Consider the following 52,099-nt stretch of genomic DNA (forward strand, 5'->3'; position numbering starts at 1 on the left):
CGACAAACGACTCGCCCAAGGCAAAAGCAAACGCGACATCATCCGCTGCCTCAAACGAGCCGTCGCCCGCGAAATGTTCCAGCTACTCACACAAAAAATCGGAAGTTGACACTCATAGGAGCATCACGGGTAGCGCAGCTACCTCAACTACCGCGCTTGATCCACTCCTCGAGGTGCGGTGATTCGTCGCCGATGCTGGTGCCGTCACCGTGGCCGGTGTTCACCTTCGTCTCGGCCGGCAGAGCGAACAACCGGTCCCGGATCGAGCCGATGATCGTCGGGAAGTCCGAATACGACCGACCGGTCGCGCCAGGGCCACCGGAGAACAACGTGTCCCCGGAGAACAACTGCCCCGCCTCGGGCAGATACAGGCACGTCGACCCGGGCGAGTGACCCGGCGTGTGCAACGCGACGATGTCGGTCCCCGCCACCGAGATACGCTGCTCGTCCTCGAGCGTCCCGTGACCGACGCCGGGGTGGGTCTGTTCCCACAGCACGTCGTCGGCCGGATTCAGAAGAATCGGCGCGTCGAGCGCGCGGGACAACTCCGGCGCGACGGTGACATGGTCGTTGTGGCCGTGGGTGCAGACGATCGCCTTCACCGTCCTGCCCCCGACGGCGTCGATGATGGGCCGCGCATCGTGCGCGGCGTCGACGATCACGACCTCGTTGTCGTCGCCGATCAACCAGATGTTGTTGTCGACATCCCACTCACCGCCGTCGAGCGCGAACGTCCCGGACGTGACGACCCTGTCGATACGCAGGCTCATAGTTCGACCACCGATCGCAGTACCTCGCCCTTGTGCATCTTCTCGAACGCGGCCTCGATGTCCTCGATCCCGATTCGCTCGGTCACGAACTTCTCGAGCGGCAACCGTCCCTGCTCGTACAGATCGACCAGCAGCGGGAAGTCCCGCTCGGGCAGGCAATCTCCGTACCACGACGACTTGAGCGACCCACCGCGGGAGAAGAAATCGATCAACGGCATCTCGAGCGTCATCTCCGGCGTCGGCACACCCACCAACACCACGGTGCCCGCGAGATCGCGGCCGTAGAACGCCTGCCGCCACGTCTCGGGACGACCGACCGCATCGATGACGACGTCGGCACCGAAACCACCGGTCAACTCCTGGATGGCCTCGACCGCATCGACCGTCGACGCGTCGACGGTGTGCGTCGCCCCCAGGTCCTTTGCCCACTCGAGCTTGCCCGGATCCCGGTCGACGGCGATGATCGTCGTCGCACCCGCCAGACGCGCACCCGCGATCGCGGCATCGCCGACGCCACCACACCCGATCACCGCGACCGAGTCACCGCGCGAGATGTTGCCGGTGTTCATCGCCGCACCCAACCCGGCCATCACACCGCAGCCGAGCAACCCGACGACTGCAGGATCGGAGTCCGGGTTCACCTTGGTGCACTGGCCCTCGTGGACGAGTGTCTTGTCCGCGAACGCGCCGATACCCAACGCGGGCGATAGTTCGGTGCCGTCTTCGAGGGTCATCTTCTTCGACGCGTTGTGGGTGTCGAAGCAGTACCAGGGCTTGCCCTTCTTGCAGGCCCGGCACTCACCACACACCGCACGCCAGTTCAGGACGACGAAGTCGCCGACCTCGACATGGGTGACCGCGTCGCCGACGGTTTCGACGATCCCGGCTGCCTCGTGCCCGAGCAGGAACGGGAACTCGTCGTTGATGCCACCCTCGCGGTAATGCAGATCGGTATGACACACCCCGCACGCGGAAATCTTCACGACCACGTCGTTCGGACCCGGATCAGGAATCACGATCGTCTCGAGAGACACCGCCTCACCCTTCGCCTTCGCGACGACGGCACGCACCTGCTGTGGCATTGCAACCTCCACTTTCGACTGGATTTGTCTTGACATCAGCCTTCCACAACCCATGCACGTGTAGCGACATACGCACCTCGTGCGGCCCGAGCTGTTCACGAGTTCGTGATCCGGGTGGCACATGGACTTTGCGTCCGAGGAGTACCTATGAGCCATGTCTGCTGCGATGGAATACGACCTCGTCGTGATCGGATCTGGACCCGGCGGCCAGAAGGCGGCAATTGCGGCCGCCAAGCTGGGCAAACGCGTCGCGATCGTCGAAAAGGGCAAGATGCTCGGCGGAGTGTGCGTGAACACGGGAACCATCCCGTCGAAGACGCTGCGCGAGGCCGTGCTGTACCTGACCGGCATGAATCAGCGAGAGCTGTACGGCGCCAGCTACCGCGTCAAAGCCAACATCACCCCCGCCGACCTGCTCGCGCGGACGACGCACGTCATCGGCAAGGAGATCGAGGTCGTCCGATCGCAACTGTTGCGCAATCGGATCGAACTCATCACCGGGACAGGCGCATTTCTCGACCCGCGCACGGTCGTCGTCGACGATCCTCAGCGCGGAGAGCGCATCACGGTGACGGCCAAGAACGTCGTCATCGCGACGGGCACGTCGCCTGCCCGTCCCGCCGACGTCGAGTTCGACGACTACCGGGTTCTCGATTCCGACGGCATCCTGAATCTCGAATTCATCCCGGCATCGATGGTCGTCGTGGGCGCAGGCGTCATCGGCATCGAATACGCGTCGATGTTCGCGGCACTCGGAACCAAGGTGACCGTCGTCGAGAAGCGCGACACGATGCTCGACTTCTGCGACCGCGAGATCGTCGAGTCGCTGCAATTCCATCTGCGCGACCTCGCAGTGACCTTCCGGTTCGGCGAAGCGGTGACCGCCGTCGACGTCGGCCCGTCGGGCACCGTCACGACGCTCGCGAGCGGGAAGCGAATCCCCGCCGAGGCGGTGATGTACTCCGCCGGACGGCAGGGCATGACCCGATCGCTCGATCTCGAGAAGGCGGGACCGGAAGCGGATGCCCGCGGGCGCATCTTCGTCGACGAGAACTTCCAGACGAAGGTCGACCACATCTACGCCGTCGGCGACGTCATCGGCTTCCCCGCGCTCGCGGCGACGTCGATGGATCAGGGCAGGCTCGCCGCGTACCACGCGTTCGGCGAGTCGAGTCAGGGCTTGATGGATCTGCAACCCATCGGCATCTACTCCATTCCGGAGGTGTCGTACGTGGGCGCAACCGAGGTCGAGCTCACCAGGAACTCGGTCCCGTACGAAGTCGGCGTCTCCCGCTATCGCGAGCTCGCCCGCGGCCAGATCGCAGGCGACTCGTACGGGATGCTGAAACTTCTGGTCTCCACCGAGGACAGAACTCTGCTCGGCGTTCACATCTTCGGCTCCGGCGCCACGGATCTGATTCACATCGGCCAAGCCGTCATGGGTTGCGGCGGCACGGTCGACTATCTCGTCGACGCGGTGTTCAACTACCCCACCCTGTCCGAGGCGTACAATGTCGCCGCACTCGACGTCACCAACAAGATCCGTGCGCTGCAGAATTTCGCGGGCCGCGCGTCTCGTCAGGAATGACGCGCGCGGGAATGAACACGGCGACTGCCGCGTTCCTTTCGTACGAATCGAGTCGTGACTACGGGTGCGTTAGGTAGTAGCACTCGTGGGTATTCTGTCGCGAAGTCGGTTTCGCCTTCCGGTGCCGCACCAGCGCCGTCGGCGAGTCTACGAAAGGGGTCCGTGGTGGACGAGAAGTCGAGTATGTACGAACTGGAGTTTCCCGCTCCGCAGACCTCGTCGGGCGACGGCGTCGGCCCCGTTCTCGTTCACGGCCTCGAAGGATTCTCCGACGCGGGCCACGCCGTCCGTCTCGCGACGCAGCACCTGCGCGACACGTTGGAGACGGAGTTGGTGGCGTCGTTCGACGTCGACGAACTGATCGATTACCGCTCGCGGCGTCCGACCATGACGTTCAAGGCCGACCACTTCTCGGATTACGATGCGCCGGAGCTGAATCTGTACGCCGTCAAGGACAACGCCGGGGTGCCGTTCCTTCTGCTGTCGGGTCTGGAGCCGGACCTGCGCTGGGAGAAGTTCACGACGGCGGTGCGCCTTCTGGCGGAGCAGCTGGGCGTTCGCCGCACGATCGGACTCGGGTCGATTCCCATGGCCATCCCGCACACGCGTCCGCTCGGCGTGACGGCGCACTCGTCGGACAAGTCGATGGTGCCGTCGGATCAGAGTTGGTCGGGTGAACTGCAGGTGCCGGGCAGCGTCTCCTCGTTGCTCGAATTCCGGCTCGCGCAGCACGGACACGACTCGATGGGCTTCTCGGTGCACGTGCCGCACTACCTGGCCCAGACCGACTACCCGGCCGCTGCCGAGACACTGCTCGAGAACGTGAGCGAAGCCGGTGACCTGGATCTGCCGCTGGCGGCACTGGGACAGGCCGCAGCGCGCGTACGCGAGCAGGTCGACGAGCACATCACGGGCAACGAAGAAGTTCAGTCGGTCGTCCACGCGCTGGAACGCCAGTACGACACCTACGTCGCCGCGCAGGAGCAGCAGTCGACACTTCTGGCCGGTGACGAGCCGTTGCCGAGTGGGGACGAGCTCGGAGCGGAGTTCGAACGCTTCCTCGCCGAGCAAAGCGGATTCGACTCGGATACCGAGGACACCGATCGCGAGAACTGAACCGACGACCGAACGTGCGTCCGTGTGACTGCTCACACGGACGCACGTATCTTTGTGTGACCGGGAATATGCCGACGACGCGCGAAACATATCTGTAACTACGAATACGCTCTCTTCTCTCGCCGATCGCACGTACTCGTGCGAGAGTCATAGATGTAATTCGAGTCGGAACCGGCGCGACCCAGCCCGTCACGCACCGCGGTCCGGCGCCGAGATACGTGCAAGGACTACAAGAGGCAGCATGAGCACCCTACGCACGCGGAAGCTTCGGCCGGTTCCCGACGCCGAGCCACGCTTGATGTACCGAACCATCCACGGGTACCGCCGCGCCTTTCGTATGGCCGGAGACGGACCTGTCCTGTTGCTCATCCACGGCATCGGCGACAACTCCGAGACGTGGAACGACATCGTCCCGCATCTCGCTCAGAACTACACCGTGATTGCGCCGGATTTGCTGGGTCACGGCAAGTCCGACAAGCCTCGCGCCGACTACTCCGTCGCGGCGTACGCGAACGGGATGCGTGACCTGCTGTCGGTGCTGGGCATAGATCGGGTCACCGTGGTCGGCCACTCCCTCGGCGGCGGCGTCGCAATGCAGTTCGCCTACCAGTTTCCGCACATGGTCGACAGGCTCGTCCTCGTGTCGGCCGGCGGCGTCACCCGAGACGTACACCCGATTCTGCGTCTGGCGTCCATCCCACTCGCCAGCGACGTCGTCAAGGTTCTTCGCGTTCCCGGGGCCATGACGATGATGAAGCTGGCGGGCGACCTCGTCGGAAAGCTGAACCGTTCCCCGTTCCGACCGGGCGCGATGCTGCACGACACTCCCGATCTGGTGCGTGTCCTCAGCGGACTCCCCGATCCGACCGCGCACGAGGCGTACCTGCGCACGCTGCGCGCCGTGGTCGACTGGCGCGGCCAGGTCGTCACGATGCTCGACCGCTGTTACCTGACCGAGAACCTCCCCGTACTGCTCGTCTGGGGTGGCAGCGATTCGGTGATTCCGGTGAGCCATGCGCATCTCGCCCATTCTGCAATGCCCGGCTCCGTCCTCGAGGTCTTCCGTGGATCGGGTCATTTCCCGTTCCGGGACGATCCCATCCGCTTCCTGCAGGTCCTCGAGACGTTCCTGGCGTCCACTCCCCCCTTGGACTTCGACGAGGCACGGTGGCGCAACCTGTTGCTGAACGGCATCGGTGAGGACACGATCACCGGTAGCGCGAGCACGCGCCTCGCCGTACTCGGCGCGATGGGGTCGGACGAGCGCAGCGCGACGTGACAAGGGGCGATGGCGCCTCCCACGCACTCGACCCATAACCTGTAGACGTGCTTCTCACCGATCTCGTCCCCGATCCCACGACCGACGAAGCACAGGACCCGGACACACTGTTCGACGTCTTCACGTCGTGGACCGTCGACCGAGGCCTGACGCTGTATCCCGCGCAGGAAGAGGCGCTCATCGAGCTGGTGTCGGGCTCGAACGTCATCCTCGCGACGCCGACCGGTTCCGGGAAGTCGATGGTGGCCGTCGGTGCGCATTTCGCGGCGATGGCGTCGGGCATTCGGAGCTTCTACACCGCGCCGATCAAGGCACTCGTCAGCGAGAAGTTCTTCGCGCTGTGCGAGATCTTCGGCGCCCAGAACGTCGGAATGATGACGGGCGACGCGTCGGTCAATGCGGGAGCGCCCATCATCTGCGCCACCGCGGAGATCGTCGCGAACCTGGCGTTGCGTCAGGGCGCGAACTCGGACATCGGTCAGGTGATCATGGACGAGTTCCACTACTACTCCGAGCCCGATCGCGGCTGGGCGTGGCAGGTGCCGCTGATCGAACTCCCGAACGCGCAGTTCCTGCTCATGTCCGCCACGCTCGGTGACGTCTCGTTCTTCCGCGACGACCTGACCAGGCGCACCGGCCGCGCGACGACGGTGGTGTCCGGCTCGGAACGCCCTGTCCCGCTGATGTTCTCGTACGTGACGACGCCGATTGGCGAAACCATCGAAGAACTCGTCGACACTCATCTCGCGCCGGTGTACGTCGTGCACTTCACGCAGGCCGCTGCCCTCGAACGTGCGCAGGCTCTGACGAGCGTCAACGTCGCGTCGAAAGAGGAGAAGCAACAGATCGCCGACGCGATCGGCCAGTTCCGCTTCACGACGGGCTTCGGAAAGACGTTGTCTCGCTTGGTCCGTCACGGCATCGGCGTCCATCACGCGGGCATGCTGCCGAAATATCGACGCCTCGTCGAGAAGCTCGCGCAGGACGGCCTGCTCAAGGTCATCTGCGGCACGGACACTCTCGGCGTGGGAATCAACGTGCCCATCCGAACGGTGCTGTTCACCGGACTGACCAAGTACGACGGCGTCCGCACCCGGCAGCTACGTGCGAGGGAATTCCACCAGATCGCAGGCCGGGCCGGACGAGCCGGATACGACACGTTGGGAACCGTCGTCGTCGAGGCTCCCGAGCACGACATCGAGAACGCGCGACTGATCGCCAAGGCCGGTGACGACCCGAAGAAACTCAAGCGCGTCCAACGCAAGAAAGCGCCGGACGGATTCGTCTCGTGGGGCGAGCCGACGTTCGACCGGATCGTCGCCGCCAGCCCCGAGCCGCTGCAGTCGCGGTTCGCCGTCAGCAACTCGATGTTGCTCAATGTCATTGCGCGACCCGGCAATTGCTTCGACGCGATGCGCCACCTGCTCGAGGACAATCACGAGAGCCGACCTGCGCAGCGTAGGCACATCCTTCGGGCGATCACGTTGTATCGAGGACTCGTGGCCGCGGGGATCGTGGAGCAACTCGACGAGACGGACGCCGATGGCAGGCATGCTCGGTTGACGGTCGATCTGCAGCCGGACTTCGCCCTGAACCAGCCACTGTCCCCGTTCGCACTGGCAACCTTCGAACTGCTCGACGCCGAATCGCCGACGCATGCCCTCGACGTCGTCTCGGTCATCGAAGCGACGCTCGACGATCCCCGCCAGATCCTGATGGCGCAGCAGCACGCGGCCCGAGGTGAAGCCGTCGCACAGATGAAGGCCGACGGTATCGAGTACGACGAGCGCATGGAGTTGCTGGAAGAGGTCACGTGGCCGAAACCCCTTGCCGAGCTTCTCGTTCCGGCGTTCGAGATCTATCGCGGTGGCCACCCGTGGGTGAGCGAGTTCGCGCTGTCGCCGAAGACCGTCGTTCGCGACATGATCGAACGAACGATGACGTTCGCCGAGTTGATCAGCCACTACGGACTGACTCGTTCCGAGGGCCTCGTGCTGCGGTATCTCGCCGACGCGTATCGCGCATTGCGCCAGACGGTACCTCCCGAGGCCAGGACCGAGGAAGTGCAGGACATCACCGAATGGCTCGGAGAGCTTGTGCGTCAAGTCGATTCGAGCCTGCTGGACGAGTGGGAGAACCTCACCGATCCGGGTGAGGAGCCGGAGGCGAAACCCGAAGCCTACGGCGGGGATTCGCCGAGGCCGATCTCGGCCAACCCGCGCGCGTTCCGTGTCATGGTCCGCAACGCGATGTTCAAGCGCGTCGAGCTCGCCGCCGCAGGTCGGTGGGCGGCGCTCGACGAGCTCGACGACGGGCCGGACTGGGAGGCCGAGCTCGCGCCGTTCTTCGACGAGTACGGCGAGCTGGGCACCGGTCCGTCGGCGCGCGGCCCCGCTCTGTTCGATCTCACCGTCGGGCCGAACCGCACGACGGTTCGGCAGATTCTGGAAGATCCCGAAGGCGATCAGGGCTGGTCGTTGAATGCCGTGGTCGACGTCGACGAATCGAACGCATCAGGCGAGATCGTGTTCGACGAGGTGACGATCACCGCGGGCTGACATTCAGGCGTGCAGACCGGCGCCGATGGACGAGATCGATGCCGCGATGGCACCGTACTCTTCGGCGCGTGCACTCGAGGCGCGGTAGACGAGCCCCATCGTGCGCCCGGGCTTCGGATCGGCGAACTCGGCGACGCCCAGATTTCCCTTGGCCGTCTCGACCGCGACAGCCGACCGGGGCACGAGCGTCACGCCGAGCCCGCCCGCGACGCACTGCACGACCGTCGCCAGTGACGTCGCGCGTGTGTCGCCGGCCGCGGGAACGGCGTCGACGGAACGACACAGATCGAGCGTCTGGTCGCGCAGGCAATGCCCTTCGTCCAACAGCAGTATCGGCTGATCGACGAGAGCCGACAACGTCAGATCCGTACGACCGTCGAGAGGATGCCCCGAGGGCACGATCAGCACGAAATCCTCGCTGTACAAGGGCAGATCGACGACTCCGGACTCCTCGGTCGGCAAGGCGAGAACGGCGGCCTCTATCGCGCCCGAACGCAACGACGCGAGGAGGCGCTCGGTCCGATCCTCGACGATGAACGGCTCCAGCGCCGGATACTCACGGCGCAGCGCCGGCAGCAGCGCGGGCAGGACGTACGGCGCAACCGTCGGAATGAGACCCAGTCGAAGCGGTCCGGACAGCCCACCGCCCAATCCCGACGCCGCCACCGTGAACCCGTCGGCGGCCTCGAGCGTGGCCCGCGCGCGGTCGAGCAATTGGCTTCCGGCCGTCGTCATGAGGACTTTGCGTGTGCTGCGTTCCACGAGTTGCACCCCGAGGCCCTGTTCCAACGACGCGAGCGCCTGCGACAGCGTCGGCTGGCTGACCTTCAGTCGTGCCGCGGCCGTTCCGAAGTGCCGGTGCTCGGCCACGGCGACGAACGCACGCAGTTGCGACAGCGTGGGTTGGAAACTTTGATCAGCCATGCCTATCAGTTTAGCGAGGGCTATCGCCTGCGCCTTTGGTAGATTCCCCGACATGAGTATCGACGTGGCAGTCGTTCGCGTGTTCACCGACGACGCAGGCCGGTACGGCAATCCGCTCGGAATCGTCCGCAGCCACGCCGTGCCGCCCGCCGAGCGTCAGTCGCTGGCCACCGAACTCGGCTTCAGCGAGACGATCTTCGTCGACCACGACGGCGGGTCGACGGCATCCGCCGCCATCTTCACTCCCGCCGTCGAACTCCCGTTCGCGGGGCACCCGACCGTCGGCCTGTCGTGGTGGCTCGGCGCGCAGGGGCACCCGATCGACACCCTCGTCGTCCCTGCCGGAGAGCTGCAGGTGACCTACGGTGACGGCACGACGGCGGTGCGGGCACGAGCCGACTGGGCTCCGGAGTTCACGATGCATCCGTTGACGACCGTCGACGAGGTCGAGTCGGTCGACCCGTCGACCTTCACCGAAGGGCACCACTACGTGTGGGCATGGATGGACGCCGAACACGAGGCGATACGTTCGCGAATGTTCGCGCCCGAGATGGGGATTGCCGAGGACGAAGCGACCGGCGCGGCAGCAGTTCGCATCACCGCCTCGCTGGGACTGGGGATCCGCATTCACCAAGGCCGCGGATCGAGGCTGCTGACGACCTGTCTGGACGACGGCTGGATCGAGCTGGGCGGCCGGACCGTCGCGGACTCGTCGATCACCGTGCGGTAGGAGATTCTTCGTGCGGCACGTCGACAGCGATCTCGTCACCCAGCGTGACGCCGTCGGCCAGCGGTAACCGATCGCCGCTCCAGAATTTGCCCGGGTCGAACCAGTTCGCCTTCTTGTGCCCGGCGAGCAGGCCCATCGACTCGTACGTCGTCGCAACCACTTCCGCGCAGTAGGCCGTCTCGATCGCGGCCGAGGGCTCCTGCCGCCGAATCAACGTGGGGACGCGTCCTTTGAACCAGCGCCCCGCCAACTTCGCCGTCGTCGGAAACGCGGTGCCGTCCATGCGAGCGATGGTCCGCATCAACGCATCTTCCTGCTCTCGTGTCACGGCCGTCCCCAATTGCCGCAGCCAGCACCGCTGTTCGTATTTCAGCGTCCACTGAAGCACGGCAGCGCGAAGATCGTGCAGTTGCACACCGCGCTGGAAATTGCCGGTCCACATGTCCTGCAACGACTTTCCCAGCTCCGCATGCCACATCAGCGGAGGCAGATCGTCCACGACGACGGCCATCCCCACATGGTTGACGGGACTGTTCGTCAGAGTTTGAATCGCCCTGTCGGCCGCCGAACGGCCACGGAAGATCCAGATGTCACCGGTCCTGGTCGCGTCCACCGCTGTATCCAGATCGATTCGCGACGCATTCATACGGTCGAGCTTAACCAGTACGGTAAAGCCATGAAGCTGTGGAAGATCCTGGGCCTCGCGGGCGTCGCGGGCGTCGCCGCCACCGGGGCTCTCGTCGTGCGATCGGAACGTGCGCGGCGCGCCTACGCCCCCGACGAGGTTCGGCAGGAGTTGCACAAGCGGTTCGCGGAGGCATCGGCCGCAACGCCCGACGCCCCCGCTTCCCCGACGGGGTTGCACCGCTTGCGCTCTCGGTTCAGCCGAGCGCGCTGAGAATTCGTCCCGCGAGTTCCTCGACTTCGGCGTCGGTCATCACGGACGACGGCGAGATCTGCATCGCACCCTGGCCTGCGGCACGCCCGGACACGCCGTGCTCGCGCAGCGTCCCGACGAACGGCAGTGCCTCGGCCGGATCGGCGAGTTGCACCGCGGCGACGGCACCGAGGCCACTGCGCACCTCTTGGACGCGCGGATGGTCGGCGAGCGGCGCGAGATGAGTGTGGAGCGACGTCTCGAGACGCGCCGACTCCTGCAGCAGGTTCTCGCGTTCCATGATGTCGAGCGTCGCCATCGCGGCGGCCGCAGCGCCCGCATGGCCGCCGTACGTGTAGCCGTGGCGCCACCAGACCCCACCGGAGAAGAACGGTTCGGCGATGTGCGGCGCGACGAACACCGCACCCATCGGCACGTAGCCCGACGTCAGGCCCTTGGCCGTCGTCATCAGGTCCGGCTGCAGATCGAAGCGCGTCGACGCGAACCACGACCCGCCGATGCGACCGAATCCCGTCACCACCTCGTCGGCGACGAACAGAACGTCGTGGTCGCGGCAGATCTGACGCACTTCCTGCAGATATCCCTGCGGGGGCAGATAGACGCCACCCGCGCCGATGATCGGCTCGCAGAAGAACGCGGCGATCTGGTCCGCGCCTACTTCCTCGATCAGCGCGAGCAAGGCCTTCGCATCGTCCCAGGCCACCGTCCGTGCGTCGGGCATCAGTTCACCGTAGTTCTCACGGTTGACCGGAATGCCCGCCAAGGCGGTGCCGGCGACGTGCATGCCGTGATACGCCTTCTGACGGCCGACGATGAGCTTCTTCCCGGGCTTTCCCGTCTCGTGCCAGTACCTCCGGGCGAGCTTCGCTGCGGTGTCGATCGAATCGGAACCGCCGGAGGTGAAGAACACCTTGCTGCCCGCGACCGGCGCGATCTCGCCGAGTCGTTCCGCCAATGCGAGTGTCGTCTCGGGGACGAAGTCGCCGAAGTTCGAGTAATGCGCCAGCGACCCGAGCTGGGCTGCGACGGCGTCGGCGATCTCACGACGCCCGTGCCCGACGTTCGTGAACCACAGGCCGGCGGTGGCATCGAGGTACTTGTTGCCCTCACGATCCCAGATGTAGGCACCCTCGCCGCGCGATACGACGAACGGCCCCTTGGAGGTGACTGCGCCCATGTCGGCGAAGCCGTGCCACAGCGCGGAATGGGTGGATTCGTAGGTCGGCTCGGCCGGAGTAGACATGCCCGAGAGCTTAGTCGGACCCCGTTCGTCGAGTATGAGCCGTCTCTCCACTCGGCACCGAGTCGTTCCGCGGCGTTCACCACACGAGGGGAAGTCGGTTCGACCGATTATCCTGAAGGCAGCATGTCTACTGAAACCGTCTCGCACCGTCGTCGCACCCTCACCGCTCGTCTCGAGGGTGTCACGCTGCGCGACGAACATCGCCTCCGTCGTCGGCTCGACCGGGCACGCACCGACGACGCACTGAACGCGATCGAGAGCGACGTCGCGCGCGCCGAGCTCGTGGTGGCGAACCGTCGCACGGCAGTTCCCGTCGTCGAATATCCCGAATCTCTTCCGGTCAGCCAACGCAAGGACGACATCGCGGCTGCGATCGAGCAGCATCAGGTGGTCGTCGTCGCGGGTGAGACCGGATCGGGCAAGACGACGCAGATTCCGAAGATCTGCCTCGAACTCGGCCGCGGTGTTCGAGGGTCCATCGGCCACACCCAGCCGAGGCGTCTCGCGGCCCGCACTGTCGCCGAACGCATCGCCGAGGAAGTGGGCCAGGACATCGGCGAAACTGTCGGCTACAAGGTGCGTTTCACCGACCAGTCCTCGGATTCGACGCTCGTCAAACTGATGACCGACGGCATTCTGCTCGCCGAGATCCAGCGCGACCGGCTGCTGCGACAGTACGACACGCTCATCATCGACGAAGCCCACGAACGCAGCCTGAACATCGACTTCATTCTCGGGTACCTCGCTCAGCTCCTCCCCCGCCGCCCCGATCTCAAGGTGATCATCACGTCGGCGACGATCGACCCCGAACGTTTCGCACAGCACTTCGCTCGTGACGGAGTTCCGGCCCCGATCATCGAGGTCTCCGGTCGAACGTTCCCGGTCGAGATGCGTTATCGCCCTTTGTCGGTCGACGTCGGCGACACGACGATCGATCTCGATCCCGTCGACGCGACGTGCGACGCCGTCGACGAGCTGCTCGGCGAGGGCGACGGCGACATCCTGGTGTTCCTGTCCGGCGAACGCGAGATTCGAGACACCGCGGATGCACTGCGGGACCGGAAACTACGCAACACCGAGATCGTTCCGTTGTATGCGCGCCTGTCCGCGGCCGAGCAGCACCGGGTGTTCACGCCGCACACGGGACGGCGAGTCGTGTTGTCCACCAACGTCGCCGAGACGTCACTGACCGTGCCCGGCATTCGCTACGTCGTGGATCCGGGCACCGCTCGCATCTCGCGGTACTCGATACGCACCAAGGTGCAGCGCCTTCCGATCGAGAAGATCTCCCAGGCGTCCGCACGGCAGCGCGCAGGCCGTTGCGGTCGCGTGGCGGACGGCATCTGCATTCGGCTGTACTCCGAGGAAGACTTCGAGGCCAGGCCCCACTTCACCGAGCCGGAGATCCTGCGTACCAACCTCGCGTCGGTGATTCTGCAGATGACGTCCCTCGGCCTCGGAAAGATAGACCAGTTCCCGTTCGTCGAGCCGCCGGACCCGCGGAGCATTCGCGACGGCGTCGGACTTCTCGAAGAGCTGGGAGCGCTCACGGCCGGGAAGAGCGGCGAACCGGAGCTCACCCCGATCGGACGTGAACTCGCGCAACTCCCCGTCGATCCGCGAATGGCGCGGATGCTCGTCGAAGCCAATGCCACAGGCGCGCTCGCGGACGCGCTGGTCGTCGTCTCCGCGCTGTCGATCCAGGACGTCCGAGAGCGGCCGGCCGAGCATCAACAGGCTGCCGACGAGAAGCATGCACGGTTCGCGGTCGAGAACTCCGACTTCCTCGCCTACATCGAGTTGTGGAAGTACCTGCGCGAACAACGAAACGAATTGTCGTCGAACCAGTTTCGACGCATGTGTCGTAACGAGTTCCTGCACTACCTGCGCATTCGGGAATGGCAAGACCTGCACGGTCAGCTACGTCAGATCACGCGCGGACTCGGCTGGACCGTCCCCGAGAACGAAAGCACTCCGGTGGCACTGCACCAAGCGTTGCTGTCCGGTCTGCTGTCGCATATCGGACTACGCGAGGGCGAGAAGCGTGAGTTTCTCGGCGCCCGCGGTACCCACTTCGCGATCTTCCCCGGATCGGGGTTGTTCAAGAAACCGCCGCGTTGGGTGATGGCAGCCGAATTGGTCGAGACGGGGCGATTGTGGGGCCGGATGGCCGCCCGCATCGAACCCGAATGGGCCGAACGCCTCGCCCCGCATCTGGTGAAGCGGACGTACTCCGAACCGCATTGGTCCATCAAACGACAGACCGCGATGGCCTACGAGCGTGTCACGCTGTACGGCATCCCGCTCGTGACGGGACGTCCGGTGAACTATCACCGCATCGACCCGGAGATCTCGCGCGAACTGTTCATCAGACATGCTCTCGTACAGGGTGAGTGGAAGACACAGCATCCGTTCTTCCACAAGAACCGCACGCTGCTCGAGGACGTCGGAGAACTCGAGAACCGAGCTCGACGGCGTGACATCGTCGTCGACGACGACGCACTGTTCGACTTCTACGACGCCCGAGTCGGAAAAGAGGCGGTGTCGGCACGCCACTTCGACACGTGGTGGAAAAAGGCGCGCAAGGCCGCTCCGGAACTTCTGGACTTCACCGCTGCCACTGTCGTCAACCCCGACGCGGCCTCGGTCCTCGGTGGGGACTACCCGGATGCGTGGCGACAGGGCGAAATTCAATTCCCACTCACGTACCAGTTCGAACCGGGATCGGAGGCGGACGGCGTCACCGCCCGCATTCCGATCGCGCTCCTCGCGCAGGTGCAGCCCGTGGGCTTCGACTGGCTGGTCCCCGGTATGCGCGCCGAGTTGGTGGCGACACTCATCAAGCTTCTTCCGAAGGCACTGCGTCGCAACGTCGTTCCGGCACCGGATTTCGCCGCTGCGGCATTGAGGTCGATGAAGCCCAGGTCGGAGCCCGTCGTCACGGCCCTCGCGAGGGAGCTTTCCCGCCTCGGCGCGTGCCGCATCGACCCGACGGACTTCGACGTGGCGTCGTTGCCGCCGCATCTGCACATGACCTTCGTCGCGGTCGACGGGAGCGGCACCGTTCTCGGCTCCGACAAGGACCTGGTTCGGCTGCGAAAGACGTTGTCGCCGCGCGTCGATCGCGAGGTCGCAAGTGCCGTCGGACAGGCCGAACGCGCACCGACACTGGCCTGGACGTCGTCCTCGCTCGGCACGTTGGAGGACACCGTCACCCGGTCCGTCGGCGGGCAGACCGTCACGGGCTACCCCGCGCTCGTTCCCGAGAACGGTGGTGTGGCCGTGCGTGTGTTGAGCACACCCGCTCAGCAGCGCGCGTCGATGCGGGACGGAACACGCGCCCTCCTGCTCGAGTCCGCGCCCCGGGGCACCAAAGCGTTGCTCGCGGGCATTCCGACGAAGGAACGTCTCGCGCTCGGACAGAACCCGTACGGCAGCGTCGAGGCACTGCTCGAGGACTGCCGCCGAACCGCCGTCGACGAAGCGATGATGGCGCACGGCGGTCCGGTGCGCAGCCCCGAGAAGTTCGCCGCACTGTCGAAGGCGGTCAACGCAGACACCGCAGCCCGCACGTCCCGGATCGTCGCGCTCGTGCGGCCGATTCTGACTGCCGCGATGGAACTTCGATCGATCCTGGACACGAAGAAGGGCGATGCCGCCGACGACGTCCGTGAGCAACTCGACGGTCTGGTGTTCGACGGCTTCGTCTTCGAGTTCGGGTCCGCTCGTCTCGCGGACATTCCTCGCTACCTGCAGGGCGCAACCGCTCGCCTGAAGTCGTTGCCGAGCAGCGCGTCTCGTGACGATGCGGGCATGGATGTGCTGGATCGCGTCTACGACGCGTACGACCGCCTGCTGAAGTCGCTACCCGAGGCACGACAGAGGAGTTCGGCCGTCCAGGACGTGTTCTGGTCTATCGAGGAACTTCGCATCGGCCTGTTCGCGCAGGGGATTCGAACTGCCTATCCGGTGTCCGAGAAACGAATCATGAAGGCGATGGACGCAGTCAGTCGCTGACGCCGGCCTCGCGATGCGCGCGCAATTCGAGGATCTCCTTCTCGAAATCCTCGGCCGAGCTGAAGGATCGGTACACGGACGCGAAGCGCAAGTAGGCTACTTCGTCGAGATCGCGGAGTGGGCCGAGAATGGCCAATCCGACCTCGTGGCTGGGAATTTCGGCGGATCCGGACGCACGAACCGCGTCCTCCACCTGCTGAGCCAGGAGGTTCAACGCGTCGTTGTCGACATCCCGGCCCTGGCACGCGCGCCGCACACCTTTGACGACCTTCTCGCGGCTGAACGGCTCGGTGACGCCGCTGCGCTTCACGACCGCGAGGACCGCTGTTTCGACGGTGGTGAACCGACGACCGCATTCCGGGCACGACCGACGCCGACGAATCGCCTGGCCTTCGTCCGCCTCGCGGGAATCCACCACGCGCGAATCAGGGTGCCTGCAGAACGGGCAATGCATGTCGGAGCCTCCGTCGTAGCCGATGCACTCCCCGCCATCACCGGTCGAACGCGGAGGACCCGTGAAACACCTAGGACGCACGGGAGGTGCAGGCTCCGAGAATACTCGGAGCGCTACGTGCTGAACTCGATCACCCGTCTGGGACGGAAAGCCGACCACCGGCGACATGACGAGATCATTCTCCCGTGGCCGACGGTACGACGTGCTCCACCGATTGACTGGGCGGCTGCGACGCCGGTTCGAGCTGCCCCGCGCGGAGGTTGGCGAGCCCGACCAGCGCGAGGATCACCACTGCGGTACCCACGACGCCTGCCACGGTGGCCTGCCACGAGATCGACTGATCGGAACGGCGTTCTTCGACGCACGAGTCCGCGTACGCACCCATCGACGACGGCTGATGTGCCGACGGGGCCGAGTGCACGTAGCGACGTCGCGCGGGCGTTGCGCGTCGACGGGAGGGACGCGCGACCGGGCGGACCACCCGAGGGTCTGAAACCGTGATGCTCATCGAGATCTCCACTGCTGTCGACGATGATCGAACACTTGCCTTCGTTCCATTCGATCAGGCGTTCGATGAACGCTTGTTCGAAGTTCTATCACGCGGGTCCGACAAAGTCAGTAGAAAATGCGACACGGATCGAACAGATGTTTGATCGAACAGCGTCGACGGGCTAGATTCGTGTCAGAAACCACACGTCACACCGGCACCACTCGAAATGGCGTCACAGAACCACAGGCGACAGCCACACCAGCATCGGCAACGCACGCCGAGACGGCAGGAGGATGCACGTATGAAGGACGAGACCTCGTCAGGGTCTACACCGGCACCGAAGTCCGCCGGATCCAGGTCTGCCGGCAAGAGTTCGGCGGGCAAGCCTGCCGCCGTGCCGACGGCGAAGGCCTTCGAAGGAGAAGGCACCGACATCAACGCGGGGCTCACGGAGCGTCAGCGCAAGGTACTCGAGGTCATTCGCGCATCGGTCACCGAGCGCGGGTACCCGCCGAGCATCCGTGAGATCGGTGACGCGGTCGGTCTGACGTCGACGTCGTCGGTCGCCCATCAGCTGCGGACGCTCGAACGCAAGGGATTCCTGCGCCGTGACGCGAACCGTCCCCGTGCGGTGGATGTTCGCGGACTCGACGAGGTGCAGGCCGATCACGCAGCCGCCGTCGCCGACGGTTCGGCTGCCGCCGAGGATCAGCTGCCGACACCCACGTTCGTGCCCGTCCTCGGACGTATCGCCGCCGGTGGCCCGATTCTCGCCGAGGAAGCCGTCGAGGACGTCTTTCCGCTGCCCCGCGAACTCGTCGGCCAGGGGTCGTTGTTCCTTCTCAAGGTCGTCGGCGAGTCGATGATCGACGCCGCGATCTGCGACGGCGACTGGGTGGTCGTACGGCAGCAGAGCGTGGCCGACAACGGCGACATCGTCGCGGCGATGATCGACGGCGAGGCCACCGTGAAGACGTTCAAGCGGTCGAAGGGCGATATCTGGCTCATGCCGCACAACCCATTGTTCGAACCCATTCCGGGCAACGACGCCGCAATCCTGGGCAAGGTCGTCACCGTGATGCGCAAGCTCTGATTCCACGAACGACGAAGCCCGCGTCCACCGAGGTCGTACTCGGTGAGCGCGGGCTTCGTGCTGTCGTCCGGGCCGCATCCCGGCCGGAGCGAATGTGGCCTTCCGGTCACTCGGAGTGACCGAATGTCACCCTCGGCCGGGAAAGAGAAAGGACGGGAAGGCGGAACTACAGGTCCAGCCCGCGCCCGATGATCTCCTTCATGATCTCGGTGGTGCCGCCGTAGATCGTCTGGACGCGTGAGTCCATGTACGCCTTGGCGATCGGGTATTCCTTCATGTAGCCGTAGCCGCCGTGCAGCTGCAGGCACCGATCGATCAGCTTGACCTGGTTCTCGGTCGTCCACCACTTGGCCATCGCAGCTTCCTGCACCGTCAGCGTTCCGGCGTTGAGCAGTTCGATGAACTTGTCGACCATGATGCGGGTCGCCGTGGTCTCGGTGGCCAGTTCGGCCAGTACGAAGCGGGTGTTCTGGAACTTGCCGATCGACTTGCCGAACGCCTTGCGGTCGCGGCAGTACTGAATTGTCATGTCGAGCGCGGACTCCATGGCGGCGGCAGCGACGACGGCGATGGACAGTCGCTCCTGCGGGAGGTTCTGCATGAGGTAGATGAAGCCCATGCCTTCTTCGCCGAGCAGGTTCGCAGCAGGCACTCGAACGTCGGTGAAGCTGAGTTCGGCGGTGTCCTGCGCCTTCATGCCGATCTTGTCGAGATTGCGGCCGCGTTCGAAGCCGGGCATGTCCCGTTCGACGACGAGCAGGCTGAAGCCCTGCGCGCCCTTGTCCGGATCGGTGCACGCGACGACGATGACGATGTCGGCGTTGATTCCGTTGGTGATGAACGTCTTCGACCCGTTCAGCACCCACTCGTCACCGTCACGAACGGCTTTGGTCTTGATGCCCTGCAGGTCGCTGCCGGTGCCGGGCTCGGTCATCGCGATCGCGGAAATCAGTTCGCCCGAACAGAATCCGGGCAGCCACCGCTTCTTTTGCTCCTCGTTGGTGAGCTTGATCAGGTACGGCGCGACGACGTCGTTGTGCAGTGTGAAGCCGATGCCGCTGTAGCCACCCCTGGTCGTCTCCTCGGTGACGATGGAGTTGTACCGGAAGTCCTCGACTCCCCCGCCGCCGTACTCCTCGGGCACGGCCATACCGAGAAAGCCTTGCTTTCCGGCTTCGACCCACACGTCACGGTCGACGATGTTCTGCTCTTCCCACGTCGCGTGATTCGGAGCGACGTGTTGTTCGAGGAACTTGCGGTACGACTCGCGGAAGAGATCGTGCTCCGGATCGAACAGGGTGCGTTCCACTTCATCACTCCTCATCGGTACTGCCGGACGGCATGGAACCTCGCCGCCGACGGTTGGCGTAGTTCGAACACTACGACCGAACCGAGTTCGCAGTCGATGACCGTTTCGTGCGTCATCGGTGACCGAACGCGCGGTACGTCAGTTCTGTCGCGCCCGAGCCAGGCTGCGCACGATCGGATAGCCGACGAGGATGCCCACCGAGCCCCATGCAATGCCGCCGAGTTCGACCGAGCCGACCGTCAGCGTCAGGTCCCCGATGCCTGCGACGAGCGCCGCGGCCACGACCATCAGGTTGACCGGGTCGGTGAAGTCGACCTTGTTGTCGAACCAGATGCGTACACCGAGGAGACCGATCAGGCCGTACAGCACGAGCGTCGCACCGCCGATGACCCCGGAAGGAACGGTGAAGACGAGAGCCCCGAACTTCGGCGAGAACGCGAGAATCACGGCGGTCGCGGCGGCGACCCAGTACGCGGCCGTCGAGTAGACACGGGTGGCGGCCATGACGCCGATGTTCTCCGCGTACGTCGTCGTCCCCGACCCACCTGCCGCGCCGGCCAGGGTGGTGGCCAGGCCGTCGGCGATCAACGCGTCACCGGCCAGGTCGTCGAGCGACTTCCCCGTCATGGCCGACACGGCCTTGACGTGTCCGACGTTCTCCGCGATCAACACGATCACGACCGGCAGGGCGATGAGTACGACGGACAGCTCGAACGTCGGCCCGCGGAACTCGGGCACGCCGATCCAGGCCGCGTCGCGCATCGCGTCGAGCCTGGTCTGGTCGATCTCGCCGAGAACGGCCGCGAAGACCCATCCGATCACGACGCCGACCAGAATGCCGAGCCGACCGAGAAGTCCTGGACCGACGACGGTGACGAGCAGAATCGCGATCAACGTCACCGCCGCGACGAGCGGCTGCGCCTCGAACGACGACGTCGCGGCCGGAGCCAGGTTGAGCCCGATCAAGACGACGACGGCTCCGGTGACGACCGGCGGCATGACGGCTTCGATCACCCGTCCGCCCGCGAACCTGACGACGAAACCGATTGCGGCCAGGACGATTCCGACGGACATGACGGCGCCGAGTTGCGCTGCCGGCCCGTCTGCCTGCGCAGCACTGAGCGGGGCGATGAACGCGAACGACGATCCGAGGTAGCTCGGAATGCGTCCGCGTGTGATCACCAGGAAGAGCGCGGTGCCGATTCCGGAGAAGAGCAAGGTGGTGGTCACCGGGAATCCGGTGACCGTCGGAACCAACAGCGTCGCACCGAACATGGCGATGACGTGCTGCATTCCGATACCGATCGTGCGCGGCCACGACAGACGTTCGTCCGGGGCCACCACCGCGCCTGCAGCGACAGTCTTTCCGTTGCCGTGCAGGGTCCATCCGAAGTTTCGACTCACAAGGACTGAATCCTAGAGGGCATTCAGTTCAGGATTGCAGCAACCGCCGCGCGTGCGGCGGAAGCGCTGTCCGCGCGCAGAGCGGCGTCGGCTGCTTCGACGCACTTGTCGAACGTGACGGTCGACAGCTTCGCTCCGACGTGGGCGACGGCGGCCGACGCAGCCGACAGCGACGTGATGCCCAGACCCACGAGCACACACGCGAGCAACGGATCGGCCGCTGCCTCGCCGCACACACCGACCGGCTTGCCTGCGGCGGCACCTGCCTTGGCGGTGTGCGAGACGAGCGCGAGCACGGCAGGCTGCCACGGATCGGTCAGCGCGGCCAGTTCAGAGGACATCCGGTCGGCTGCCATCGTGTACTGGGCGAGGTCGTTCGTGCCGATCGACAGGAAGTCGACGTGCTCGAGAATGTGCTCGGCCAGCAGGGCCGCGGCGGGGACCTCGATCATCACCCCGGGTTTCAGCCCGCGCTCACGCACGTCGGCTGCGAACGCAGCGGCCTCGGCGGCGGTCGCGATCATCGGGGCCATGACCCACGGGTTCGAGCCGGTCGCCTTCGCTGCGGCGGCGATGCCGTCGAGCTGGCGATACAGGATGCCACGATCCTGTTCCGCGATGCGGATTCCACGAACACCGAGGGCAGGGTTGGCCTCGTCGGCGTGATTGGCGAAGCGCAGCGGCTTGTCCGAGCCTGCATCGAGTGTGCGGACAACGACCTTGTGTCCGGCGAACGCATCCAGCACCTCCCCGTAGATCGCGGCTTGCTCGTCGACTGTCGGCTCGGCGTCGCGGTCCAAGAAGCACAACTCCGTCCGAAACAGTCCGACGCCGTCCGCCGCGGAACTGCGGGCTGCGCGCGCGCCAGCGCCGTCCTGGACGTTCGCGAGGATGTCGACGGTGTGACCGTCCGCCGTGGCGCCCGGACCGCTCCAGCCCGACACACGGGCGAGTTCGGCTTTCGCGTCGGCGACGAGCCTCGCCGCGTCGTCCGCGTTCGGGTCGAGCACCACGTCGCCCGTCGTGCCGTCGACCATGGCCGTCGTGCCCGCGGGCACGTCGTCGAGACCGGCAACGGCGACGATGCAGGGGATGCCCAGCTGACGCGCGATGATCGCGGTGTGACTGGTGGGCCCGCCGAGCGACGTCGCCAAGCCGACGACGAGGGTGGCGTCGAGACCTGCGGTGTCGGCCGGCGCCAGGTCGTCGGCGAAGAGGATCGACGGCTCGGTCGGCACCGGCACGCCGGGCTCGTCGACTCCGAGAATTTCGGCGACGACCCGGTCGCGGATGTCCCGAAGGTCGGTGACGCGCTCGGCCATCAGTCCGCCGAGCTTTTCGAACATCGTCGCGATCTGTTGCGTTGCTGCTTCCGTCGCTGCCGTCGCGCGGGTGCCCTTGGAGATCAGCTTCTCGGCGGCACCGAGCCATCCGCGATCCTGGGCCATCGCGGCGTTCGCCGACAGGACTTCCGACGCGGCCCCGGTCGCGAGTTCCGCTCGTCCCCGCAGCCGGGCGGCCACGGTCGCGGCGGCCGTGCGGAAGCGTTCGAGCTCTTCGCCGCGCGCCGCGTCGTCGACGACGGTCGTGTCGGTCGGAACTTCCGGGCGACGGCCGGGTCGGATGACCGGGCCGAATCCCACACCGGGAACGACAGGAGTCCCCCGCAACACCGTGTCCTGCGCATCGGATCGCAGCGATCCCGTCATGTGTCCTCCTTCGTCGTTCGGTGTGTTCGACCCGTCACCCGCCGTTGTCTGTGATCGAGATTACTCGTTGGCCTTGACATGTCAACAGATACGGGCGTAAAACAACATAAACCAACAGTAATCAGGAAGGAGTCGGGGGTGTACGCAGAAGAACGACAGCAATCCATCGCGGAACTGATCAGCACCCGCGGCCGCGTCTCCGTCGCCGACCTGTCCGTTGCCTACGGCGTCACCACCGAAACGGTGCGACGCGATCTCGCAGTGCTCGACCGCCTCGGCGTCGTGCGTCGAGTACACGGTGGAGCGGTGCCCGCATCGGCGCTGACGGCCACCGAGCCCGGTGTCGGAGAGCGCGAGTACACGCGCGCGGAGCAGAAGGACGCGATCGCGTCCGCAGCGCTCGACTACCTTCCTCCCGCGGGCGGCAGCGCCGTCTTCGACGCCGGAACCACCACCGGGCGACTGGCCTCCCTGCTGACCGGCGACCGCGACCTGACTCTCGTCACCAATTCGGTACCGATCGCCGCGAGGGTTGCGCCGCTCACCGGCGTGAACCTGCGGATGCTCGGCGGCCGCGTGCGCGGTACGACGCAGGCCGCCGTCGGACCCGAGGCCATGCAGGCGCTCGAATGGCTGCGCGTCGACGTCGCGTTCATCGGCACCAACGCCCTCAGTATCGGCCACGGGCTGTCCACACCGGACAGCGACGAAGCCGCCGTGAAACGAGCGATGGTCAATTGCGCCAATCATGTTGTCGTTCTTGCGGATTCGACGAAGATCGGCCGCGAACACCTCGTGAGCTTCGCCAGACTGGACCACATCGACGTCGTCGTCACCGACGGCGACATCGAGGACACGGATCGTAAGAGTTTGACCGACAACGGAATCGAGGTCGTGACCGCATGATCGTCACACTGACAGCGAACCCGAGTATCGACAGAACCGTCGTACTCGATTCGGAACTGGTTCGCGGCGGAGTGCATCGAGCACGCACCACCGTCAACGACCCCGGTGGCAAAGGCGTCAACGTCGCGCGAGTGCTGACGGGCGCGGGCGTCCAGTCCATGGCCGTCCTGCCTGCGGCAAACGGCGATCCGCTGTTGGAAGCACTGAGCACCAAGGGCGTTCGCTTCTGGAGCGTGCCGACCGACGGCCTCGCACGCACCAACATCACCGTCAGCGAGCCCGGTGGCACGACGACCAAGATCAACGAACCCGGCGCCGTGCTCACCGCGGCAACGCGTGACGCGCTGTTCGAGACCGTCGTCGATCTCGGCCGCGACGCTGCGTGGGTTGCATTGTCGGGATCGCTGCCGCCCGGAATCGCACCCGGTTGGTACGCGGAACTCGTTCGCGCACTGCGCGAGACGCCGTGCAGGGTCGCCGTCGACACCTCGGACGAGCCATTGCTGTCGCTCGCCGAATCGTTCCCCGAATCCGCTCCCGACCTGATCAAGCCGAACTCCGAGGAACTCGCCCAGCTGACCGGCGTCGACGGCGACGCGCTCGAGCAGGCGGCGTCAGCCGGCGACCCGACCGCAGCGGTCGAAGCCAGCCGCATTCTGCTCGGTCGCGGCGTCGGCAGCGTTCTCGCCACTCTCGGCAGCGCCGGGGCCGTCCTCGTCACCGCCGAGGGTGCCTGGTTCGCCAGCCCGCCACGGATCGATGCCATCAGCACGGTCGGCGCGGGCGACTCCTCTCTTGCCGGCTACATCCTGGCCGACATCGAACACTGTTCGCCGGCCGATCGTCTCCGTCGCGCAGTCGCTTTCGGAACTGCAGCCACCGCCCTACCGGGTACGACGCTGCCGACGCCGAATCAAGCACGGCCCGACGCCGTCACCGTGCATGCTCTCGATTCACCTCCCGCCAGCTCGTCCTCTACCCCTTCCAGTTCGTCGACACTCTCCTAGGAGCCGTCATGTCCACACCAACCCACGATCCCGCGATCATCGCGGAGGAGCTCATCCTCCTCGATGCGGACCTCGGCGAGTCCAAAGATGCTGTCATCGAACGACTGTCCGAGACTCTTGCCGCCGCAGGCCGCGCGACCGACGCCGCGCCGCTGCGTGACGCCGCCCTCGCCCGCGAGGCTCAGTCCGCGACCGGTCTGCCCGGTGGGATCGCGATCCCGCACTGCCGCGCCGACGCCGTCACCTCGGCTTCGCTCGGTTTCGCTCGACTGAACCCGAAGGTCGACTTCGGAGCACCGGACGGCCCTGCCGATCTCGTGTTCCTGATCGCAGCTCCGACCGGAGCCGGATCGGCGCACATGAAGCTGCTGTCGAGCCTCGCGCGTGCTCTCGTCAAGCCGGAGTTCGTCGCGTCGCTGCGCAACGCCGCCACCGCGGCCGACGTGGTCGCGCTGGTCGACGGCGTCATCAACCCGGCACCGAAGGCTGCACCCGCCGCGGCACCTGCCGCCGCTCCCGCAGCTGCGCCTGCCACTGCGGAACCCGCTGCCGACGCACCCGCCGACGCGCCGAAGCACATCGTCGCGGTCACGGCATGCCCGACCGGTATCGCGCACACCTACATGGCCGCCGACTCACTCGTTGCAGCCGGTGAGCGAGCAGGTGTCAAGGTGCACGTCGAGACCCAGGGATCGAGCGGAAGCACTCCCCTCGACCCGTCGGTCATCGCGAGCGCAGAAGCCGTCATCTTCGCCACCGACGTCGGTGTCAAGGGCAAGGAACGCTTCGCGGGCAAGCCCGTCGTGTCGTCCGGCGTCAAGCGCGCCATCAACGAGCCCGACGTCATGGTCACCGAGGCACTGCGTGCGTCGTACGACCCCAACGCAGCTCGCGTATCCGGGACCGCAGCATCCTCGAGCGGAAGCAGCGCGGCCGCAGGTGAACTCGGCTGGGGCACGCGAATTCGGCAGATCCTGCTGACGGGCGTCAGCTACATGATCCCGTTCGTCGCGGCAGGCGGTCTGCTCATCGCGCTCGGCTTCCTGCTCGGCGGATACGAGATCTCCGGCGTCGCCGAGGACATCGTCGTCAACAACTCCATCACGTCTCTTCCCGACGGCGGACTGACCGCCTACCTCGGAGCCGTGTTGTTCCAGATCGGGGCGCTGTCGTTCAGCTTCCTCGTGCCCGCCCTGGCCGGCTACATCTCGTACGCCATCGCCGACAGACCGGGTCTCGCACCAGGATTCACGGCCGGTGCCGTTGCGGTGCTCGTCGGAGCAGGCTTCATCGGCGGTCTCGTCGGTGGTCTGATCGCAGGCTTCGTCGCACTGTGGATCAGCAAGTGGCGCATTCCGGCCGTGCTGCGTGGCCTCATGCCCGTCGTCATCATTCCGTTGTTCGCGACGCTGATCGTCGGCGGAATCATGTTCCTCGTGCTCGGCAAGCCGCTCGCCGCGATCACCAGCGGACTCACCAACTGGCTCAACGGCCTCAGCGGCAGCTCGGTGGTCATCCTCGGCGTCATTCTCGGCCTGATGATGTGCTTCGACCTCGGTGGCCCGGTCAACAAGGCCGCGTACGCATTCGCCACCGCGGGCCTGTCGGTGACCGACACCGCATCGCTGCGCATCATGGCTGCTGTCATGGCTGCCGGTATGGTTCCGCCGCTCGCGATGGCACTCGCGTCGGCCATTCGTCCGAGGCTGTTCACCGAAGCCGAGCGCGAGAACGGTAAGGCGGCATGGTTCCTCGGCGCGGCGTTCATCTCCGAAGGCGCCATCCCGTTCGCCGCAGCCGACCCGCTGCGCGTCATCCCGTCGATGATGGCGGGCGGTGCTGTCACCGGTGCCCTCATCATGGCAACCGACGTCACGCTCAGTGCCCCGCACGGTGGCATCTTCGTCTTCTTCGCCATCGGCAAGATCGTCTGGTTCCTCATCGCTCTCGCGGCCGGAACCGTCGTGTCGGCTCTGCTCGTCGTGTTTGCCAAGCAGTTCGTCAAGGGTAAGAACGCTCCGACCGAAGAAGCGCTCGACCCCGACGTCGTCGCCGCCTGATCCCCACCCACTTCTCTAACCCTGCAGGAGAATCACATGCCCAGCACCACAGTCACCGTCGGATCGTCCATCGGTCTGCACGCTCGTCCCGCAGCGTTGATCGCCGAGGCAGTCGCCGAAGCCGGCGTCGACGTCACCCTCGCGGTGGCGGACCAGGAGCCGGTCGACGCCGGATCCGCTCTGATGATCATGACCCTCGGCGCCACCAAGGGCACCGAGGTGACCGTCGAGAGCGACGACCAGGCGACGCTCGACAAGATCGTGGCTCTCGTCGAGTCCGACCTCGACGCCTGATTCCTGCTAGCTACGTGTTCGGGTCCGCCCGAACGCGTAGGCAGTCGACGCGAGAGCGAGAACACCGGCGGCGGCAAGCGCACCGAACGACCATCGGCCACCCGATGACGTGTCGGTCGCTGCCGTCGCCGGTGGCGGTTCCACCAACGATGTCGCGTCACGCAGCATCTGGATCGGAGGCACAGGACCACCCGCAGCCTCCGACGCCACGAGCAGAGTGCCGTCGGTGTCGAAAGCGACTGCCTCGCCCTGAGGCTCCGACGGCAGCGCGACGACGACCGGGTCTCCGGTCAGCGCACCCGCGACGTCACCTTCGGTCACCGGAAACAGGTAGACGTCGGTGTAGGTGCGCACGGCCGCGACGGCACCGTCCCGACTGACCGCACCACCCGTCGCGAGAATCGATCCGGTGATGAACGGCGGGCCCCCGGGCGTGTCGGTCCGCTGGAATGCGCGCTCCCCCACCCTCTTCAGTGGAGTGGGACCGGGCGACGCCAGTTGCTCGACGGTCTCGTCGCCGGCCGGGACGTAGATTCCGCTGACGCCCGATACTTCCTTCGTGACGATCACCGGACGTCCGCCGGGTTCGATCAGGAGGGTTTCGGCGTCGTGCGGGCCGTCCGGAAAGGTCAGCCGGTGCAGCTCACCCTCACCGGTCGACGGATCCATGCTCGTGAGTGCGACGGTGTCGCGGCTACGCAGGTTGTCGCCGGTATCGGACAGCCACAGTCGGCCGTCGTGCGAGCCGAGATCCTCGACGTCGTACGGATCGACCGGCACGTCGAGCCACCGCGTCACAGCGCACGAGCTGTCGAGGACCGCGAGCCGGTGATCGGTTCCACTGTCCCCGATCGCGTACAGCTCACCCTCGATGGCCGTGAGCCCCGACAACTCGTCCAGCCCCGGATCGGTGGGTGTGCACAGGGTCTCGAACTGTTCCTGTCGAACGTCGGGCTCTGCGTCGGCGGTAGCCGGGACGAGCATCAGCGCACCTACGAGACCGGTGACGGCAACACCCCTCATGTGAAGGTCAGGCGGTGACGGCGTCGTAGGCGAAGTCCGACAACACCGACGCGAGAGCGTGGGGAACTCGCGCAGCGACGTGCGTGCCCCCCGCCTCGTGCGTCGACTCGCTGATGCGTCCCTCGGAGTGGATACGAGCGACGAGATCGCCACGCGTGTACGGGATCAACACGTCGACCTCGGCTTCGGGCCAGGCAAGGATCTCGCCGAGATGGTCGCGCAATTCGGCGACGCCCTCTCCCGTGCGCGCCGAGACGAACCGTGCCCCGGGAAGCAGTCCACGCAGCTGCGTCAGCTGGACGGGATCGGCGGCGTCGATCTTGTTGACGACGATCAACTCGGGTGGCATCGGGGCGTCGTGCTCCTTGACGACGTCCATGATGACCTCGCGCACGGCCTTGATCTGATCGGTCGGCAGCGGATCCGACCCGTCGACGACGTGCAGCAGCAGGTCTGCGTCGGTCACCTCTTCCAGCGTCGAACGAAATGCTTCGACGAGCTGGGTCGGCAGGTGCCGCACGAATCCGACGGTGTCGGTGAGCACGATCGCGCGACCGTCGTCGAGCGTCGACTTCCGCGACGTCGGATCCAGCGTCGCGAAGAGAGCGTTCTGCACGAGCACACCGGAACCGGTGAGCTTGTTGAGCAGACTCGACTTGCCGGCGTTGGTGTATCCGACGATCGCGATGTTGGGCGTCGTGCTTCCCACCCGGCGTTCACGCTTGGTGTCACGGGCCTGCTTCATGCCCTTGATCTCGCGTCGCAGCTTGGCCATACGTTCGCGAATACGACGACGATCGGTCTCGATCTTGGTCTCACCGGGACCACGCAGACCCACACCGCCGTTGCTGCCGGCACGACCACCGGCCTGCCGGGACATCGATTCACCCCAACCGCGCAGTCGCGGAAGCATGTACTCCATCTGCGCGAACGCGACCTGAGCCTTGCCCTCGCGCGACGTCGCGTGCTGGGCGAAGATGTCGAGGATCAACGCCGTACGGTCGATAACCTTGACCTTGACGACCTTCTCCAGCGCATTGAGCTGTGCGGGAGTCAGTTCACCGTCGCAGATGACGGTGTCGGCGCCGGTGGACAGGACGACGTCGCGTAGCTCGTGTGCCTTACCCGAACCGATGTAGGTGGCGGGGTCGGGCTTGTCGCGACGCTGCATCAATGCGTCGAGCACCTCGGAGCCGGCGGTCTCGGCGAGCGCAGCCAGCTCGGCCATGCTGTTCTCGGCCTGCGCGGCCGTGCCGCTGGTCCAGACACCGACGAGCACGACGCGTTCGAGGCGTAGCTGTCGGTATTCGACCTCGGTGACGTCGGCGAGCTCGGTGGACAGGCCTGCGACGCGTCGGAGCGCCGTGCGCTCTTCGAGCTGCATGTCACCGGACGAGGGAGCGTCCTCGTCGAGCGGAAGTGGGGATCGGGCGATGCGCCTCGACCACGCTTCCGATTCCTGCGGCGTCCAGCGCTCGGCGGAATCGGTGTCGGCCTCCGGGCCCACGTGGTTTTCAGGGTGATGTGTCTCAGTCATGTACTGTCCATCATCCACGAAATCAGCAGCGCATGCACGTGAGTTTCAGCCGAGCTCCTGCCACCACGTGTCGTCGACGGTGCCTTCGGCGAGCAGAACCGACGGTCCGCGCAGCACCGAGCCGGAGTCGTCGATCGTCACGGTGACCTCGCCACCGGGAACGCCGACGACGACGGAACCCGAATCGAGGCCTTCGTAGGACAGTGCCGCTGCCGCCGCCGCGACCGTCCCCGTGCCGCACGAGCGGGTCTCCCCGACGCCACGCTCGAACACACGCATGTCGACCCGGCCGAACTGCAGACGCGTCACGATCTCGACGTTCGCGCCGTTACGGAAGAAGTCCGCGTCCAGATCGGGAGGAGTCGACAGATCCAGCTCTCGCAGCGACACGACGTCGGCGGACGCGTCGACGCAAGCCAGATGCGGGTTGCCGACATCGATGCCGATGCCGTCGAACGTCCGGCCACCCAGTGTGGTGCTGCTGGCCCCCAGTAGCTGCACGTCGCCCATCTCGACCGACACGTCTGCGTTCGTCTCGTCGAACTTGTGCACGGTGACCGGTCGCGCTCCTGCCCGCGACCCCACGACGAACCGGTCGCCGTCCACGAGGCCGTGTGCACGCACGTAATGCGCGAAAACCCGGACACCGTTACCGCACATCTCAGCGATGGTGCCGTCACCGTTGCGGTAGTCCATGAACCAGTCGTCCGCGCCGACGCCGACCGGCAGCCGGTCGAGGACGCCTGCGTCGCGCAGCGCGCCTGCTCGAGCGACACGCAACACACCGTCGGCGCCGATCCCGCGACGTCGATCGCACAGCGCGGCGACACGGGTGCGCAGCAATTCGATCTTCACGTCGGGATCGAACAGCACGACGAAGTCGTTCTGCGTTCCGTGGCCCTTGGCAAAATGCATGGTCGAAATCCTACCGCTGGGCGCCACGCCCGGAGACGGCTGCAAGTGCTGTCTCGGACAACCGGGCGTCCGCGCCGTCGAGCCACTGCACCCTGGGGTCACGCCGAAACCACGACCGCTGCCGACGAACGTAACGACGCGTGCCGATGAACGTGCGCTCCCGCGCGTAATCCAGGTCGGTGTCGCCGGCGAGGTAGTCCAGCACCTGGGCGTATCCGATGGCCCTCGACGCGGTGACGCCGTCACGCAGCCCCTGATCGACCAGCGCGGCGACTTCGTCGACGAGGCCCGACTCGAACATCAGATCCGTTCGTCGGGCGATCCGCTCGTCGAGTTCGCCGGTGTCGCGATCCACTCCCAGGATGCGCGTGCCCCACCGCGGCGTCCCGATCGTAGGCGCCGACGCCGCGAACGGCAGCCCGGTGATCTCGACGACCTCCAGTGCGCGCACCATGCGACGGCCGTCGGTCGGGAGGATGGACGCCGCCGCCTCCGGATCGGCCGCGGTCAGCGCGCGATGCACCGCCTCGGTCCCACCGTCGGCCAGTACCTGCTCCCAGCGTGCCCTCACCTCGGGATCGGTTGCAGGGAACGCCCACTCGTCGAGCAGCGACTGGACGTACATCATCGATCCGCCGACGATGATCGGCACCTTGCCGCGAGCCGCGATCTCCTCGACGTCCCGGACGGCCGACGCCTGGTACTTGGCCACCGTTGCAATCTCGGTGACGTCGAGTACGTCCAGCTGGTGATGCGGAATCCCCCGCCGCTCGTGCACGGGCAGCTTGGCGGTGCCGATGTCCATCCCGCGGTAGAGCTGCATCGCGTCGATGTTGACGATCTCGCCGTCCAGGGTCTCGGCGAGGTCGAGCCCCAGGTCCGACTTCCCGGTCGCGGTCGGTCCGACGACCGCGATCGGAGTGCGCGAACTCATGCCGACGGCTCCCAGAATCCGGCGAAGTAGCCGACACCGAACGGCGCTCCCCTGTGCAACGGAATCGAATTCACGACGTCGTCGCCGACGACGGCTGCCGACACCTGCCACGCTGCGGCACCGGACGCGCCGAGCTCTCGGCACAGATCACGGTCGATCCCGGCGAGGAACGAGACGTCGGCGCGTTCGAGTGCGTCGTCGAGCCCGGACTGGAACGCGGCCGCGCGATCGTCGAACGACCCGGGCGCCTTCGGTGTCAGCGTCGTGCAACCGTCCGCGACGACGAGCACACCCCAGTCCTCGTCGTCGGCGTCCATGCGCTGCCGAAGTTCGTGGCCCAGGCGGCGGCAGGTCGACGCATCCGTGTCGGCGGCGACGATGCGCGCTTCGACGACGGCGCCCGGAACGGCATGGCCGCGCAGCCACCCGGCGATCAACGCCGCCAGCGGCATCCGGTCGTCCGTCTGCGCCGCGTCGGTGGACAGGCCGACCTCGACGTCGACCCCGTATCCGCGGAACGAGCCACGCGCGACGGGCGGCACGGTCGCAGGCTCGTCGGCCACACCGAGCGCAATCCACCGAGTGGCGACGCGGCCGAGTCGGGTCGCGGCATCCAATGCCGCGCGACGTACTGCGTCCGTCTCGGAGGCTCCACCGCCGGTCAACTCCGGAACCAACAGGGGCGGGGACGGCACCAGGGCCACTGCGCGGAACACGACGACCACGCTAGTCGGTGGACGCGAATGCGCCGACACGGATGCCGCCGTTGGCGTACGACATCGTCTGTTGCTCTCCGACCTGTTTCAATGGTCGGAACCGGCGACACCGAGTTCAATGGTGTTCATCGGTGACCACAGCGCGATAGAGGCAGCCGTGACGCGCGGCAGAGACGAGGAACAATGACCGACCCCAGTGGCACGACCAGCAGCGGCTCTTCCGAATCTGCAGGTCCGAAGCCCGGAAGCCCCAAGCCCGGCGGTCCGAAGCCGGGCGCTCCGAAGCCTGGCGGCGTATCGCAGAAGGCAGCAAAGCCGTCGACTCCGGGGGTGGCCAAACCTCATCCTGTCTCGTCGCACGTCGCGTCCGTGACGCCCACCGTCGCGCCTCCGAGCGATCCGAGCAAGTTCGGCCGCGTCGACGACGACGGCACCGCCTGGGTGACGACACCCGACGGCGAACGTCGGATCGGATCGTGGCAGGCCGGTGACGCCGCCGAAGGTCTCGCGCATTTCGGCCGTCGCTACGACGACATGTCCACCGAGGTCGCGCTGCTCGAAGCTCGGCTGACGGCCGGCTCAGGTGACGCGAAGAAGACGAAGGCGGCCGCGCAAGCGCTGCTCGAGTCCATTCCGACCGCGGCGATCATCGGCGACATCGACGCGCTGACCCGTCGGCTCGAGGTCGTCGTCGAGCATTCGGAGGCCGCGGCAGCCGTGGCGAAGCACGAGAAGGAACTCGAGCGCGCGGCGCACACCTCGCGCAAGGAGGAACTCGCGGCCGAGGCCGAACAGATCGGTAGCGAGTCCACGCAGTGGAAGCACGCCGGCGATCGGCTCCGCGAGATCCTCGACGAGTGGAAGACCATCCGCGGCGTCGACCGCAAGGTGGACGACGCGCTCTGGAAGCGCTACTCGAAGGCGCGCGAGAACTTCAACCGTCGTCGAGGAGCACACTTCGCCGACCTCGACCGCGAGCGCGGGGCCGCCAAGGCACGCAAGGAAGAGCTGGTCGAACAGGCGCGTGCGCTGTCGTCGTCGACCGATTGGGGTCCGACCGCCGGGGCGTTCCGCGACCTGCTCGTCGAATGGAAGGCAGCCGGACGAGCGCCACGCGACGCCGACGACGCACTGTGGAAGAACTTCAAGGCCGCGCAGGACGTGTTCTTCGCGGCGCGGAACGCAGCAGCCTCCGAGCGTGACGCCGAGTTCGAGGCCAACGCCGCCGCGAAGGAAGAACTGCTGAGCCATTACACCCACATCGATCCGGCCAAGGATCTCGAAGCCGCCCGTGCGTCGCTGCGGGATCTCCAGGAGAAGTGGGACGAGATCGGCAAGGTTCCCCGCGATCGCATGCACGACCTGGAGGGCAAGCTACGCGCCATCGAGAAGACGGTCCGCGACGCCGCGGACGACCAGTGGCGACGGACCGACCCGGAGGCATTGGCTCGCGCGGCGCAGTTCCGTGAGCGCGTCGCGCAGTTCGAGGAGCAGGCTGCGAAGGCTCAGGCCGCGGGCAAGGACAAGGACGCGAAGAAGGCTCTCGAGCAGGCTCAGCAGTGGCGTGAATGGGCCGACGCCGCCGAGGGCGCCGTCGGCGAGCGGTAGACGATCAGCGCTTGCGGTCGGTCGGCCGTCCCAGGACGGGTCCGGCCCACTGCGAGTTCTGCTCGGCCTCGGTGGCAGCACGCCGACGGCGTTCCTGCGCCTCGAGCTGTGCGGTGGTCTTGTTCCATACGGCCTTGAGCCAGTGGAACGTCAGCAGCAGCACGGCGATCCACGCGACGATCAGGCCGATACCCGGGCCGCCCCCGGACGCGTCGGACGGCAACGTCTGACGCGACCAGATCGACAGCATCCCGAAGACGCATGCGACGGCGGATCCGCACAGCGCCGCCCAGGCCAACGCCCAGATTCGCGTCACCAACGCCAGCACCGAGAACACGATGCCGAAGACGAGCACGAACCATTCGAAGATGCGCGACGGCAGTGCGATGGACTCGCCCAGGGCGGACGAGTTGCCGGACAGCACGTCGAAGCCCGTCGCGCCGCCTGCGTGCGGCAACGCGAGCGTGCCGAGCAGAACGAGCACGAGGACGGCGACGACCACCGCTCGCACTCCCGGATCGATCTCGGAGTCGATGCGACGCTCGGCGGTGTCGTAGTCGGGCTTCTGGCCGTCGGGTGTCGTGTTGTCGGGTGTCCTGCGATCGGAACTCATGCGCTGCATCCTGTCTGCACGGGCATCGGAGCCGGGGCGCCGACGGACGGCAGCCCCAGACCTACGCCGATGGGGGCTGTCTTGGGTAGTTCTCCGCGCTCGTAGGCGTCGCCGGCCCTGGTGCGCCGATGCGTCGCAACTCCGGAATCGGCGATCAGGTGGTACGGGGCGGCGGCGGTGACCGTCGTCGTCACGACGTCGCCGGGACGAATCTGCTCGCCGCGGTGATTCTCGGTACCGAAGTGGACGAGCCTGCCGTCGCGGGCACGGCCGCTCATCCGGTGCGTCGCCGCGTTCTTGCGGCCTTCGTTCGAGGCAACGAGCAGTTCGACCTCGGTGCCGACCAGTTCGCGGTTCGCCTCGAGCACGATCTCCTCCTGCAGCGCGATCAGCCGGTTGTACCGCTCCTGCACGACTTCCTTCGGCACCTGGTCGTCCATGTCGGCGGCCGGCGTTCCCGGACGCTTGGAGTACTGGAAGGTGTAGGCGTTCGAGAAGCGTGCGCGACGCATCACCTCGAGCGTCTGCTCGAAATCCTCTTCGGTCTCTCCGGGGAATCCGACGATGATGTCGGTGGTGATCGCAGCATTCGGCATCGCGGCGCGAACCTTGTCGATGATGCCGAGGAACTTCGTCTGCCGATACGAACGTCGCATCGCCTTCAAGATGCGGTCCGAACCGGACTGCAGCGGCATATGCAACGTCGGGCAGATGTTGGGTGTCGTCGCCATCGCCTCGATGACGTCGTCGGTGAATTCGGCCGGATGCGGCGAGGTGAAGCGGACGCGTTCGAGTCCGTCGATGTGTCCGCACGCCTTCAGCAACGACGCGAATGCACCTCGGTCACGAGGCAACTCGGGGTCGGCGAACGATGCGCCGTACGCGTTCACGTTCTGACCGAGCAGCGTCACTTCGAGCACACCCTGGTCGACGAGCGCCTGCACTTCCGCGAGGATGTCCCCCGGGCGACGGTCGATCTCCTTGCCGCGCAACGCCGGGACGATGCAGAACGTGCACGTGTTGTTGCAGCCGACCGAGATCGACACCCAGCCGGCGTACGGCGACTCACGCTTGGCGGGCAGCGTCGACGGGAACGCATCGAGAGATTCGAGGATCTCGACCTGCGCCTCGTCGTTGTGCCGCGCGCGTTCGAGCAGAACCGGCAACGAGCCGATGTTGTGGGTACCGAAGACGACGTCCACCCACGGCGCCTTGGTGACGACGGTGTCGCGGTCCTTCTGCGCGAGGCATCCGCCGACCGCGATCTGCATGCCCGGGTTCCGACGCTTGGCCGGACGCAACATGCCGAGATTTCCGTACAGCTTGTTGTCGGCGTTCTCACGCACCGCACACGTGTTGAAGACCACCAGATCCGCGTCGACGCCTTCGGCTGCGGGTACGTACCCCGCGTCCTCGAGCAGGCCCGCCAGACGCTCCGAATCGTGCACGTTCATCTGGCACCCGTGGGTCCGAACTTCGTAGCTCCGCGCGGTGTCGTCGGTGCCGAGGGGGGTATCCAGGTGACTCGTTTCCACCCCTCCAGGGTACGGCCCGGCAGGTCGTGCCGACGCCGGGGACCGACGCGCCTCGAGGACCGGTACCGACCGACAGTAAAGTTTCCATTACATAATCCCCATTGTCGGGTGAAAAGCGCTGCCGACAACCAAACTACGAATAGGGTTCTGCCGTATGACGCACGCTACCGACGCGCCGGCCTCCGGCGCTCTTGCCAAGCGACCCCCGATGATCTCCCTGAAGTCGGTTGACAAGCACTTCGGCGATCTGCACGTCCTCAAGAACATCGATCTGGACGTACCGACCGGTCAGGTCGTGATCGTGCTCGGACCGTCCGGTTCGGGTAAGTCGACCTTGTGCCGCACCATCAACCGGCTCGAGCCCATCGATTCCGGCACGATCGAGGTCGACGGTTCCGTCCTCCCCGCCGAAGGCAAGGCGCTCGCCGCGTTGCGTGCGGACGTCGGCATGGTGTTCCAATCGTTCAACCTGTTCGCGCACAAGACGATTCTCGAAAACGTCATGCTGGCCCCGCTCAAGGTGCGCAAGCTGAAGAAGGACGAGACACGCGAGAACGCGCTGAAGCTCCTCGAACGCGTCGGCATCGCCAACCAGGCCGACAAGTACCCCGCACAGCTGTCCGGTGGACAGCAGCAGCGCGTCGCCATCGCACGGTCCCTCGCCATGAACCCGAAGGTCATGCTGTTCGACGAGCCGACGTCCGCACTCGACCCCGAAATGGTCAACGAAGTGCTCGACGTCATGACCTCGCTCGCGAAGGAAGGCATGACGATGCTCGTCGTCACCCACGAGATGGGCTTCGCGCGCAAGGCGGGCGACCGCGTCATCTTCATGGCCGACGGCGCCGTCGTCGAGGACACCGACCCGGAGACGTTCTTCACGTCGCCGAAATCGGACCGCGCCAAGGACTTCCTGGGCAAGATCCTCGGACACTGAGCGTGTTCGAGCTCGTCGGATCATCCACCGTCACAGCATCACTCGCAGGACCAACCATGGAGGAACACCAGTGAGAATCAACCGCACGCTTCGCTTCGCTGCCGGGATCGCAGCACTCGCCGTCGTCGCTACCGCCTGCGGCGGCGGCGAAGAGGCGCGCAGCGTCTCGTCGAGCGCAGAGAGCGGCAACTTGATCGTCGGCATCAAGTACGATCAGCCCGGCCTCGGCCTCCGCAACCCCGACGGCACCTTCAGCGGCTTCGACGTCGAGGTCGCCAAGTACGTCGCCGGACAGCTCGGCGTGTCCGAGGAGAACATCGAATTCAAGGAAGCTCCGTCCGCACAGCGCGAGACCTTGATCCAGAACGGCGAGGTCGACTACGTCGTCGCGACCTACTCGATCACCGACGCCCGCAAGGAGAAGGTCGGCTTCGCCGGACCGTATTTCGTTGCCGGACAGTCGCTCCTGGTCTCCGAGAGCAACACCGACATCACGGGCCCCGACTCGCTCAACGGCGGCAAGAAGCTGTGCTCGGTCACCGGTTCCACCCCGGCACAGAACGTGAAGGACAAGTACGCCCAGGACGTCCAGCTCCAGGAGTACGACACCTACTCCGCATGCGTCGAGGCCCTGCGTAACGGCGCCGTCGACGCCGTCACCACCGACGACATCATTCTCGCCGGCTACGCGGCGCAGTACCCCGGTGAGCTGAAGGTCGTCGGAGAGCCGTTCACCACCGAGAACTACGGCATCGGCCTCGCGAAGGACGACACCGAGGGACGCAACCAGATCAACGACGCCATCGAGGAGATGGTCACGAGCGGCGCATGGGCGACCGCGTTCGAGGAGACCGTCGGTGCATCCGGGTACGAGCTGCCCGCCGAGCCGACCGTCGACCGTTACTGACGCTCTGCGCCTCGCCCTGGTGCGCACCGAATGTCGGCGCACCGGGGCGAGGCGGTCCATTCGAGCCGATAGGACATCCCCACATTGAACCTTCTGAGCAAGTACGGCGATCAACTCGTCGACGCGTTCATCATGACCATCAAGTTGACGGTTCTGTCCGCGATCGGCGCCCTGATCATCGGTACCATCATCGCGGCGATGCGCGTGTCACCGATTCCGATCGCGCGCGCCATCGCCACCGGATACGTCACGATCTTCCGTAACACTCCCCTGACGCTGATCATCCTGTTCACGTCGTTCGGCCTGTACCAGACGATGGGTGTCGCATTGGCGCCTCAGGATTCTCCGACGTTCTTGGTGGACAACAACTTCCGGCTCGCGATCCTCGGACTGAGTGTCTACACGGCGTCGTTCGTCGCCGAGTCTCTGAGGTCCGGCATCAACACCGTTCCGGTCGGTCAAGCCGAAGCGGGCCGTTCGCTCGGTATGACGTTCACCCAGAACATCACGATCGTCGTTCTCCCACAGGCGTTTCGAGCCGTGATCGGGCCGCTCGGCAGCGTCCTGATCGCACTGACCAAGAACACGACCATCGCGTCCGTGATCGGCGTCGCGGAAGCCTCGCTGCTCATGAAGACGATGATCGAGAACGAGGCCGCGATCTTCGTCGTCGGTGGCATCTTCGCACTCGGCTTCGTCATCCTGACGCTTCCGACCGGGCTTCTGTTCGGCTACCTCAGCAAGCGATTGGCGGTGAAATGATGAGTGACGCCGTAGCCGTTCTCTACGACGTTCCAGGACCCAAAGCGCGAATGCGCTATCGCATCCTGTCCGGCGTCGTGCTGGTGGTGTCCCTCGGTATCGCCTACCTGATCTACCGCGCGCTCGACGCCAAAGGCCAGTTGACGTCGGACAAGTGGGATCCGTTCCTCGAATCGACGACCTGGACCACCTACCTCTTGCCGGGTCTCCAGGGCACCTTGGTCGCCGCCGCACTGTCGATCGTCTTCGCGCTGATCCTCGGTGCAGTCCTCGGCATCGGCCGACTGTCCGATCATCGGTCGGTCCGCGTCGTCAGCGGCGTGATCGTCGAATTGTTCCGAGCAGTGCCGGTTCTGATCCTGATGATCTTCCTCTACGCGGTGTACGCGGAATACGAGGTCTTCAAGGTCAAGTACCTGGCTCTCGCCGCGGTGGTCACCGGCCTGACGCTGTACAACGGTTCGGTCATCGCGGAAATCGTTCGCGCGGGCGTCAATTCGCTGCCGAAGGGCCAGACCGAAGCCGCCTCGGCGCTCGGTATGCGCAAGGGCCAGGTCATGAGAATCGTCCTGCTGCCGCAGGCGATCACGGCGATGCTGCCTGCCATCATCTCGCAGATGGTCGTCGCTTTGAAGGACTCCGCGCTCGGCTACCTCATCGGTTACGTCGAAGTGGTCCGCGCCGGTCAGCAGGTCGGTGCGTTCTACGGCAACTACCTGCCGGCTCTGATCATCGTCGCGATCATCATGATCATCGTGAACTCGCTGCTGACGAAGCTCGCGACCGTCGTCGAACGACGGATGCGGCAGAAGAAGCGCAGGACCGGCGGCGGCGGTGTGGTGGCAGCCGCGGACTTCGGTGGCGGCCCGGCCGGAGCAGCCTGATCTCCACAGGATCCTGATCTACGAGGCGCCCACATACGAGGCGAGGCCCGCAACACGGATCGATCGTGTTGCGGGCCTCGCGTTTTCGACGGTAGTTACGGGTGGACGATCACCCGAGGTGTTCACCGTCGAAGTCTTCGGTGTCGGCACCGAGCGCATCGAGTTCGGACTTGACGATTCCGAACGCCATGCCCTGCGAATAGCCTCGGCGCGCAAGCATTCCGACGAGCCTGCGGACAATCTTGTCTCGTTCTGCACGCGCATCGGGGTCATTCGGACTCGGCAGCCGAAGTGTTCGACACTTCTTGCGGACCAGTTCCGTTGCGCGTGCGCGTTCGTCGTCGCTGTCGATCTGATCCAGCGCGTTCTGCGCGTGCGCACCCGTGACACCCTTGTTGCGGAGTTCCAGGCCGATCGCACGCTTGCCCTTGCCGGAGTACGTGTGCCGCGAGTGGACCCACTGCTCCGCGAACGCGGCGTCGTCGACGAGCTTGGCCGCTTCGAGACGAGCAAGAACGGCACTGGACACCTCCGCAGAGAAGCCCTTCTTCGCCAAACTCGTCTCGAGCTCGTGACGACTCCGAGCACGGTCGGTCAGCAACCGAAGGCAGACGTCCTTCGCCTGCGCTTCGGTTCCACCACCCTCCACTGCCGGCATCGGAGCGTCAGAAGTCGACCGGAGCAGCCGCGTCGTCGGTGGCCGTGACGTCGGCACCGATCTGAAGCTTCTCCATGATCTTCTTCTCGATCTCGTCGCGAACGTCCGGGTTCTCGAGCAGGAACTTACGGGCGTTCTCCTTGCCCTGGCCGAGCTGGTCACCGTCGTAGGTGAACCACGAGCCCGACTTGCGGATGAACCCGTGCTCGACGCCCATGTCGATCAACGAGCCCTCACGGCTGATGCCCTTGCCGTACAGGATGTCGAACTCGGCCTGCTTGAACGGCGGCGCGACCTTGTTCTTGACGATCTTCACGCGCGTACGGTTACCGACTGCCTCGGTACCGTCCTTGAGGGTCTCGATACGACGAACGTCGAGGCGGACGGACGAGTAGAACTTGAGCGCCTTACCACCGGTGGTGGTCTCCGGCGATCCGAACATGACACCGATCTTCTCGCGCAGCTGGTTGATGAAGATCGCCGTGGTGCCCGAGTTGCTCAGAGCACCGGTCATCTTGCGCAGCGCCTGGCTCATCAGTCGAGCCTGCAGACCGACGTGGCTGTCACCCATCTCGCCCTCGATCTCGGCGCGCGGCACGAGCGCTGCCACCGAGTCGATGACCAGGATGTCGAGTGCGCCGGAGCGAATCAGCATGTCCGCGATCTCGAGCGCTTGCTCACCGGTGTCCGGCTGAGAGACCAGAAGCGCATCGGTGTCGACGCCTAGCTTCTTGGCGTAGTCGGGATCGAGTGCGTGTTCCGCGTCGATGAACGCGGCGATTCCGCCGTTGCGCTGCGCATTCGCCACAGCGTGCAGCGCAACCGTGGTCTTACCGGAGGATTCCGGACCGTAGACCTCGATGACGCGGCCCCGCGGCAGACCGCCGATGCCGAGCGCGACGTCCAGAGCAATCGAGCCGGTGGGAATGACAGCGATCGGCTGACGAACCTCGTCACCGAGGCGCATCACCGATCCCTTGCCGAAGTTCTTGTCGATCTGCGCAAGGGCGAGATCGAGCGCTTTGTCGCGATCGTAAGCAGGCATCGTGATCTCCTCGTATATGGTCTCGTTCAGCTTCGCGTCGAACGTGTTGCCGGTAACGGTAGAGCTAGGCACCGACAGAAAACGTCTCGAACCGCTGCGCACCGAATGACACCAGCATAGGCGAACACGTGTTCGATAGTTCGATTCGGGCTATCGACACGCCGACGGAACTTTCACCAGCGATCGCGCGGCACGTCGAATTCGCTGCACAGGGCACGCCACACGTCGCGTGGATCGACCCCGGCTTCGATCGCTTCGGCCCCGGTCTGCCCGCCCAGGCTCTGGATGACGTGATCGACGAGCATGGAATCTCCCCGAACCTGGCCGAACTCTTCTGTCAGCAACTCACGAAACTCGGTCAGACGCACACGTCAACCGTAACCGACGATGCGTCACCCCAGCTCGCGGTGGCAGACCTCCACGGGGTCCTTCACGTCGGCGGCGCCGGCTGCGGCCGCCTCCGCGGCACGCGCGAACGCCGCATCCCCGATCACACGCAGAACCGCGTCGGCCACTGCCTGTGGGCTCGGCGGCCGAACCACGACGGCGCTCCCCTGCCGTTCGGCGCGATTGGCGAGCTCCCACTGATCCCCGCCCCCGGGAATCGCGACGACGGGTACTCCGTGGATCAGCGCTTTCGCGAGCATGCCGTGTCCGCCGCCGCAGACGACGACGTCCGCGTGCGTCAGCAGCTCGTCCTGACGCCCCAGGCCCGCGTTGGCCCAGCTCGGTAGATCGGCGGGCGGTTCGTCGAGCATCGACGCGACCACCCGGACGCCACGTCCGGACAGGCCCTCCAGGGTCGCGTCGAGCATGCCGTGCGCGCCGGTGAACGCCGTCGACGGCGCCACCATCACGACGGGATCCGAGCCGTCCGGGACCGACAACGTCTCGGCCGTCGGCTCCCACAACAGCGGGCCGACGACGTGTGCCTCCGCGGGCCAGTCCGGCCTCGGAACCTCGAGTGCGGGGATGGTCGCGATCAGTCGTGCGACGGGTCCCGGATCCTCCGCAGGCAGACCCACGCTCTCGCGCGCGAGACCGCGCTGCGCCTTGCCGCGCGCGATGGACCGTCCCGTCGCGGACCGCATCAGTGCGTCGCGGATCCTCCCGCGGATACCGGTTCCCGGGGCGAGCCCACTGCCGATGGGCGGTAAGCCCTTCGATGGCGCGTACAACGGGTGCGGCGCGAGCTCGACCCACGGAATGCCGAGACGTTCGGCGGCAATACCTCCTCCCGCCGTCAGGATGTCGGACACGACGAGGTCGGGTGCGACGTCCCTCAGATCGGGAAGCAACTCGGTCGAGATGAACGCGGCGCGCGCGTGGATCCGCTGGCCCGCATCCATGTCGTCGTCCTCCGGGCGCGGCGCGAGTCCCTTCAGCAGGCGAGTGTCGATGCCGGCCTCGGTGCCCGCAACCAGCCACCGGGACCCGGTGAACAGAACCGGACTGTCGCCCGCCTCGATCAGCCTCAGGCACAGTGCGATCGCCGGAAAAGCATGTCCTGGATCAGGTCCCGCCACCACTGCTACTCGCACGACGCTCAGCGTGCCACACCCGCGGGTAGCTAGTCGTGTTCGGCGAGCACCCGTGTCGCCGCGTCGACCGCCCGTTCGCGATCCGCTTCCACCAGACCGATTCTCGTCCGTCGATCGAGAAGATCGGCAACGGTGCGGGCTCCTTCGTATCGCACCGCGAACGCGAGTTCGGCGACGGACACGTCGATTCCGTCCGCGACGGGCGCAGTGCCGTCGGGCATCGTGTCGGCGAGGGCGGCCACGAGCGCAGCCTCCGAACCGTATCGGGTCACGAGCCGCTCCGGAACCGGCTCCGCGATCGGCCCGGCGCCGACCAACGGAATCGACGCGGTCCTGCAGGGACCCACAGGCAGTCTCGTTGCGGCGACAGCGGCGTCGACGGCATGCTCGGCCATCCTGCGATACGTCGTCAGCTTCCCGCCCACGACACCGATCGGTCCGTCGCCGTCGTCGAGAATCGCATGCCGGCGCGAGACGTCGGCAGTGCGCGTAGCGGCCGAAGTCCTACCGCGCGAGTCGAGCAACGGCCGAAGACCGGCGAAGGTACCCACGACGTCGAACACCGTCGGTGCGGGATCGACGGCGGTACCCACGACGTCGAGCAGGAACTCGATCTCGTCGTCGGTCGCGCGCGGCTCGTCGGGAATGGGTCCGTCGGTCGCGACGTCCGTCAGTCCAACGTAGACGCGGCCGTGCGGTGCAGGCAGCGCGAACACGAACCGGTTCCGCTCCCCTGGAATCGGAATGGTCAACGAACTCGTCATCCCGCCGAACGTCGACGCGTCGAACACGAGATGCGTTCCCCTGCTGGGTCGCAACGAGATTCGTGGATCGACCTGGCCCGCCCACACCCCCGCTGCGTTGACGACGACGCCTGCGCGCACTCGCGTCGACGTGCCGGTGTCCCCGTCCGTGAGCAGCGCCGACGTGCGATCGACCTCCGACGCGGCCACACCCGTCAGGATCGACGCACCGTGCAGCGCGGCCGTCCGCGCGACGGTGACGACGAGACGCGCGTCGTCGACGAGTTGGCCGTCCCACGCCATCAGACCCCCGCGTAACCCGTGTCGCTGCACGACCGGCACCTGCGCCGCGACGGCATCGGCACCAATGGACCGCGAATTCGGCAGTACTGCAACGGAAGTGCCTGCGGATCGCCGCAGCACGTCACCGGCCAGGAATCCCGCGCGCACGACCGTGGCAGACGACCGCGACACCTCCGGGAGAAGTGGAACGACCTGAGCCAGACGACGAATCAGATGAGGAGCGGTGCGCGTCATCAGAATGCCTCGCTCGACGGCACTTTCGTGTGCGATGGCGACATTGCCCGACGCGAGGTACCGGAGACCACCGTGGACGAGCTTCGAACTCCACCGGCTCGTGCCGAACGCGAGATCGTGCTTGTCCACCAACACGGTTCGAAGTCCGCGCGACGCGGCGTCGAGCGCGATACCAGCTCCCGTGATGCCCCCGCCGACGACGAGTACGTCGACCGGCGAGCCGTCGAACAGCGCTGCGAGTTCTCGCCGACGGCGGTCGCCGTCGAGCCGTGCGCTCGCCGCAGACGTCACTCGACGCGTGGACGTAGGTAGGCGTCGACGGCGTACGCGAATTCGGCGACCAGAACGTCACCGGGAATTCTGTCGGCCACCATCTCGGCGGACTGAACGGCGGATTGGACCATCAACAGCAACACCGTCGCCATGTGGACCGGCTGTCCCTCACGAATGGAACCGTCCCGCTGGCCGCTCTCGAGGATCGGCGCAAGAGCGTCGATGATGAGCGATTGGCTGGTTCCGAGCCGATGCAGGATGTAGGTCGCGAGAATGTCGGGGTCGGATCGAAGGATCTTGACGAACAACGGGTGAAGCCGCACCCGATCGGCGACGACGGACACCGCGGACGCGAGCTGTTCGCGGGCCTGTGCACCGGCCTCGAACGAGGGCATCACCGAGCCGATTTCACGCGTGAGAAGACTCGACACCACGGCGCGCGTGTCCGCCCAACGCCGGTAGACGGTAGGCCGACTGACCTTTGCGCGGCGTGCGATCTCGGCCAAAGTGGTTCGCCGGACACCGAATTCGAGAATGCACGAGCGCGCGGCGTCGAGCACTTGATCGTCGACGGTCTGCGTCACTTCGGTCCTCGGCGCTTCGGTTGCGACACTCTGGACGACGGACGGCTCGACCACCACTACACCCCGTTCGCAGAAGACATCGGAGCAACTCGCGCTTGCCGAGTTACAAACACCTATGCTGTGTAACACTATAGATCATGCGCGAACAACCCTCGGTGGAGCGGCCCGCATCGCGCGCGCCGATGATGGCGTGGGACGCGTGGGGGTTGCGCGAGCACCACACACCGCTGCCTGCGCGTACGCGCTCCATCCTGCGTACCGTCCTCGGGCTCGACGCACCGGAATCCGCGCACCGGAACGCCTCCGACGTCCGACTCACCTCGAGCGCACTGACCCACGACGCGCGGCGTGCGCTGGAAGAGATCGTCGGCGAGAACCACGTGGCGACGGGCGACGCGGTGCGTCTGCTACATCTCGGCGGCAAGAGCACGATCGATCTGCTGAACCGACGCAGTCCCGACGCACAGTCCGCGCCCGACGCCGTCGTCTTCCCTGCCGACGCCCGTCAGGTCGAAACGATCTTGACATTCTGCAGCGACGCCTCGATCGCGGTGGTCCCGTTCGGCGGTGGCACCAGCGTCGTCGGCGGTCTCGATCCGGTACGTGACTGGTTCGACGCCGTCGTGGCAGTCAGCACCCGACGGATGTGCGCGCTGACGGATCTCGACCTGGATTCGAGAACCGCTGTACTGCAGGCGGGCGTGACCGGTCCCGAGGCCGAAGAACTGTTGGGCCGACACGGCCTCACCCTCGGGCATTTCCCACAGTCCTTCCAGTACGCCACCATCGGCGGGTTCGCCGCGACGCGGTCGTCGGGACAGGCGTCGGCGGGATACGGTCGATTCGACGACATGGTCGAGTCGCTCACCGTTGTGACGCCGACCGGTGTCGCCCGGCCGGGCCGAGCACCTGCGTCGGCTGCCGGACCGGACCTGCGCCAGGTGTTTCTCGGATCCGAAGGCACGCTCGGCATCATCACCGACGTCACCGTCCGGGTGCGTGAGGTTCCCGAGACCACGGCGTACCGCGCGTGGCGGTTCCCCGACTTCGCCGCGGGCGCGGAGGCGTTCCGCATCATCGCAGACCTCCCCGGTCGGCCGACGGTCATGCGACTGTCCGACGAGGCCGAAACCGGCATCAACGCAGCGCTGTCCGGTCACGACGATGCACCCCAGGGCGGCTGCCTCGCGATCATGACGTTCGACGGAACTGCATCCGACGTCGCACGCCGGGTTGCCGACGTCGACGACGTGCTCGAGCGCTCCGGCGGGTCCTCCGTCGACGAGGGTGCGGCACGGGCGTGGGAACGCGGCCGCTTCGATGCGCCGTACCTCCGCGATTCGCTACTGGACGTGGGCGCTCTCGCGGAGACGCTGGAAACGGCGGCGCGGTGGTCGTCGCTGAATTCCGTCCGAACGGCCGTCGCGAGTTCGCTCGTCGAATCCCTCGGTGCCGCAGGGACTCCGGCCGTCGTCATGTGTCACATCTCGCACGTCTACGCGACCGGCGCATCGCTGTACTTCACCGTCGTCTGCGCTGCGGCAGCCGACCCGATCACTCAGTGGTCAGGCGCGAAAGCCGCCGCGACCGACGCGATGGTGGGGTCGGGCGCAACCGTCACTCACCATCACGGCGTCGGCAGCGACCACCGCGCGTGGATGCCGCAGGAAGTCGGCGCAGTCGGCGCCGCGATCCTCCGTTCGATCAAGTCCGCGGTCGATCCCGCAGGAATTCTGAATCCTGGCAAGCTGATCCCATGACTCGATCGGTCACGGTCCTGACCAACCCCGTTGCGGGGAACGGCCGTGCGCCCGCCGTGACCGAGGCCGTCACCACGCGGCTACGGGAGCGAGGTCTGGATGTCACGACGGTGGTGGGCCGCACCCCCGGCGACGCACTCGACGCGACCCGGCGCATCGTCCGCACCGGGTCCGACACCGTCGTGGTCGTCGGCGGCGACGGCATGGTCAATCTCGCCCTGCAGGCCGTCGCCACCACGTCGACGGCACTCGCGGTGGTGCCTGCGGGCACCGGTAACGATCTTGCGCGGTTGCTCGGTGTGCCGCACGGCGATCCGGCCGCTGCCGCGGACATCGTCGCACGCAATTCTCGGCGCACGATGGACCTCGGCCGAGCCGACGGTCGGTGGTTCGCGACGGTACTGTCCAGCGGATTCGACAGCCTCGTCACCGAGCGCGCCAACCGGCTCCGATGGCCGCGGGGTCCGCTGCGCTACAACCTCGCGATGGTGCTCGAACTGACGAAGCTGCGCCCCATCCCGTATTCGATCGAACTCGACGACGTGACACTCGATCTCGAGGCGACGCTGGTGACCGTGGGCAACGGACCCACGTACGGTGGCGGAATGGCGATCTGCCCCGACGCCCGCGTCGACGACGGCCTGCTGGACCTCACCGTGGTCCGCGCTAGTTCGCGGACACGTCTCGTGCGACTGTCCCCCACGCTGTACAAGGGAACGCACGTCGAGCTTCCCGAGGTCGACGTGCACCGCTCGTCTCACGTGAGATTGACGGCTCCGGGGATGGTCGCCTATGCCGACGGCGAACGGTTTCCGCCACTTCCGGTCCACATCGAGGCGGTCCCGCGAGCGGTGACGGTGCTCGTCGGCGAGACGTCACCGCTGCACGGCAGTGCTACAGCTTCGTGAGGTCGCGGTTCTCGGCCGAGCCGATGGCCTTGACGAGCCAGTAGATTCCGAACGCGATCGCGGCCGCGACGGCCACCCAGAACAGCCCCTTGACGACTGCTCCCAGGACGGCGAACGCGATCCAAACCAGGACGATGATTCCGAGGATTTTCCAGAGCATGGCTTTCCCTTCTTCGTGTGTCGAGATCGATCCTCACACGGCGGAAGCGGGAAATCACCAGGTCAGCAGCGAGTTCAGGGAAAGATGGGGGAACACCCTGAGGCCGTTCGCCTAGGGGTGACGACGCCGGATCTCGGCGAGTTCGGCCAGGGCAGTCGCCCATCCGTCGAGCCGATCGGTCGCCGACGTCAGCTCGGCGCGCCGCATGTCGATTGTGCTCGACGGTAACTGCGCGGGCGCCGTCAACCGTGCAGCAGCGGCGACGAGTTCCTCGAACTGATCGACGCCGCGATCCAGCTGGTCCGCGGCGTCCCGAATCGTCGGCGCGAGATGCTCGGCCGCTGCACTGTTCGACGCGGCCGCGCGTTCCATCGACACGACGTCGGCCGACATCGCCGTGAGTGCGTTCGCCGCTGATGTGGCGACATCCGTCGTCTCCGCCAGTTCGACCGGGTCGACGGACTCGGAACGCGCGAGTATGCCGGTGAGCTCGTACAGACTCCGCTGGGCACCGGTGAGACGCTTCATGGGCATGTGAGCCGCCGACGAGCGGTCCGGCAACGTGGCACGACCGGGCCGCGCAGGAGGCAGCGGCTGCGCTTTCAGCGCGCGATAGCGACCTATCGCGAACACCGCCGGGACCGCGAGCACAAAGGCACTTCCACCGGTGGCGACCATCGTCCACTCGGGCATCGACGTCACCGCGAGCCCCGCCGTCGACACGGCCGACACTCCCGACGCGCCGCCGAACCACGACCCACGACGACGCGCACGCCGAATTCGACGAATCTGCTTCTGGCGCGGGTCGTTCCATCGGCTGGCGGCGTCGACGAGCGATTCGCCCATCCTGCGCGCCGAACTCGCGGCGCCGCGCACGCGGGGCACCGTCTGCGAAACGGGCATGGCCGACCACTGTCGTGGTCGGCCATGATCCTGGCTGTTCATCGTCCGAGAATTCTGTCCGCGTCAGTTCTGAACGGGAGGTTCCGGCGTGGTGTTCGGCTTGGCTATCGACGGCTTCTGCGCGGCCGTGTTGCCCGACGGCAACGAGTCGCCCGCCATCGATGCACGGATCTGCTCGAGCCTGCTGTGTCCTGCCATCTGCACCGACGCCTGCTGAACTTCCATCATGCGGCCGGACACCGAGTTCTGAGCCAGCTCGGCCGAACCGAGCGCGTCCGCGTAACGACGTTCGATCTTGTCGCGCACTGCGTCGAGGCTCGGCGTGTTTCCGGGGGCAGCCAGCGTGCTGTCCATCGAGCGCAGCGACTCGCTGACCTTCTCCTGCATCTTCGCCTGCTCGAGCTGGCTGAGCAGCTTGGTGCGCTCGGCGACCTTCGCCTGCAGCGCCATGGCGTTCTGTTCGACTGCCTTCTTGGCCTGCGACGCCGCCTGCAACGACTGGTCGTGGAGCACCTTCAGGTCCTCGACACCCTGCTCTGCCGTGACCAGCTGAGCGGCGAACGCCTCGGCCGCGTTGGTGTACTGCGTCGCCTTCTCGGTGTCACCCGCGGCAGCTGCCTGGTCCGCCAACGTGACGGCCTGACGCGCGTTCGCATTCAGCTTCTCGACCTCGTCGAGTTGGCGGCTCAGCTTCATCTCCAGCTGACGCTGGTTGCCGATCACCGAGGCGGCCTGCTGGGACAGCGCCTGATGCTGCCGCTGCGCGTCCTCGATTGCCTGCTGAATCTGAACCTTGGGGTCGGCCTTCTCGTCGATCTTGGAATTGAAGAGCGCCATCATGTACTTCCAGGCCTTGACGAAAGGATTAGCCATGGGTTGATCCTGCCTCCATCTCAGGGCGCCGCGTCAGACGCGTGTGGGTCGATGCTGGTGTCGTGCGAACTGCAAGTTTCACACTAGCGCCGATGACGAATCAGGCGGCAGCAAGTGCGCGTGCAGGGGCTGGAATGACCACTCGTGTGTCTCCGGCGATACGCGGCGACTGCTCGGCGGCGTCGACAGTGGGCTTCTCGGCTGCAGTCGACTCGGACATGCTCTCGCTGACGTCGTTCAGGACGTCGGACAGCGGAACCGCCAGGGCTTCGCAGATCGCGTTCAGGAGCTCACTCGATGCCTCCTTGCGTCCACGTTCGACCTCGGACAGGTATCCGAGGCTGACGCGGGCGGTGTTCGAGACCTCGCGCAACGTGCGACTCTGCGCAACGCGAGTGCGCCGCAGACTGTCGCCGAGTGCTTCACGCAATAGCAGCGCCATCTCGCTCCTCCTCAGAGTCTGTGAACCGTCGTAAAGCTACAACGCTCGACACGGTCCGATTGGTTCCCGACCCTATACGTCCGTACGGCTCAGCACGCGTCGGAGCAGTTCCGACACGGCTTCACGGACTGTATCCCGTCGGATCGTCCAGCGGTCGCCCGACAGTCGGAGTTCGTTCACGTCGGTGCCGTCGGGGCCTGCGATACCGACGAAGACCGTGCCCACGGGATGCCCGTCCTGCGAATCGGGTCCCGCGACTCCGGTGAGTCCGACGCCCCAGTCGGCCGAGCAGGTTCGTCGGGCACCGTCCGCGAGAGAGGTTGCCGTGGTGGCCGCGACCGGCCCATCGGTATCCAGCACGTCGCGATCGACGCCGGCCAGCGTCGACTTCAGATCGGTGGCGTAGACGACCAGTCCGCCGCGCAACACTGCACTCGCTCCGGGGACGCCTGCCACGGTTGCGGCCAGCAGGCCCGCCGTCAGCGACTCGGCGGTCGCGACAGTCTGGCCGCGACGCGTCAGCTCGGCGACGAGCCGGTCCACCCCGACGCCGTCCACGAGCGGATCCGTCACGACGACGACACTCCACGCCGCAGACGGACGGCCTGTACGACGTAGTCGAGACCGGTGTAGACCGTCAGAAAGACCGCGAGTCCCATCAGCGTCACCGATGCGAAGCGAACTTCGTCCGGCAGCGGGGCGAGATACATGCCGATCGCGAAGCTCTGCACGAGAGTCTTGACCTTGCCGCCGCGACCCGCGGGAATGACGCCGTGCCGGATGACGGCGAAGCGCACCAGGGTGATGCCCACCTCGCGCACCGCGATGACGACGGTGACCCACCACGGCAGGTCACCCAGTATCGACAATCCGATCAGTGCCGCACCGATGAGCGCTTTGTCGGCGATCGGGTCGGCCATCTTGCCGAAGTCGGTGACGAGACCGTACTTCCGGGCGAGCTGGCCGTCGATTCTGTCGGTGATGGCCGCCGTCGCGAACACGAGTGTCGCGCCGATGCGCCACGTCGTGTCGTGGCCGCCGTCCGCGAACAGGACGACGAGAAACACGGGTACGAGCGCTATACGGAGGACCGTGAGCACGTTGGCTATGTTGACGACCGGTACGGGGTCGGAACTTCCTGTCGTGGAATTGCCGTGCGGCAATCTAGAGCTGGGAACGACGGGTTCGGTCATACTGCCCCGCCCCCGCGCGAGCTCGGTCGACAACGATGTCCTTGCCGCAGGGGAAGCTCTTCGGTGACGGACACACGGAAAGAATATCGGTTGGGGCGTTGACTACTGTTCACCACATGACTTCTGCGCCGAACCGGGCGAGTCGACTGGGCGTCGACGCGACCGAAGAACCAGCACCTACCGACGTCGCCCGGCCACACGGCGGCGACGAACTGCAGGTTCGACGCGCGCGCACGTCCGACATCCCCGAGATCAAGCGGCTGATCGACATCTACGCGGGCAAGATCCTGCTGGAGAAGAATCTCGTCACGCTGTACGAGGCGGTGCAGGAGTTCTGGGTCGCCGAGCGCGCGGGCACGGTCATCGGCTGCGGCGCGCTGCACGTCCTGTGGGCGGATCTGGGCGAGGTGCGCACCGTCGCGGTCGATCCGTCGGCCAAGGGCCACGGCGCGGGCCACCTCATCGTCGAGAAGCTGATCAGCGTTGCGCGTGAATTGTCGCTCGGCCGTCTGTTCGTACTGACCTTCGAGGTCGACTTCTTCGCACGCCACGGATTCGCCGAGATCGACGGCACCCCTGTCACCGCCGAGGTGTACGCCGAGATGTGCCGGTCCTACGACACCGGCGTCGCCGAATTCCTGGATCTGAGCTATGTGAAGCCCAACACACTCGGCAATACCCGCATGCTGCTGTCGCTCTGACAGGATTCGTGCTGTCCCTTTCTCACTGCTCGAACGAAGGAATCAAGTTCCATGGCGTTGTTCTCCGTTGTCTACACGTACTCGCCCAGCACCACCGACGGGCGTGACACGCACCGTGCGACGCACCGCGAATGGCTGAGGGACCTGCTGGAGAAGAAGACCCTCGTGTCCAGCGGCCCGTTCGCCGACGGCAGCGGCGCACTCATCATCGTCGAAGGCACCGACCGCGAGTCCGTGGTCGAGCTGTTCGCTCAGGACCCGTTCCAGGTCGAGAACCTCGTCGAAGCGTCCGTCGTCACCGAATGGACCCCCGTGATGGGCGCGTTCGCTTAGTGCCGCTGCGAGGCCCGTGATGCTCCTATGAGTGTCAACTTCCGATTTTTTGTGTGAGTAGCTGGAACATTTCGCGGGCGACGGCTCGTTTGAGGCAGCGGATGATGTCGCGTTTGCTTTTGCCTTGGGCGAGTCGTTTGTCG

The 52,099-nt window shown here is 66.0% G+C and carries 50 protein-coding genes; 21 read left to right on the forward strand and 29 right to left on the reverse strand.

What is annotated here, in order from left to right:
• Positions 1–143: 143 nt before the first annotated feature.
• A complete protein-coding gene (locus DK926_RS24430; RefSeq protein ID WP_114332559.1) occupies positions 144–770 on the reverse strand; it encodes an MBL fold metallo-hydrolase in 627 nt (208 codons plus the stop codon).
• Positions 767–1,852: an S-(hydroxymethyl)mycothiol dehydrogenase gene (locus tag DK926_RS24435; protein ID WP_114332560.1), complete on the reverse strand. Its 1,086-nt coding sequence runs from the start codon at positions 1,850–1,852 to the stop codon at positions 767–769. Before DK926_RS24435 ends, DK926_RS24430 begins: the two co-directional genes overlap by 4 nt.
• Positions 1,853–2,006: 154 nt before the next feature.
• Between DK926_RS24435 and sthA the strand changes: the two genes are divergently transcribed.
• The 4 genes from sthA (at position 2,007) to DK926_RS24455 (ending at position 8,393) form a co-directional block, all read left to right on the forward strand.
• Positions 2,007–3,440: a Si-specific NAD(P)(+) transhydrogenase gene (sthA, locus tag DK926_RS24440; protein WP_114332561.1), complete on the forward strand. Its 1,434-nt coding sequence runs from the start codon at positions 2,007–2,009 to the stop codon at positions 3,438–3,440.
• Between the two features lie 165 nt (positions 3,441–3,605).
• Positions 3,606–4,556 (forward strand): PAC2 family protein, encoded by a 951-nt coding sequence (locus DK926_RS24445; RefSeq protein ID WP_114332562.1) that lies wholly within the window; start codon positions 3,606–3,608, stop codon positions 4,554–4,556.
• A gap of 241 nt (positions 4,557–4,797) precedes the next feature.
• On the forward strand, positions 4,798–5,835 hold the full coding sequence (locus DK926_RS24450; RefSeq protein ID WP_114332563.1) for an alpha/beta hydrolase: 1,038 nt from the start codon (positions 4,798–4,800) through the stop codon (positions 5,833–5,835).
• A 47-nt stretch (positions 5,836–5,882) separates the two neighbouring features.
• A complete protein-coding gene (locus tag DK926_RS24455; RefSeq protein WP_114332564.1) occupies positions 5,883–8,393 on the forward strand; it encodes a DEAD/DEAH box helicase in 2,511 nt (836 codons plus the stop codon).
• Between the two features lie 3 nt (positions 8,394–8,396).
• Here DK926_RS24455 and DK926_RS24460 read toward each other — a convergent pair whose 3' ends face one another.
• A complete protein-coding gene (locus DK926_RS24460) occupies positions 8,397–9,317 on the reverse strand; it encodes a hydrogen peroxide-inducible genes activator (RefSeq protein WP_114332565.1) in 921 nt (306 codons plus the stop codon).
• Between the two features lie 52 nt (positions 9,318–9,369).
• On the opposite strand from DK926_RS24460, the gene DK926_RS24465 reads away from it, so the two are divergent.
• Positions 9,370–10,047: a PhzF family phenazine biosynthesis protein gene (locus DK926_RS24465; RefSeq protein ID WP_068428957.1), complete on the forward strand. Its 678-nt coding sequence runs from the start codon at positions 9,370–9,372 to the stop codon at positions 10,045–10,047.
• Here DK926_RS24465 and DK926_RS24470 read toward each other — a convergent pair.
• Positions 10,034–10,693, reverse strand: a complete 660-nt coding sequence (locus tag DK926_RS24470) for a hypothetical protein (protein WP_114332566.1) — start codon at positions 10,691–10,693, stop codon at positions 10,034–10,036. The two genes, DK926_RS24465 and DK926_RS24470, sit on opposite strands and share 14 nt — an antisense overlap.
• Before the next feature lie 30 nt (positions 10,694–10,723).
• Between DK926_RS24470 and DK926_RS24475 the strand changes: the two genes are divergently transcribed.
• The gene (locus tag DK926_RS24475; protein ID WP_068428952.1) at positions 10,724–10,945 is read left to right on the forward strand and encodes a hypothetical protein; all 222 of its coding nucleotides are present in this window, start codon (positions 10,724–10,726) and stop codon (positions 10,943–10,945) included.
• On the opposite strand, the gene DK926_RS24480 is transcribed toward DK926_RS24475, so the two are convergent.
• Positions 10,929–12,188, reverse strand: coding sequence for an aminotransferase class III-fold pyridoxal phosphate-dependent enzyme (locus DK926_RS24480; RefSeq protein WP_114332567.1), 1,260 nt, complete (start codon positions 12,186–12,188; stop codon positions 10,929–10,931). The genes DK926_RS24475 and DK926_RS24480 overlap by 17 nt on opposite strands.
• Positions 12,189–12,311: 123 nt before the next feature.
• Between DK926_RS24480 and hrpA the strand changes: the two genes are divergently transcribed.
• Positions 12,312–16,205 (forward strand): ATP-dependent RNA helicase HrpA, encoded by a 3,894-nt coding sequence (gene hrpA, locus DK926_RS24485; RefSeq protein WP_114332568.1) that lies wholly within the window; start codon positions 12,312–12,314, stop codon positions 16,203–16,205.
• On the opposite strand, the gene nrdR is transcribed toward hrpA, so the two are convergent.
• Positions 16,195–16,659, reverse strand: coding sequence for a transcriptional regulator NrdR (gene nrdR / locus DK926_RS24490; protein WP_068428940.1), 465 nt, complete (start codon positions 16,657–16,659; stop codon positions 16,195–16,197). The genes hrpA and nrdR overlap by 11 nt on opposite strands.
• A gap of 175 nt (positions 16,660–16,834) precedes the next feature.
• Positions 16,835–17,167, reverse strand: a complete 333-nt coding sequence (locus DK926_RS24495) for a hypothetical protein (RefSeq protein ID WP_125833460.1) — start codon at positions 17,165–17,167, stop codon at positions 16,835–16,837.
• A 283-nt stretch (positions 17,168–17,450) separates the two neighbouring features.
• On the opposite strand from DK926_RS24495, the gene lexA reads away from it, so the two are divergent.
• Positions 17,451–18,242: a transcriptional repressor LexA gene (gene lexA / locus DK926_RS24500; RefSeq protein ID WP_206030689.1), complete on the forward strand. Its 792-nt coding sequence runs from the start codon at positions 17,451–17,453 to the stop codon at positions 18,240–18,242.
• Positions 18,243–18,408: 166 nt separating this feature from the next.
• Here lexA and DK926_RS24505 read toward each other — a convergent pair whose 3' ends face one another.
• From DK926_RS24505 to ptsP, 3 genes are all read right to left on the reverse strand, one after another.
• Positions 18,409–19,551: an acyl-CoA dehydrogenase family protein gene (locus DK926_RS24505; RefSeq protein ID WP_114332570.1), complete on the reverse strand. Its 1,143-nt coding sequence runs from the start codon at positions 19,549–19,551 to the stop codon at positions 18,409–18,411.
• 138 nt (positions 19,552–19,689) lie between these two features.
• Positions 19,690–20,955 (reverse strand): solute carrier family 23 protein, encoded by a 1,266-nt coding sequence (locus DK926_RS24510; protein WP_114332571.1) that lies wholly within the window; start codon positions 20,953–20,955, stop codon positions 19,690–19,692.
• A gap of 23 nt (positions 20,956–20,978) precedes the next feature.
• Positions 20,979–22,664: a phosphoenolpyruvate--protein phosphotransferase gene (ptsP, locus tag DK926_RS24515; protein WP_114332572.1), complete on the reverse strand. Its 1,686-nt coding sequence runs from the start codon at positions 22,662–22,664 to the stop codon at positions 20,979–20,981.
• Between the two features lie 138 nt (positions 22,665–22,802).
• Between ptsP and DK926_RS24520 the strand changes: the two genes are divergently transcribed.
• From DK926_RS24520 to DK926_RS24535, 4 genes are read left to right on the forward strand one after another with little or no spacing between them, the layout of a single operon-like run.
• Positions 22,803–23,570, forward strand: coding sequence for a DeoR/GlpR family DNA-binding transcription regulator (locus tag DK926_RS24520; protein WP_068428929.1), 768 nt, complete (start codon positions 22,803–22,805; stop codon positions 23,568–23,570).
• Positions 23,567–24,577, forward strand: a complete 1,011-nt coding sequence (locus DK926_RS24525) for a 1-phosphofructokinase family hexose kinase (RefSeq protein WP_114332573.1) — start codon at positions 23,567–23,569, stop codon at positions 24,575–24,577. The genes DK926_RS24520 and DK926_RS24525 overlap by 4 nt, the downstream gene beginning before the upstream one ends.
• Positions 24,578–24,585: 8 nt before the next feature.
• Positions 24,586–26,637: a fructose-specific PTS transporter subunit EIIC gene (locus tag DK926_RS24530; protein ID WP_114332574.1), complete on the forward strand. Its 2,052-nt coding sequence runs from the start codon at positions 24,586–24,588 to the stop codon at positions 26,635–26,637.
• A 36-nt stretch (positions 26,638–26,673) separates the two neighbouring features.
• A complete protein-coding gene (locus DK926_RS24535) occupies positions 26,674–26,931 on the forward strand; it encodes an HPr family phosphocarrier protein (RefSeq protein WP_068428923.1) in 258 nt (85 codons plus the stop codon).
• 6 nt (positions 26,932–26,937) lie between these two features.
• On the opposite strand, the gene DK926_RS24540 is transcribed toward DK926_RS24535, so the two are convergent.
• Genes DK926_RS24540 through DK926_RS24560 form a run of 5 tightly spaced genes read right to left on the reverse strand, consistent with a single transcriptional unit; the run spans position 26,938 to position 32,056 of the window.
• Complete coding sequence (locus tag DK926_RS24540) at positions 26,938–27,954, reverse strand: hypothetical protein (RefSeq protein ID WP_243637007.1); 1,017 nt, start codon at positions 27,952–27,954, stop codon at positions 26,938–26,940.
• Positions 27,955–27,961: 7 nt separating this feature from the next.
• Positions 27,962–29,491 (reverse strand): GTPase HflX, encoded by a 1,530-nt coding sequence (gene hflX, locus DK926_RS24545; RefSeq protein ID WP_243637008.1) that lies wholly within the window; start codon positions 29,489–29,491, stop codon positions 27,962–27,964.
• Between the two features lie 45 nt (positions 29,492–29,536).
• Positions 29,537–30,406 (reverse strand): diaminopimelate epimerase, encoded by an 870-nt coding sequence (gene dapF / locus DK926_RS24550; protein WP_114332575.1) that lies wholly within the window; start codon positions 30,404–30,406, stop codon positions 29,537–29,539.
• 10 nt (positions 30,407–30,416) lie between these two features.
• On the reverse strand, positions 30,417–31,340 hold the full coding sequence (gene miaA, locus DK926_RS24555) for a tRNA (adenosine(37)-N6)-dimethylallyltransferase MiaA (RefSeq protein WP_114332576.1): 924 nt from the start codon (positions 31,338–31,340) through the stop codon (positions 30,417–30,419).
• Entirely contained in the window at positions 31,337–32,056 is a 720-nt protein-coding gene (locus tag DK926_RS24560) for a hypothetical protein (protein WP_243637009.1), read from the reverse strand. Before DK926_RS24560 ends, miaA begins: the two co-directional genes overlap by 4 nt.
• Positions 32,057–32,239: 183 nt before the next feature.
• Here DK926_RS24560 and DK926_RS24565 point away from each other — a divergent pair, with 183 nt between their 5' ends.
• Complete coding sequence (locus tag DK926_RS24565; protein WP_114332577.1) at positions 32,240–33,664, forward strand: DUF349 domain-containing protein; 1,425 nt, start codon at positions 32,240–32,242, stop codon at positions 33,662–33,664.
• 4 nt (positions 33,665–33,668) lie between these two features.
• On the opposite strand, the gene DK926_RS24570 is transcribed toward DK926_RS24565, so the two are convergent.
• Both DK926_RS24570 and miaB read right to left on the reverse strand, forming a co-directional pair.
• Entirely contained in the window at positions 33,669–34,277 is a 609-nt protein-coding gene (locus DK926_RS24570) for a hypothetical protein (protein WP_114332590.1), read from the reverse strand.
• Positions 34,274–35,812, reverse strand: a complete 1,539-nt coding sequence (gene miaB, locus DK926_RS24575; protein WP_114332578.1) for a tRNA (N6-isopentenyl adenosine(37)-C2)-methylthiotransferase MiaB — start codon at positions 35,810–35,812, stop codon at positions 34,274–34,276. The genes DK926_RS24570 and miaB overlap by 4 nt, the downstream gene beginning before the upstream one ends.
• 208 nt (positions 35,813–36,020) lie before the next feature.
• On the opposite strand from miaB, the gene DK926_RS24580 reads away from it, so the two are divergent.
• From DK926_RS24580 to DK926_RS24595, 4 genes are all read left to right on the forward strand, one after another.
• Positions 36,021–36,749 (forward strand): amino acid ABC transporter ATP-binding protein, encoded by a 729-nt coding sequence (locus DK926_RS24580; protein ID WP_207890908.1) that lies wholly within the window; start codon positions 36,021–36,023, stop codon positions 36,747–36,749.
• A gap of 70 nt (positions 36,750–36,819) precedes the next feature.
• Entirely contained in the window at positions 36,820–37,656 is an 837-nt protein-coding gene (locus tag DK926_RS24585; RefSeq protein ID WP_068428906.1) for a glutamate ABC transporter substrate-binding protein, read from the forward strand.
• A gap of 84 nt (positions 37,657–37,740) precedes the next feature.
• Positions 37,741–38,418 carry an amino acid ABC transporter permease gene (locus DK926_RS24590; RefSeq protein ID WP_068428901.1) on the forward strand — a complete coding sequence of 226 codons (678 nt, stop codon included), beginning with the start codon at positions 37,741–37,743 and terminating at the stop codon, positions 38,416–38,418.
• Positions 38,418–39,302 carry an amino acid ABC transporter permease gene (locus DK926_RS24595; protein ID WP_114332591.1) on the forward strand — a complete coding sequence of 295 codons (885 nt, stop codon included), beginning with the start codon at positions 38,418–38,420 and terminating at the stop codon, positions 39,300–39,302. The genes DK926_RS24590 and DK926_RS24595 overlap by 1 nt, the downstream gene beginning before the upstream one ends.
• Positions 39,303–39,411: 109 nt before the next feature.
• Here the strand turns inward: DK926_RS24595 and DK926_RS24600 are convergent, their stop codons facing one another.
• The 6 genes from DK926_RS24600 to DK926_RS24625 form a co-directional block, all read right to left on the reverse strand.
• Positions 39,412–39,960 (reverse strand): regulatory protein RecX, encoded by a 549-nt coding sequence (locus DK926_RS24600; protein ID WP_114332580.1) that lies wholly within the window; start codon positions 39,958–39,960, stop codon positions 39,412–39,414.
• Between the two features lie 7 nt (positions 39,961–39,967).
• Positions 39,968–41,005, reverse strand: coding sequence for a recombinase RecA (recA, locus tag DK926_RS24605; protein WP_068428896.1), 1,038 nt, complete (start codon positions 41,003–41,005; stop codon positions 39,968–39,970).
• A gap of 173 nt (positions 41,006–41,178) precedes the next feature.
• A complete protein-coding gene (locus DK926_RS24610) occupies positions 41,179–41,373 on the reverse strand; it encodes a DUF3046 domain-containing protein (protein ID WP_068428893.1) in 195 nt (64 codons plus the stop codon).
• 24 nt (positions 41,374–41,397) lie between these two features.
• Positions 41,398–42,546 (reverse strand): nucleotide disphospho-sugar-binding domain-containing protein, encoded by a 1,149-nt coding sequence (locus tag DK926_RS24615; protein WP_207890907.1) that lies wholly within the window; start codon positions 42,544–42,546, stop codon positions 41,398–41,400.
• Positions 42,547–42,575: 29 nt separating this feature from the next.
• Complete coding sequence (locus tag DK926_RS24620; RefSeq protein WP_114332581.1) at positions 42,576–44,117, reverse strand: glycerol-3-phosphate dehydrogenase/oxidase; 1,542 nt, start codon at positions 44,115–44,117, stop codon at positions 42,576–42,578.
• Positions 44,114–44,683 (reverse strand): TetR/AcrR family transcriptional regulator, encoded by a 570-nt coding sequence (locus tag DK926_RS24625; protein ID WP_114332593.1) that lies wholly within the window; start codon positions 44,681–44,683, stop codon positions 44,114–44,116. The genes DK926_RS24620 and DK926_RS24625 overlap by 4 nt, the downstream gene beginning before the upstream one ends.
• A 137-nt stretch (positions 44,684–44,820) precedes the next feature.
• On the opposite strand from DK926_RS24625, the gene DK926_RS24630 reads away from it, so the two are divergent.
• Together DK926_RS24630 and DK926_RS24635 are read left to right on the forward strand one after the other, a co-directional pair.
• On the forward strand, positions 44,821–46,443 hold the full coding sequence (locus DK926_RS24630; RefSeq protein WP_243637010.1) for an FAD-binding oxidoreductase: 1,623 nt from the start codon (positions 44,821–44,823) through the stop codon (positions 46,441–46,443).
• Complete coding sequence (locus DK926_RS24635) at positions 46,440–47,351, forward strand: diacylglycerol kinase (protein ID WP_114332582.1); 912 nt, start codon at positions 46,440–46,442, stop codon at positions 47,349–47,351. Before DK926_RS24630 ends, DK926_RS24635 begins: the two co-directional genes overlap by 4 nt.
• Here the strand turns inward: DK926_RS24635 and DK926_RS26810 are convergent.
• The 6 genes from DK926_RS26810 to pgsA form a co-directional block, all read right to left on the reverse strand.
• Positions 47,338–47,511, reverse strand: a complete 174-nt coding sequence (locus DK926_RS26810; RefSeq protein WP_165839664.1) for a hypothetical protein — start codon at positions 47,509–47,511, stop codon at positions 47,338–47,340. The genes DK926_RS24635 and DK926_RS26810 overlap by 14 nt on opposite strands.
• 111 nt (positions 47,512–47,622) lie before the next feature.
• Positions 47,623–48,414 (reverse strand): hypothetical protein, encoded by a 792-nt coding sequence (locus DK926_RS24640; RefSeq protein ID WP_114332583.1) that lies wholly within the window; start codon positions 48,412–48,414, stop codon positions 47,623–47,625.
• Between the two features lie 63 nt (positions 48,415–48,477).
• Positions 48,478–49,287: a phage shock protein PspA gene (pspA, locus tag DK926_RS24645; protein WP_068428877.1), complete on the reverse strand. Its 810-nt coding sequence runs from the start codon at positions 49,285–49,287 to the stop codon at positions 48,478–48,480.
• 100 nt (positions 49,288–49,387) lie between these two features.
• A complete protein-coding gene (locus DK926_RS24650; RefSeq protein WP_114332584.1) occupies positions 49,388–49,729 on the reverse strand; it encodes a helix-turn-helix transcriptional regulator in 342 nt (113 codons plus the stop codon).
• A 72-nt stretch (positions 49,730–49,801) separates the two neighbouring features.
• Entirely contained in the window at positions 49,802–50,302 is a 501-nt protein-coding gene (locus DK926_RS24655; protein WP_114332585.1) for a nicotinamide-nucleotide amidohydrolase family protein, read from the reverse strand.
• The gene (gene pgsA, locus DK926_RS24660) at positions 50,299–50,922 is read right to left on the reverse strand and encodes a CDP-diacylglycerol--glycerol-3-phosphate 3-phosphatidyltransferase (protein WP_114332586.1); all 624 of its coding nucleotides are present in this window, start codon (positions 50,920–50,922) and stop codon (positions 50,299–50,301) included. The genes DK926_RS24655 and pgsA overlap by 4 nt, the downstream gene beginning before the upstream one ends.
• Before the next feature lie 212 nt (positions 50,923–51,134).
• On the opposite strand from pgsA, the gene DK926_RS24665 reads away from it, so the two are divergent.
• Both DK926_RS24665 and DK926_RS24670 read left to right on the forward strand, forming a co-directional pair.
• Positions 51,135–51,623, forward strand: coding sequence for an amino-acid N-acetyltransferase (locus DK926_RS24665; RefSeq protein WP_068429204.1), 489 nt, complete (start codon positions 51,135–51,137; stop codon positions 51,621–51,623).
• A gap of 51 nt (positions 51,624–51,674) precedes the next feature.
• Positions 51,675–51,956: a YciI family protein gene (locus DK926_RS24670; RefSeq protein WP_068428865.1), complete on the forward strand. Its 282-nt coding sequence runs from the start codon at positions 51,675–51,677 to the stop codon at positions 51,954–51,956.
• Positions 51,957–52,099: the final 143 nt, after the last annotated feature.

Origin of the sequence: Rhodococcus sp. Eu-32, assembly GCF_003336925.1 — a bacterium.
Taxonomy (GTDB): Bacteria; Actinomycetota; Actinomycetes; order Mycobacteriales; family Mycobacteriaceae; genus Rhodococcoides; species Rhodococcoides kyotonensis_B.

Coding starts and splice junctions, on each gene's coding strand:
- DK926_RS24430 (WP_114332559.1), bottom strand. CDS start 770: ATGAGCCTGCGTATCGACAGGGTCGTCACGTCCGGGACGTTCGCGCTC.
- DK926_RS24435 (WP_114332560.1), bottom strand. CDS start 1,852: ATGCCACAGCAGGTGCGTGCCGTCGTCGCGAAGGCGAAGGGTGAGGCG.
- sthA (WP_114332561.1), top strand. CDS start 2,007: ATGTCTGCTGCGATGGAATACGACCTCGTCGTGATCGGATCTGGACCC.
- DK926_RS24450 (WP_114332563.1), top strand. CDS start 4,798: ATGAGCACCCTACGCACGCGGAAGCTTCGGCCGGTTCCCGACGCCGAG.
- DK926_RS24460 (WP_114332565.1), bottom strand. CDS start 9,317: ATGGCTGATCAAAGTTTCCAACCCACGCTGTCGCAACTGCGTGCGTTC.
- DK926_RS24465 (WP_068428957.1), top strand. CDS start 9,370: ATGAGTATCGACGTGGCAGTCGTTCGCGTGTTCACCGACGACGCAGGC.
- DK926_RS24470 (WP_114332566.1), bottom strand. CDS start 10,693: ATGAATGCGTCGCGAATCGATCTGGATACAGCGGTGGACGCGACCAGG.
- DK926_RS24475 (WP_068428952.1), top strand. CDS start 10,724: ATGAAGCTGTGGAAGATCCTGGGCCTCGCGGGCGTCGCGGGCGTCGCC.
- DK926_RS24480 (WP_114332567.1), bottom strand. CDS start 12,188: ATGTCTACTCCGGCCGAGCCGACCTACGAATCCACCCATTCCGCGCTG.
- hrpA (WP_114332568.1), top strand. CDS start 12,312: ATGTCTACTGAAACCGTCTCGCACCGTCGTCGCACCCTCACCGCTCGT.
- nrdR (WP_068428940.1), bottom strand. CDS start 16,659: ATGCATTGCCCGTTCTGCAGGCACCCTGATTCGCGCGTGGTGGATTCC.
- DK926_RS24495 (WP_125833460.1), bottom strand. CDS start 17,167: ATGAGCATCACGGTTTCAGACCCTCGGGTGGTCCGCCCGGTCGCGCGT.
- lexA (WP_206030689.1), top strand. CDS start 17,451: ATGAAGGACGAGACCTCGTCAGGGTCTACACCGGCACCGAAGTCCGCC.
- ptsP (WP_114332572.1), bottom strand. CDS start 22,664: ATGACGGGATCGCTGCGATCCGATGCGCAGGACACGGTGTTGCGGGGG.
- DK926_RS24525 (WP_114332573.1), top strand. CDS start 23,567: ATGATCGTCACACTGACAGCGAACCCGAGTATCGACAGAACCGTCGTA.
- DK926_RS24530 (WP_114332574.1), top strand. CDS start 24,586: ATGTCCACACCAACCCACGATCCCGCGATCATCGCGGAGGAGCTCATC.
- DK926_RS24535 (WP_068428923.1), top strand. CDS start 26,674: ATGCCCAGCACCACAGTCACCGTCGGATCGTCCATCGGTCTGCACGCT.
- DK926_RS24540 (WP_243637007.1), bottom strand. CDS start 27,954: ATGAGGGGTGTTGCCGTCACCGGTCTCGTAGGTGCGCTGATGCTCGTC.
- hflX (WP_243637008.1), bottom strand. CDS start 29,491: ATGACTGAGACACATCACCCTGAAAACCACGTGGGCCCGGAGGCCGAC.
- dapF (WP_114332575.1), bottom strand. CDS start 30,406: ATGCATTTTGCCAAGGGCCACGGAACGCAGAACGACTTCGTCGTGCTG.
- miaA (WP_114332576.1), bottom strand. CDS start 31,340: ATGAGTTCGCGCACTCCGATCGCGGTCGTCGGACCGACCGCGACCGGG.
- DK926_RS24565 (WP_114332577.1), top strand. CDS start 32,240: ATGACCGACCCCAGTGGCACGACCAGCAGCGGCTCTTCCGAATCTGCA.
- DK926_RS24570 (WP_114332590.1), bottom strand. CDS start 34,277: ATGAGTTCCGATCGCAGGACACCCGACAACACGACACCCGACGGCCAG.
- DK926_RS24580 (WP_207890908.1), top strand. CDS start 36,021: ATGATCTCCCTGAAGTCGGTTGACAAGCACTTCGGCGATCTGCACGTC.
- DK926_RS24595 (WP_114332591.1), top strand. CDS start 38,418: ATGAGTGACGCCGTAGCCGTTCTCTACGACGTTCCAGGACCCAAAGCG.
- DK926_RS24600 (WP_114332580.1), bottom strand. CDS start 39,960: ATGCCGGCAGTGGAGGGTGGTGGAACCGAAGCGCAGGCGAAGGACGTC.
- recA (WP_068428896.1), bottom strand. CDS start 41,005: ATGCCTGCTTACGATCGCGACAAAGCGCTCGATCTCGCCCTTGCGCAG.
- DK926_RS24630 (WP_243637010.1), top strand. CDS start 44,821: ATGCGCGAACAACCCTCGGTGGAGCGGCCCGCATCGCGCGCGCCGATG.
- DK926_RS24635 (WP_114332582.1), top strand. CDS start 46,440: ATGACTCGATCGGTCACGGTCCTGACCAACCCCGTTGCGGGGAACGGC.
- DK926_RS26810 (WP_165839664.1), bottom strand. CDS start 47,511: ATGCTCTGGAAAATCCTCGGAATCATCGTCCTGGTTTGGATCGCGTTC.
- DK926_RS24640 (WP_114332583.1), bottom strand. CDS start 48,414: ATGCCCGTTTCGCAGACGGTGCCCCGCGTGCGCGGCGCCGCGAGTTCG.
- pspA (WP_068428877.1), bottom strand. CDS start 49,287: ATGGCTAATCCTTTCGTCAAGGCCTGGAAGTACATGATGGCGCTCTTC.
- DK926_RS24650 (WP_114332584.1), bottom strand. CDS start 49,729: ATGGCGCTGCTATTGCGTGAAGCACTCGGCGACAGTCTGCGGCGCACT.
- pgsA (WP_114332586.1), bottom strand. CDS start 50,922: ATGACCGAACCCGTCGTTCCCAGCTCTAGATTGCCGCACGGCAATTCC.
- DK926_RS24670 (WP_068428865.1), top strand. CDS start 51,675: ATGGCGTTGTTCTCCGTTGTCTACACGTACTCGCCCAGCACCACCGAC.